We start from the raw sequence: 56,162 nt of genomic DNA on the forward strand, positions 1-56,162 counted from the left end.
GGAGCAAAAAGTTATGCCTGATGACCATAGCAAGTTGGTACCACTCCTTCCCATCCCGAACAGGACAGTGAAACGACTTCGCGCCGATGATAGTGCGGATTCCCGTGTGAAAGTAGGTCATCGTCAGGCTTTTATACTGATCAACCCCTCTGCTCTACCGAGTAGAGGGGTTTTTCTTTTTCTTAACGCGGTGATGGGTTTGAAGGGGTTGTGATGCAGTTGCAGGATATGTTGTATTCGCAGGGTTTTGGTATTCGCCGCGTGTGCTCGGGTTTGGTGCAGCAGGGTTGGGTGCAACTCTGGGATGTGCAGACAAGTACCTGGGTTTCCGAGACCGATTCCACGGCTGACGTCGAGCCCGAAGGGCTGCGCTTCAAGGTGCAGGGTGTGGAATGGGAATACCATGCGCTGGGCTACATCTTGCTGAACAAGCCTGCGGGCACCGAGTGCTCGCAAAAGCCGTCGGCGCATCCCAGCATTTACAGTCTGCTGCCGCTGCCGCTGCGCATCCGCCCCAACAAGAATGCCATTCAGGGGCTGCAAGCCGTGGGTCGCTTGGACCAGGACACCACCGGTATGCTGCTGCTGAGCGACGACGGGCAATTCATCCACCGCATGAGCTCGCCCAAAAAGCATGTGCCCAAGCGCTATCAAGTGACAGCCAAGCACGCGGTGACGGAGCAACAGGTCGAACGTTTGTTGGCGGGCGTGGTGCTCGATGACGACCCCAAGCCTGTCAAAGCCGCCGCCTGTGTAAAGACGGGCGAGAACACCCTGGATTTGACCCTGACTGAGGGCAAGTACCACCAAGTCAAGCGCATGCTGGCTGCAGTGGGTAACCGGGTTGAGGGTCTGCACCGGGCACAGATTGGCGGTTTGGTGCTGCCCGATGATCTCCTGCCTGGCGAATGGCGTTGGCTCAAGGCTGAAGAACTCGCCTTGCTCAAACCCTGAGCTTTTCTGAACAAGTGTGGCTTTGGCGCAAGCTGCACGATTAATTACATCACCGATAGGGCTGCGGCTGCGCTGAAATTTGTGGTGCGCGGCTACACTCGCAGCGTTACTTGTAGGAATAGCTCGTGAAGCCTCTCGTTTTTGCCCGTTCTCTGATCGCGGTGATGGCCTTGGCGGCCACTGCGGTGCATGCAGCCAATCCCATTTTGGTGCTCAATTCGCTGGATGCCAGTATCAGCGTCATTGACCCTGCGACCTGGAAAGAGGTTAAGCGCATTCCTACGGGCAAGGAGCCCCACCATCTGTACCTGACGCCGGACAGCAAGTCGGTGATCGTGGCCAATGCGACGGGTGACTCGCTGACCTTTGTGGACCCGAAGACGGCCGAGGTGCAGCGGGTCATTCAGGGCATTTCCGATCCCTACCATCTGCGTTTTTCTCCTGATATGAAGTGGTTTGTGACGGCGGCTAACCGCCTCAACCACATTGACATCTACCGCTGGGATGGGCAAGAGCCCAAGCTGGTCAAGCGCATTGCCACGTCCAAGACGCCAAGTCACCTCTGGATCGATAGCAAGAGCCAGACGATCTACTCGACCATGCAGGACAGTGACGAGCTGGTGGCTATCGACATCGCAACGCAGACCATCAAGTGGCGCACTCAGACGGGGAAAATGCCCGCCGATCTGTATGGCAGCCCGGACGATAAACTGGTGTTTGTGGCGCTGACCGGCAGCGATGGTGTGCAAGTGTTTGATGTCAGCGGTGCCGAGCCCAAGCTGGTTAACACCATCAAGACGGACAAGGGTGCGCATGCCTTCCGCGCGACGGGTGATGGGCGCCATCTGTTTGTCAGCAACCGGGTGGCCAATACCATCAGCAAGCTCGACATGGTGAGCCAGACCGTGGTGGATCGCTATCCCGGTCCTAGCGGCCCCGACTGCATGGATGTGAGCCCGGACGGCCGCTATATCTACCTCAGTTCGCGCTGGGCGGGCAAGATGAGTGTGATTGATACGGTGGAGCGCAAGGTGGTGAACCAGGTCAAGGTCGGCAAATCGCCGCATGGCATCTGGGTGCTGGACCACGCACCGCGCTAGCGCATTCTTCAGTCGGTAGCAGAGGGGATCGCCACGCTATGCACAGCAAGTTTTTCTGGCTTCTGGCCGCCAGTTTGGGGTGTGCTGCTGCATTTGCCCAGCCTGCTTTTTCTGCGCCTGCCGCTTCGGCACCTCCTGAGGGCAGTTGCAGCAAGCCCATCTATCTGACCTTGGACACCGGCCACATGGGTGTGGCCAACCAGATCGCCGAGGTGTTGCGTAAAACGCATGTGAAGGTGACCTTCTTTGCCGCCAACGAGCGCACCAAAGAGGGTGATGGCAGCCTGGGGGACTACTGGGCTCCTTGGTGGCATGCACGCGCAGCAGAAGGCCATGCCTTTGCGTCGCACACCTGGGACCACACATACTGGCGTGCCGATGTGAAGGGGGGTGCCGGTGCGCAGCCCCGATTCAAGGTGCAGCCTTCACAAGGCCCACAGGCCGGCAAACGCTTTGAATGGACTGCTGCACAGTATTGCGCGCAGATCCAGCAAGCTGAGGACCGTTTAGCCAAGATCACCGGGGTCAAGCCGCTGCCGCTTTTCAGGGCGCCAGGCGGTAAAACATCGCCGAGCCTGATTGCGGCCGCCAAAAGCTGTGGCTACGCGCACGTTGGCTGGTCGCCCGCAGGCTTTCTTGGGGATGAGCTGCCCAGCGAAAAATACCCCAATCAACAGCTGTTGGACAAGGCGCTTCGCGACATTCGCCCCGGCGATATCTTGCTAGCGCACCTGGGCATCTGGGACCGCAAGGACCCCTGGGCACCGGCGGTGTTGCAGCCTTTGATTGAAGGCTTGCAGGCCAAGGGTTTTTGCTTTGCCACCTTGCGTGAGCACCCGCAGTACAAAGACTGGATTCGTCAGCATTGATGCCTTGGGCGAGGTGCTGAGGCACCTGGTCGCTCCTGGGTCTTCAGGCACTCCTTGTAGAAAAGACCATGGAATTTCTCAGCACACTTTTCGACAACGCGCAGCAGTGGCTGTTTGAGCAGCTGCTGCAGCCGCTGTTGTTCAACCTGGGTCTTGCCAGCTATCTGGAAGATGGCTATGCCGCGGCAGGCTGGTTCTTGGTGGGTTGTCTGCAGATCGTCATCATGGTGCTGGTGATTGCGCCTTTGCAACGCTGGCGGCCGGTCGAGCCGGTGACCGACCGGCATGCGATCCGGGTGGACATGCTCTACACCCTGATCCACCGCCTGGGCCTGTTTCGCCTGGCCCTTTTCTTCACGATTGATCCGCTGTGGGACATGGTGGTCGGTGCGCTGCGCTTGCAAGGCTTTGAGACCTGGCACCTTGATGCGCTCTGGCCCGGGGTCACCGATCTGGGCTGGGTCAGCCTGCTGATCTACCTGGTGGTGTTTGATTTTGTGGCGTACTGGGTCCATCGCGGTCAGCACCAATTTGTCTGGTGGTGGCGGTTGCATGCCTTGCACCATTCCCAGCAACAAATGACGATGTGGAGCGACAACCGCAACCACTTGCTCGATGACCTGGTGCATGACAGCATTCTGGTGTTCGTTGCCGTGCTGATCGGTGTCGCACCTAGCCAGTTTGTGGCGATTGTGGCCATCACCCAGCTGAGCGAAAGCCTGCAGCATGCCAACCTGCGCCTCTGGTTTGGCCGCTGGGGTGAGCGGCTGTGGATCAGCCCGCGTTTTCACCGCCGCCACCATGCCATCGGCATCGGCCATGAATCGCCTGCAGCCACGCCCGTGCCGAGCACGGCGGTGAAGGCGGGTGAGGCGGCCCCGCGTACCCGTTTGGGTGGCTGCAATTTTGGTGTGCTGCTGCCCTGGTGGGATATGCTTTTTGGCACCGCCAACTTTGAGCTACGCTATGACCCGACCGGCATACGCGACCAGGTGCAGCCCAACCGCCAAGGACAGTTGCGCAACTACGGGCGCGGCTTTTGGAGCCAGCAGTGGCGTGGCCTGCTGCGCTTGCTGGGCCGGGCCTGAGCCCCGATCGACTGCATTGCCAACCAGCCGGTCTTGCGTTCACGATGCGACCGGCGATTTGACACACAAGGAGTATTTCCCATGCCCCAAGGGTCTCCAGGCTCTCGCCTGATGTTCGATGCATTCTGGCGTGCGGCGGCCTATTGCTTCCGGCCGCGCGTGATGCTGCTGTCCCTGCTGCCTCTGGCCGTCATGCTGGTCGCTTTGGGCGGTTGGAGCTATTTTTACTGGTCAGGTGCAGTCGCCACCATGCAGCATTGGGTGGAGACGATTGGCTGGCTGCGCACTGTGTTCAGCTGGTTTGGCGGCAGCGGTACGGAGGGGTTTGCCGCGACCATCGCCCCTTTTGTTGTGCTGGTGCTGATCACGCCGGTGGCTGCCGTGGTCGCGCTTCTGGTGATCGCTTTATTGATGACGCCTGCCTTGGTCAACATGGTCACTGAGCAGCGCTTTGCCAACCTGGAGAAAAAGCGGGGCACTGGCTTGGCCAGCAGCATCGCTTGGGCCCTGAGTACCTCTTTGGTGGCCATCGTGGCCTTTGTGGTCACCATGCCGCTGTGGTTGATCCCGCCTTTGGTGCTGATTGTGCCGCCGGTCATCTGGGGCTGGCTCACTTACCGGGTGATGAGCGTCGATGCGCTGGCCGAACATGCGAGCAAGGCGGAGCGCGACAGCCTGCTGCAACGCTACCGCTGGCCGCTGCTGATGATGGGCATCATCTCGGGCTATATCGGCATTGCGCCGAGCGTCGTCTGGGCCTCGGGCATGGTCTTCACCATTGGCTTTGTGGTGCTGATACCCATTGCCGTGTGGATCTACGCGATTACCTTCGCGTTCTCCTCGCTATGGTTCATCCATTTTTGCCTGGCTGCGCTGCAGCAGCTGCGTTTAGAGAAGGGCGATTCTGGTGCGAAGGCGGTAGTGCCTGATGCCGTAGTGCTAAGCCAAGACAATGCCGGATTCTTGCCAAGTACTTCCGCACCTAAATAGCAACCGGAGGCGAAGGGCGTGGGGGGCTGTAGTGCCAACCTGGCACAGCGCTCGCATACTTGATGCACCAATAAAGTGCATAAATGCCTATTTTGGTGCGTCCTCGCCATGCCGGCAAAGTGGCGCCTGATTCGCACCATATTGGTGCCATCGGCATGGTGCGAGCTTACGTCTTCGAGGATCTGAACAGATGCCTGCAAAATCCTCGGGGCCCCTTATCGGCGTAGGCCAAAAGCGGGGTACAGTCAGGCTTTGGGCAAAATTCGGTTACGGCGGCCTGCTGCCAAACTCGTATTTTCCAGTCGGCATGGGTTTGTCATAAAACTGGCACGTAAACTGCTTTAGTCTTGCGACAGCCCCTTTTTATTCACGATTTCCTTTGGAGCATTAGATGGCCAAGAGCGTTGCAGATGTGATGAGCATGTTGGACGAGAACGAGGTCAAGTTCGTTGATCTGCGTTTCACCGATACCCGTGGCAAGGAACAGCACGTTACGGTGCCTATCTCGCACTTTGACGAAGACAAGTTCACCTCCGGCCATGCATTTGATGGCTCCTCCATCGCTGGCTGGAAAGGTATCGAAGCATCCGACATGCTGCTGATGCCCGATCCCAACACCGCCAACATCGACCCGTTTTTTGACGAAACCACGATGTTCCTGCAGTGCGACGTGATCGAGCCGGGTGATGGCAAGGCCTATGACCGCGATCCACGTTCCGTGGCCAAGCGCGCTGAAGCCTACCTGAAGGCATCGGGCCTGGGCGATACCGCCTACTTCGGTCCAGAGCCAGAATTCTTCATCTTCGACGGCGTGCGTTGGAGCACCGAGCCGAACAACCCCTTCTTCGACATCGAAGAATACGAAGCGCCCTGGAACAGCGGCTCCAAGCTCGACAATGGCAACCGAGGCCACCGTCCTCGCGTCAAAGGCGGCTACTTCCCCGTGCCTCCCGTCGACAGCACCCAAGATATGCGTGCTGAAATGTCCCTGCTGCTTGAAGCGCTGGGCATCCCCGTCGAAGTGTTCCACCACGAAGTGGCAGGCGCTGGCCAGAACGAACTGGGCACCCGCTTCTCCACCCTGGTCGAGCGCGCTGACTGGACCCAGGTGCAAAAGTACGTGATCTGGAACGTGGCCGACACCTATGGCAAGACGGCAACTTTCATGCCCAAGCCATACTCTGGCGACAACGGCTCGGGCATGCACGTGCACCAATCCGTGTGGAAAGATGGCAAGAATCTGTTCGCCGGTGACGGCTATGCTGGTCTGTCCGATTTCGCGCTGTACTACATCGGCGGCATCATCAAGCACGCCCGCGCACTGAACGCCATCACCAACCCTGGCACCAACAGCTACAAGCGCCTGGTTCCTGGTTTCGAGGCTCCCGTGAAGCTGGCTTACTCGGCCAAGAACCGTTCGGCATCGATCCGCATTCCTTACGTGAGCAATCCCAAGGGCCGCCGCGTGGAAGCGCGCTTCCCCGATCCACTGATGAACCCCTACCTGGGCTTCGCAGCGCTGCTGATGGCCGGTCTGGACGGCGTGGAAAACAAGATCCATCCTGGCGAAGCCGCCACCAAGGATCTGTACCATCTGCCACCGGAAGAAGACAAGCTGGTGCCTACCGTGTGCCACAGCCTGGACCAAGCGCTCGAAGCGCTGGATGCCGACCGTGCCTTCCTGACCAAGGGCGGCGTGTTCAGCGACAGCATGCTGGACGCCTACATCGAGCTGAAGATGGGCGAAGTCACCCGCTTCCGCCAAGCGGTGCACCCTGTCGAATACGACATGTACTACTCGCTGTAAAGTACCTCAGCCAGGCATCTACTGCCTGGCGCGAGGTTCAAAGCGACCTGCCAACCGTCCAAGGTGGCAGGTCGTTTTTCATGGGAAATACTGTGGACAGGGCCTGCCCTGGCTGCGAGGAATCTGTAACAGCCGGAACTGTTCGGCGGGATCGGCCTCCTTTGTAGCTACACTGCGGGTTGCAGAGGGTCCTTGAGGGGCTGCCACGGACATACTGGCACAGTGGAGCGAACGGGCGAAACGGGGTTATGCATACAAAGTTGTTGTTTTTGATGGTGGCAGTGGCATGTGCGCAAGGCGCTGTGGCGCAGGATCGCATTTATCGCTGTGGCAATGAATACACCAACGATGCGGGCAAGGCACGGCAAAAAGGCTGCGCCGTGGTGGAAGGCGCCAACGTCACCATCGTGCAAGGCACCCGCCCGCATACCTCCGCCGCAAGCCCGGCGCCCGCACCCAATGCACCCGCTGCTGCACCGCGCCCGGCGCGTGCCCCCGCAGCTGCCACACCCGCACCACGCTCTGCCACCGCTGAAGGCCGCGCACGTGATTCCGATGCGCGGCTCATCCTGGAGACCGAGCTGAAAAAGGCCCAGGACAAAAAGATCACCTTGGCGCGCGAATACAACAATGGCGAGCCTGAGAAAAATGCGCTGGAGATGCGCAACCCCGCGTTCTACACCAAGCGGGTAGCCGATCTCAAGCAGGAAATCGGGCGCAACGACAGCGATATAGCGGGCATCCAGCGCGAGCTCCAACGCCTGCCGGCCCCATAATCAAAGCTTCTACTTTTCTGGGTCCATCCCCATGTCTGAGCTCAGTGCCATGGATCGTGAATGGCAGGCGCTGGAACACATCGCAACCTTGGTTGCGGTGCTACGTCTGGATGGCGCGGCAGTACGCGTCAATGCTGCGCTGGAGAACGCGCTAGGCGTCTCGCGCAAAAGCATTTTGGGCCACTACTTTGGTGGCTTTTTTCAAGATGACGAGCTGATCCACAAGGCCCTGGTCGATGCGCGTGCGCAGCGCTTTTCATCGCTGCGCTTTGAGGCGCAGCTGCGGCGTAGCCTGCAAGATGCCTTCCCCGTACATTCCAACCTCTCCTGGTGGGAAGAGGAGCAGACCATTCTGGTGGAGCTGTGGCCGCTGGAGCAGCAGGTGCGCCAGGACCGCGAGGAGCGCGTGCGCGAGCAAGCCTTGGCCAACAAGGAACTGATCCGCAACCTAGCCCATGAAATCAAGAACCCCTTGGGTGGCATACGCGGCGCAGCCCAGCTGCTGGAGCTGGAGCTGCCCGATGCCCAGCTCAAGGAATACACCGACGTCATCATCCACGAGGCAGACCGCCTGCAGGCGCTGGTCGACCGTCTGCTCGCTCCCCATCGCCATCCGCACACGGTGGGCGATGTCAATATCCACGAGGTCTGCGAGCGGGTCTGCCAGCTGGTGCTGCTGGAGTACCCGCAGGGCCTGCGCATCGAGCGCGATTACGACACCTCGCTGCCGGAGATCCGGGGCGACCGCGAGCAGCTTATCCAAGCCTTGCTGAACATTGTGCAAAACGCCGCACAGGTGCTGGTGCCGCAGATGGCGCAGGACAATGCGCACATTACCTTGCGCACCCGCATCGCCCGGCAACTCACCTTGGGCCGTAAGCGCCACAAGTTGGCACTGGAATTGCATGTCATCGACAACGGTCCTGGCATTGAGCCGGACATCAAGGAGCGGATTTTCTACCCCTTGGTGACCGGGCGTGATGGTGGTACGGGCCTGGGTTTGCCTTTGGCGCAAACCTTTGTGCAACGTCACGAAGGTTTGATTGAATGTGAGAGCGAACCCGGGCGCACGGATTTCCGCATCATGCTGCCGTTGACAGACTAGGGTGCAGATCGCTCCCTAGCTGCAGGACCTCGGTACGTAGAACTGTAAGGGTAGGGTGATAGCGACAATGAAACCAATCTGGATAGTGGATGACGACCCGTCGATCCGATTTGTACTGGAGAAGGCGCTGGCTCGCGAACAGCTGCCCACGCGCAGCTTTGTGCACCCCAAGGAAGTGCTGGAAGCCTTTGACAACGTGAGCGACCAGGCGCAAGGCCCTTCGGTGCTCGTCAGCGACATCCGCATGCCCGGCGGCAACGGCCTGCAACTGCTCGAACAGGTGCATGAGGACCATCCGCAGCTGCCGGTGATCATCATGACCGCCTACTCGGATCTGGACAGCGCCGTCTCGGCCTTCCAGCGCGGTGCTTTCGAGTATTTGCCCAAGCCCTTTGACCTGCCCAAGGCCGTGGAGCTGATCAAGCGCGCGGTGCAGCAAAGCGAAAGCCAGGCGCCCGAGTTGGCCCATGCCGCAGGCGGTGGAGAAATGCTCGGCCAGGCGCCTGCGATGCAGGATGTGTTCCGTGCCATCGGCCGCCTGTCGCAAAGCAATGTCACGGTGATGGTGACGGGCGAATCCGGCTCGGGCAAGGAGCTGGTGGCGCGTGCGCTGCACAAGCACTCGCCAGTTGCTGGTGGTCCCTTTGTGGCCATCAACACCGCCGCCATCCCCAAGGATTTGCTGGAGAGCGAGCTGTTTGGCCATGAGCGTGGTGCCTTTACCGGCGCGCAAACCCAGCGCCGGGGCCGCTTTGAGCAAGCCGAGGGCGGGACCTTGTTTCTCGATGAAATCGGCGACATGCCGTTTGACCTGCAAACCCGCCTGCTGCGTGTGCTGTCTGACGGGCATTTCTACCGCGTCGGCGGCCATGTGCCGGTCAAGTCCCATGTGCGCGTGATTGCCGCCACCCACCAGAACCTGGAAGACCGGGTACACAAGGGCGTGTTCCGCGAGGACCTGTTCCACCGCCTCAACGTCATCCGCCTGCGTCTGCCGCCGCTGCGCGAGCGCAAGGAAGATATTCCCATGCTGGCCCGGCATTTTCTGGCGGCCAGCGCCAAGCAACTGGGGGTGGAGCCCAAACAGCTGTCGGAACCGGCATTGGCCCAACTGGCCCAGTTCGCCTTCCCGGGCAATGTGCGGCAGCTGGAGAATATCTGCCACTGGATCACGGTGATGGCGCCGGCGCAATGGGTGTCCGTGCAAGATCTGCCGCCTGAAGTGCTGCAGGCCACGCCGGCCGCTCCGCTGGTCACCTCCAGCACGCCCAGCGCGGCCCAGTCCGTACATGCCCCGGCGCAGGAATACAGCCACCGGTCTGCTGCCCCGGAGACGTCCGCCACCCAGCCCGCCGTGTCCATGCCCGTCCACGGCACGGCCAGCACGGCGGCGCAGCCGGGTGATTGGGAGAGCGATCTGGCCAAGGAGGCCGATGCCCTGCTGCAGTCCGGCAGCACCGAGGTCTGGGATGTCCTCAGCCGCCGCTTTGAATCGCAGCTGATCAAAAGCGCCCTGGCTGCCACCCACGGCCGCCGCATGGAAGCGGCCCAACGCCTGGGCATTGGCCGCAACACCATCACCCGCAAGATCCAGGAGCTGGGGCTGTCTGCCAGTGATGATTAAGACGATATCGTCTTGATGCTCCGATAAACCGCCGCCCTCCAAGGCGGCGGTTTTGCTGACAGCCACCGGCCGTGGATGCGGTTTGAACCGTGCCACAATGGCTCCTTACCTGTCTGCCCGGTGGTGCAACCCATGCAAAAAATGACGTCGGTTTTTTCGGCCCAAGCCTACCGCAACTCGCCCGAGCGCATTGGCCGCCAGCGCTCGGCGCTGCTCAATACCTTGCGGCTGGCAGCATCCACCGCCAATGGCATGGCCCAGTTGGCGGGCGACGCACTGCACGGCGCGATGGCCGGCGGCCTGCCGCCCAAGGCCAAGGCCTTGTGGGGCAACCCGGCGCGGGAAGACAGCTACTGGCGCAGCCACTACCAAAGCATGGATTTTTATGTGGCTGGCCAGCCCTTCGAGGCTTACCGCCCCGCGCTGGCCTTGGGCTGGTATGCGGCGCAGCGCAACCCCTCGGGCTTTGATGCGCTTGCTACCCAGCTGGAGGTGCAGTGGCAGCATGTGCGCGGCAGCAATCCCATGGACTGGGCCGAGGCCAGCCACATTGCGCGTGCGGCCTATGACCACGCCATCAGCGGCCTGCAAGGCGAGCAACTCTCCGCCGCCCAGGTGCAGCATGCGGTGCGCGTATTGCAGCAAGGCCTGGCTGATTGCGAGGAATGCCTGGTGGCGGGTAGCGAACAGGCCCGGGCCATTGCGCTGCGCAGCCATTTGTATGCGCTGGCTGAGCAGTTCCGCACGATGGACTGGCAGCTGCAGGATGTGCAACTGCAACTCGCGGAGCCCAGTCCCCTGGTCGAGCGGCCCGGGCTGAGCGCCGCCGGCCGCATGCACCGCCGCTGGACGGAGTTCAAGCAGCGGGCCAACCTCAACAGCGACAGCGATCTGATTGCCGAATGCAATCTCTGCATGGTGGTGGTGGCCGAGCGCTACCAACGGGTGCTGGAGGCCGCGCTGCCGCTGGATGTGCGGCCGCTGCTGCAAACCCATGCACAGCAGCTGCGCCGCTACACCGATGAGCTGCAGCACATGCAGGATGCGCGAGCACGTTAAGAACCTTTTTTAAAGAGTATTGAATAGCTAGTTACAAATCTTCTATTCAAAAGTGGATACGCCGCCTGGCGAGTCGCCTGCTCCCTGCTGCCAGCCCCTTCGCCATCTGCAGAATTTTCCCGTGAAATGGGAAAAAACCACCATGTATGCGCCCACTTTCTCAGCATAGGCGCTGTGGTGCGTAAAAACTTGCGGCTACAATCGGGCCCGCAGAACCTGCAATCCTGCCGTCCAACGCAGCCTCATCGTCCTTTCCTATGGCGGCGGATCCTACCGCCACCACCCACCAGCAAAGCCTGCCCGGGATGGAAAAGCGCACACCCCCCGGCTGACAATCCTGCTGATGTGCCACCTGAGAGGCCCACAGCGCCCTGGACGGCACCATAAATCACACATATCAAAGGTACTGGTTATGGCTCTCACGGGCAAAAAGGGCTCTTCGTCGGCGCTGTGGATTCTGGCGGCGATGGTTGCAGGCATTGTGCTGGGCTATGCGGTCAATGCCGGCGCCAGTGATGCGGCAGCGGCCAAGGATATCGCCGGCTATATCTCCATCGTCTCGGATGTATTTTTGCGCCTGATCAAGATGCTGATCGGGCCCCTGGTGTTCTCGACCCTGGTCGTGGGCATTGCGCACATGGGTGATGCCGCCTCGGTCGGCCGGGTGTTCTTCAAGGCGATGATGTGGTTCCTCACCGCATCGCTGGTGTCGCTGCTGCTGGGTATGGTGCTGGCCAACCTGCTGCAGCCCGGCGCCAATCTGGGCCTGCCGCTGCCCGATGTGAGCGCGGCCACCAACCTCGCAACGGGCAAGTTCACCTTGCGTGAGTTCATCAACCACACGGTGCCCAAGTCGTTTGCCGAAGCCATGGCGAACAACGAGATCCTGCAGATCGTCGTGTTCTCGATGTTCTTTGGCGTGGCCATGGCCGCGCTGGGCGACAAGGCCAAAACCTTGCTGGCGATGATCGATGAGCTCTCGCATGTGATGCTCAAGATCACCGGCTATGTGATGAAGCTCGCGCCACTGGCCGTGCTGTCGGCCATGGCCTCCACCGTGGCCATCAACGGCTTGGGTATCTTGCTCAAGTTCGCGGTGTTCATGGGCGAGTTCTACCTGGGCCTGTTCATCCTCTGGTCGCTGCTGGTGCTGGCAGGCATGGCTTTCTTGGGCAAGCGTGTGTTCAAGCTGCTGGCCCTGATCAAGGAAGCCTTCATGGTCTCCTTCGCCACCGCCAGCTCTGAGGCGGCGTACCCCAAGATCCTCGATGCGCTCGACCGCTTTGGCGTCAAGCGCAAGATCTCCAGCTTTGTCATGCCCATGGGCTACTCCTTCAATCTGGATGGCTCGATGATGTACTGCACCTTTGCGACCTTGTTTATTGCACAGGCCTATGGCATCGAGCTGTCCTTGGCCACGCAGATCACTATGCTGCTGGTGCTGATGCTCACCTCCAAGGGTATTGCCGGCGTGCCCCGCGCATCGCTGGTGGTCATCGCCGCCACCTTGGGCCACTTTAATATCCCAGAAGCCGGGCTGCTGCTGATCCTGGGCATCGACACCTTCCTGGACATGGGCCGCTCTGCGACGAATGCTGTGGGCAACTCGCTGGCCTCCGCCGTGGTCGCCAAGTGGGAAGGCGAGCTGCTGTCTGAAGAAGATGCAGAGGCCTTGAGCCGCAAGCTCGATGCCGAGGCTGCGCTGTCGATGCATGCGCTGCCGGAGACCCATACCAAGGCTTGATTGGGGTGCTGCGCTCGGGCGCAGTACAGACAACAAAAAAACGGGCGGATGCCCGTTTTTTGCATTGGCTAAAGCCGAAAGGATTCGCAGCTCAGCCCAATGTCACCACCACTGGCGTATGGTCGCTGGGCTGCTTGTTCTTGCGGGGCGCGCGGTCAATCGTGCAGGCGCTCACCGAGCCCTTAAGGGCCTCGCTCACCAAAATATGGTCAATGCGCAGCCCCCTGTTTTTCTGGAAGCCCAGCATGCGGTAGTCCCACCAGCTATAGCTTTTCTCCGGCTGCTCGAACATGCGGTAGGCATCGCTCAGGCCCAGGTTCAGCAAGGCCTGGAAGGCATTGCGCTCTTCGCTGGTGTGGTGGATGGTCTCGCGCAGGCCATCCGGGTCGTAGCTGTCGCGGTCTTCCGGCGCTACGTTGAAGTCGCCCACCAACACCAGACGTGGGTGCAAGGCCAGCTCCGCCTTTACATAAGCATCCAGCCCCGCCAACCAACGCAGCTTGTAGGCAAACTTGTCCGAGCCCGGCTCCTGGCCGTTCACAAAGTAGCAGTTGATCACCCGGATATCACCCGCCGGGCTGGCCACCGTGCCGGCAATGATGCGCGACTGCTCATCGGCAAACTGCGGATTGGCGCGCACGACATCCTTGAGCTCGGTCCGGCTGAGCAGGGCCACACCGTTGTAGGTCTTCTGGCCAAACGCTACCGCCTGGTAGCCCGCTTCCGCCAAAGCCTCATGCGGGAACTTGTCGTCGGTCAGTTTGAGCTCCTGCAGCCCCAGCACATCGACCGGGTTGGCGGCCAGCCATTCCAGCACTTGGGGCAGACGGACGGAGAGGGAGTTGACGTTCCAGGTGGCTATACGCATAAAAATCTTTCTGTTCATCAAGGGATTATCGAGTCAGCGGGCAGTGACGAACTCCTACCTGCCATTCTGGCTGGCAGCACTTGCGACCATGACACCCATCATGGTCAAACGCCATAGGCCTGTGCGATGCGTGCCAGAAAATCGGCTGCGGGTAAGGGCCCCAGTCCAAGAGCTTTAGGGTCTAGAGAGTCGTCCTTGCGTGCTGCCGCAATAAATCGCTTCATGTCATCAGCGATTTTTGCTTCAAGAGGGATGCGTGTTGAAGGAGCGAGCAATTGCGAAAGTCGCAGCACATCGTTGGCATGCTTGCGGATGCTCTTGGCATCCACTTGCTCGCCCTGCGCACGGCGTGCGCTCAGCTCCAGCCAGGCGACGGCTTTCAGCGGAATCAGGCGATCCTCTCCCACCCAAGCCAGGCCTTCTGCCTCGCGGCGCCCAGAGATGATGAATGCGTAGTAGACATCATCGAGCAAGATCGCCGACAGGCTTGAAACTGCCTCGTCGAACGGGATAGGGGTGAGCTGTCCGCTCTTGATCGGCCTCAGGCTGTCGGGCGCGCGTGAGAACAGCTCGACCATGACCGGAAAGCGGTTGTCGGACGGCTTCTGAAAGCGGTAAAAGGCAGGTCTGCCTGTGTCGCTGGTCTGTCGGATCTCATAACCACCCGCTTCGATAAAGCGCCAGAAAGTGTCGCCGAATGCCGGCGTCAGTGCCTCCACATGCAGCACTACGTCCAGGTCCTTGGTGGCGCGAAAGTCCAGCCCTGCCTCTTCCATGGTCAACGTAGCTGCGGTGCCGCCGATCAGCATGTACTGGTCTGGGTAGTCAGCAAACCATTCGCGAAATACATCCAGCCCCTTCACCATGGCAACTGCTCCTTCAAATCATCCAGTGCGCTTTGCACCCTTTCATCGGTGGTGTCCCGCAAACTCAACATGAGAGAAAGGGGGTCCACCATATCGCTGTCTGGCCCTAGCGCGGGGGAGTAGTTCCATAACTGGCACTCATAGGCGTTGGGCATGGCTTCGGGCAGCTCGTCAATATCTGCTTTCAGCGTTTGCCAGTCGCTGCGGTTCACGGCGAACACAGGTGAGCGCGGTTCGGCCAGCATCGATATACGCGCAAGCGCGCTGAGGCCCGCCACGCGCATGCGAGGCTTGGTCGGTGGCGGCGTAGCTAGCCAGACTGTGCGCTGAACAGGGCTGCGCAGCAGGGGCAGCGCCTGCTCCCATGTCTCAAGGGCAGATGCCTTCATGTTCAGGTACTGGGATCGGCCCGTTTTTTGCACCTCGGCAACTCCTGCAGCGACCAGTTCCCGCACGGCCCGCGAGACCGTCATCGCCGTATAGCCCAGCATCTTCGCAGTCTCTGCGGGGTGCCATTCGGCCTCCCAGTGAGGGCGCAGCAATGCTGCAATTAACATCGCTTGGGCGGAAGGGCTGAGGAGGGTGTCTGCCGAGCTGGGGCGTTGTCGGAAATATTCGCGCAGGTCCAGACCCAGGTCGGGCAGGTAAAGCTGGTTGCCGGGAACAATAAACGGTACTTTTTGCACGATCAAGCGTTTGCGCTCATACGAGGCCAGCGCTTCAGTCACATAAACCACGGGTATCCCAGCAACTGCACGCAACTTGTCCAGCCGATTACGGATATCAGCAACGGACGCCTTGTCTGGATGGCGTTCCAGGGCCAGCAGAACCTGGTGGTCCAGAATTTCCAATTGCTGGACGTCAAAGGCGTCACGCAGAAAGTAGGGCAGGCTCTCCAGGCCCATCCACGGCGCGTGCCTGGACGTGGCTACGCCCAGCGTGTCATGCAAGTATTTCTGAGCGCTGGTGGCAAGGGTGGTCACAGGAATGTAGGTTGATAACCAAATATATGAACGATAACATTGTTATTGTTATCGTGCAAATTTAGGTTATGTCTCACTCCAGCCATACCCAACTGACGGTTGGACCGGGAGCAGCGAGGCACCGGCCATTGACCGCACTAAAGTAATCTGCAAGAACTCACCCCAAACGCAGCAAAGCCGCTGAAGCTGCGCACACCAGCAAGAACGGAATGCTGATGCGATGAAACTCCCAGAGCCCATTGGGTAGCCGGGCCAGGCGTAGCGCGATCAGATTAGCCAGGGAGCCCAGCACGCAGCCAAAGCCGCCAACGCTGACCCCGGCGGCCAAGGCGGGTAGGTCGCGCACGGTGCCGTCCAGCAAGATGGTGGCGGGCACATTGCTAATGACCTGCGAGGCCACAATGGCAGCCAGGTAGGCGCGCCAGCCCTCGGCAATCGGCCATTGCTGCAGCAGCGTTTGCATGGCCGGCAACTCTGCCACCTGGCGCAGCACCACAAACATCAGCGCAATGGTGGCCAGCAAGGCCCAGTCCACGCCGCGCAGTACCCGGGGCGCGGCGAGCGCAAACACGCCAAACACCAAGCCCAGGCCGGCTAAGGTCCAGTGGCGCTCCAGCGCGATGACAAAGGCGACGAACAGCAGCACGGCCATGGTCAGCAAACGGGGCTGCACAGCGGTGGGTGCGGTGGCTGGCTTGAGGGTGATCGCTGTGCGCGGTACCAGCCACCACACTGCCACGAACAGCCAGGCCAGCATGATGGCCACCGTCGGACCCATCATCGCCATAAAGCCCAAAAAGCTCTCGCCAGAGCGGTGCCAGAGGTAGAGGTTTTGCGGGTTGCCGATGGGAGTGAACGCGGAGCCGGCGTTCACCGCCAAGGCCTGCAGCACCACCAGCCGCGCCAATGGCAAATGGGCTTGTGCGGCGAGCACCGCTGTCAGCGGCACCAGCAAAAATAGGCTGACATCGTTGGTTACCAAGGCCGACAGCAAGGCCGCTGCTGCCGTCAACAGCAGCGCCAGGCCGCGTAAGGTCGATACCCGCGTCAGCAGCCGCTGTGCGGTGGCCTGCAGCATGCCGCTGCGCTCGACGGCTTGGGTGATTGCCAGCAGGCCGGCCAAGGCGCCAATCGTTTGCCAGTCCACCAGCGCCAGGGTTGCCTGCGGACTGCGCGGCTGCCACACGGCGAATCCTAGGGCCAGCGCCAACAAGATCCACAGCAGCATATTTCCGCTGGGGGCATCTTGCGGGGGGGCAGAAGAGGGGGTAGTGATCGACATAGCGGAAGGGAAAAGGCTCAGGCAGGGCGGAGAAGTGGAAGGATTGTGCTGCAAGTCGGCACTGCCTGCGCGGCCCATGGCGGGTGGATGGCAAATACAAGCGCCCATTCACTACAATGGCGGCCACTGCCATGAACAAGCCTCTCTCTCCCTCGCTTATCAGCACTGTCACCCCGGCAGCCAACAGCGCGCAGCTGCGCCGTTCAGTGCGGGGTTTTGCCTCGCAGCCGGTGGCAGATGCGTTGCTGCACGATTGTCTGCAAGAGGCCCGGCGGGCGCCCAGCGGTGCCAATTTGCAGCCTGGCTACTTCTGGCAGGTCTGCGGCGCGCGGCGCGAGCAGCTATCTACCCAGCTGCAACATGCCTATGAGGCAGGCGAGCAAGAGGCGGAGGACTATGGCTACTTCCCCAGCCCGCTGCCTATGTCGATGCGCAAACGCCAGGTTGCGGCGGCACAGGCCTTGTATGGCGCACTGGGCGTGGAGCGAGGCGATGCAGCGGGCCGGGGCGCACAGTTTGGGCGCAATTTTCGGTTCTTTGATGCGCCGGTGGCCCTCATCATCACCATCGACAGCGGCTTTGGGCCGGGCGGTTATATGGACTTGGGCATGGCCATCTATGGCCTGATGCTGGCGGCACAGTCGCGCGGTTTGGCGACTTGTGCCATTGGCGCCATGGCCTCGTACCCGGGCCTGATCCGCGATGTGCTGGCGCTGCCCAGCACACAAACCGTGGTCTGCGGCATGGCGCTGGGCTATGAGGATGTGGGCGCGCCAGTGAACCAGGCCCTGACCGCGCGCGCAGAACTGGACGCCTACTTTAAACGCCTAGATTGAGCATCAACGCTCATGCCATTGCCAGCGCGGTAGCTCGCTCGCCGGGATATTGGCAATATGGGTCTCGCCCAGATTCTTTTCCAAATGGATGGCCTGGTAGTCCAGCTCAGCGGCGGCGTCTTCCAACGCAGCCAGCAAGCGATTGGCGTGAGTCACGACAATCACCTGGGTCTGGCGCGCAGCCACGGCGATCAGGCGGCCCAGCGCAGGCAGCAGATCGGGGTGCAAACTGGTTTCCGGCTCGTTGAGCACCAGCATCTGGGGCGGGCGCGGCGTCAGCAGCGCGGCAATCCAGAGCAGATAGCGCAAGGTGCCGTCAGACAGCTCATTGGTATGCAGGGGCCGCAGCAGGCCGGGCTGGTGCATCAGCAGTTCCAGGCGGCTGCCATCTTGGTGAACGGTGATCTGGGCGCCGGCAAAGGCGTCTTCCACTGCGGCCATCAGCGCTTCGTGGTCGCCAATGGCGGTGATGGTTTCCCAGGCCGCTGCCAGGTCCGCGCCATCGTTGCTCAGCACCGGCGTGTAGGTGCCCAGCTGCGGCTGGCGGGCGGGGGCATCCACATCGCTGCGGAAGTGGTCGTAAAAGCGCCAGGAGCGCAGCTGCTCGCGCACGGTCAGCATCTCAGGCGCGGCAACCGGGTCGACAAACTCGGTCAGCATGCTGGCCCAGCGCGGGATAGGGCGCTCTACCGGTAGCCAGTACGCGCCACGGCCATCGCCTCGCAAGCGCAGCTGGGCGGCTTGGCGCTCCACCAGGGTGGCGCTGGGGCGCCAGGTTGGGCCGGACCAGAGGGCTTCGTGTTTGATCTCCGGGTCATGCGCAAAGGCTTTGAGAATCGTCGATGGCGTGGGCATGCCGATATCGATAGCGTAGCCAAAGCCGTCATCGTCGGATGCAAAACCCAGCTGCAACTGCACCGGTTTGCGCCGCACCGTACCTTGCACGGGCACCTCGCCACGGCGCATGCGTGCAGAAATTTCCTCAGGCCCCGCCCAGAGCGTGGAGGCCAGCCCTCCCTCGCGCACCAGGGAGCGCACCACGCCCCCGTTGGCGATATCGGCCAGCAGGCGCAGCGCTTTGTAGACGCTGCTTTTGCCGCTGCCATTGGGCCCGGTAATGACGGTTATCTGGCCCAAAGGCACCAGCAATTGGCGCAAGGAGCGGTAGTTGGCAATGGCTAAGGTGCTGAGCATCCGATCAATATAGCAGCGCTGTCTGGCATACCAGCGCTGCGCTGCCCAAGCCGCCGGCGCCGGCTACGGCGGCCAGTCCCAGCGCTGCGGATGTGCCCGTCGTTGCCTGTTGTAAATCAGCCAGCACGCGGACCAAAGCGACCGCAGCCGATGCCCCAATCGGATGGCCGCGTGCGATGCCGCCGCCATGGCGGTTCAACAGGCTGGCATCCATGCCCTGGCTTTGCAGCAGCGCCTGCCACTGCAGGCCTTGCACTGCAAAGGCATCGTGCAGCTCGATGGTGGCCAGCTGTGACCAGTCCATACCTTGGCGCTGCAGCAAAGCTTGGGCAGCATCCAAGGCCAGCACCAAGGGCATCGCAGGCGACCCGCCTAGTGACTGGTGGCCCAGCCATTGCGCGCTGGGCTGCAGGCCCCAGCGGCGGCAGGCGGCTTCGCTGACCAACAGCACCAGCGCCGCTGCATCGGCCTTGGGCGAGATGGCGACGGTGCTGACGGCATGGTCGCGACGCGCTTCATCCGCGATGTCGGCATCGGTCTGCGCGATCACCGGCATACGGTCCAGCTGGCGCTGGCTCAAACTGCGCGGAAACGCATCTTGCACAATGCCCGCCACGGGGATGATCTCGCGTGCCAGCACCGCGGCACTGGCCAGTGCGCGTGCATGGCTGGCCGCCGCATAGCCGTCTTGCGCCGCACGGCTGTAGCCCGCGCTAGCGGCATAGCGCGCGGCGGCCAATAGCAGGTCCGGATCCTTATGCGGTGGCGGGGCAAAGGGCGGGCGCTCATAAGGCACGGCGCTGTCACCCGCATGCAAGGGGCGAGTAGCGCGGATGGGGGCGCGGCTCCAGGCCTCCGCGCCGCCGGCCACCACCACCTCGGCCTGGCCGCTGGCCACCAGGCTGGCGCCCAGCGCTATGGCGTCAAGGCCGGCGCAGCACTGCGTATCGACCGTGTAGGCGGCGCAGTGCAGCGGCAGCTGGCCCGCCAAGGCGAGCATGCGGGCGGGGTTGCCGCCAGCGCCCAAGGCATTGCCCAGCACAACGGCATCAACGGCGTCTGCCGGCAGCCCCGCGCGTTGTAGCAAGCCCTGCAGCACGGGCGCAGCAATCTCATGTGTGTGCAAATGCTTGAAGGCGCCACCGACGGGCACCACGGCACTGCGGGCATAGCTGGCGATAAAGACGGGGGGTGTGGGCATGCTGGCCTGCGCGATCAGCTTGCTTTGTCTGCGCTGGGCCGCGCATCTGCCAGCCATTGTGCAAGCTTTGGGTGGTCCGTCTTGCCACTGGCCGTCTGCGGCCAGGGCGCGGCGCTGAACCAGCGGCGCGGGCACTTGTGCGCTTCCAGCTGGCTGCGGCACCAGTCGGCCAGCTCGCGGGCCAGCGCGGCATCGGCCAGCGGCTGCAGTGGCGGCTGCCCAGGCACGGGGCTCGCATCGTCACGCAATTGCAGCGCCACCCACACCTGCTTGCCGCGCAGCGCATCATCAACGCCATGCACCGATGCAGCGGCCACGCGCGGGTGCTCGCAGAGCAGGGCTTCGACTTCTTCGGGGAACAGATTCTTGCCCTGGGTGACGATCATGCGCTTCTCGCGCCCGACCAGGGTCAGCATGCCTTGTGCATCCAGGCTGCCCATATCGCGCACGCTCAGCCAATCGCCATCGCGCAGCGCGGCGGTCGCATCGGCTTGCGCGCCGACATAGTCGATAAACAGCATGGGGCTGCGCAGCCAGATGGTGCCCACGTTGCCGCTGGGCAGCGGCTGCATGTTGGCATCGCGGATCTGCAGCTGCACATTGCTGAAGGCCCGGCCCACCACCTGCGGCGGAGCGTCGGCATTGGCATCCATCCAGGCGATAAAGCTCGATTCCGAGGCGCCGTAGAACTCGACGATTCGGGCGTTGGGGAACAGTGCCTGCAGGGCGGGCGTGTGCTGGCGCATCCAGCGCGCGCCGCTGATCATCAATAGCTCCAGCGATTCAACCGGCGCGATGGCGCGGCGCTCGGCCAGCTGCAGCATCACCAACAGCTGGCTGGGCACGGCGACGAGGCATGGCGTGGCCCGCTCGCGCAAGCTAGCCAGGCACTGGCTGGCAGAAAAGCGCGGCTGCAGCTGCATGCCGCCACCCGTCCAGATGCCTTGCAGCGCGCCAAACAAGAACAGCGAATGCGACAGGCTGCCTGGCGCCATCACGCAGCCGTTGGCCGCCTGACCAAAGCTGTCTACGCACACGCGAAAGCTCTCGCTCCAGGACTGGTGGTGGCGCCTGAAGCCCTTGGGCAGACCGGTGCTGCCGGAAGTAAAGCCGATGTAGAAGGGCTGCAGCGTTGGATCGCCTTGGTCATCGCTGCGCGGGGTGGCGGCCAGCGCATCAATCCATTGCTGTGCTTGCGCTTGCTGCGCGGGCGACCAGGCCTTGTCGCCCAGCGCGGCGCAGCGGCCGCTGGCGTTGGTGGCCAAAAAATCGGTGATCAGCGCGGCCGGCGACTGGCTGGCATCCAGCAGGCGGGTGTGGGGGGCGTTCTGGGCCTCCAAGGCCCGGGCCCGCTGCTGCACGGCGGCATGCAGATCGGCAAAGCGGATGCGCTGCTGGCCATCATCGATGGCGATGGCATCGGGCCGCTGCTGCGCCCAGTGGGCCAGTGGGCCATGCACCAGGCGCTGCCAGGGTGCCAGGCTGTGCGTTACTTCAGATCCGTTCACAGGCGGCGACCGCCAAAGCGCCAGTCGGGCAGGCCGCGCGCCACTGTGTGCACAATCAGCGCCACCAGCGCGCACTTGACCAGGTCACCCGGCACAAACACCAGGGTGCCGACGGCAGCCTGCACAAAGCTCAGCTTGGCCAGCAGCATAAGGCCCAGCACCCCAAAGGCATGGACCACCACAATGCCACCCGCCACCGATGCGGCAAAGGCACAAGCCGCCAGCCGCGCGGGCGACGAATGCTTGCCCGCCAGAGCCCGCATCACCATGCCCGCCACCGCAGCTGCCATCGGGTAAGCGATCAGGTAGCCCGCCGATGGCAAAAAGAACACGCCCATGCCGCCCCGGCCACCGGACAGCAGTGGCAAGCCCAGGGCCACCGCCGCCAAAAACAGCACCATCGCCTGAAAGCCCATGCGCGCGCCCAGCATGCAGCCGGCCAGCATCACGCCTGTCGTCTGTGCGGTGATCGGCACGCCCAATGGCAGATCGATCTTGGGAATCATGCCGAAAGCGGCCAGCAGCGCGGCAAACAGCGCCACCATGGCAATGCGCTGGGCGCGGGTTTCGGTGTGGTGCTCGGAGGTCATAGGCATGTCCGTGTCTTTCTAACGATCGTTAAGGGCGCCACGCTGCTAGAGCTTGAGGCGAATGGCCAGCGCATCGGCCACCTTGCGGGCGGTGATGAGCATATGGATGGTGAGGGGCGCCAGCAGACGCCAGCCGCCCGATCGGCCGGTGCGCACGCGGTAGGCATCGGCCAGGCGCTGCCACTGCACAAAAAACTGCTCGGCAAAGCGCAGCATCAGCCCCAGCTGCAAGGCCAGGCGCTCTACCGGCAGGCCCAGGCGGGCAAGCGGCGACAGCAGCCACTCGGCCACGCCCAGCAGATCACCAAAGCGGGTGGTCGCTGTCAGCATCGCGCCCAGCATGGTCGTGCTGACCAGGCGCAGGCCGCTGGCCAGGCCCAGCCAGGGTTGGCCGGTCGCCGCATGCAGGCCGCCCACCAATGCAGAGGCAATCACGGCCACAACGACCAGCCGGCGCGTAGGGCGCGAGGCCGCGCCCAGGCTGGCGTACAACAAGGCAATCGCAGCAAAGGCCAGCGCTTGTATGCGCAGATCGCTGAGCGCCAACAGCAACACGCTGCTCAGGGCCAGCAAAAAGAGCTTGAGGCCGGCAGGCAGCCGGTGCATCCAGCTGGGGATTTCGCTGTAGAGCGTGCCCATTACGGCGCCCCTGGTGTGGGTTGGGGGGCGGGGGTCACATCCAGCTGTTGGGCAATGCGCGTTTGCACATCCGCCTCATAGGCCGCGCAAACCTTGGTGCCCGGGCCATCGCCGCGCAGCTGGCCATGCTCCAGCCACAGCACGCGTTCAAAGTGGCGCACATGGTCCAGCACATGGGTGGAGATGATGACCTGGGCGGGAGCGGCATCCAGCTCACGCGCCAGGCGTGCCTGACCGGGCAGATCCAGACTCGCAAAGGGCTCGTCCAGCAACATCACCTGCGGGGCGGCCATCAGCATCGCCAAAAAACAGACCTGCTGGCGCTGGCCCTGGCTCAGGCCACTGACGGCGCGCGGCGCCCAGTCGGGCAGGCCCCGTGCGGCCAAAAACTCCCTTGCTTGCACGATGGCCGCCTTGCGGGCCACACCTCGGTATTGCAGGCTCAGGCCCAGCTCTTCCTCCACGGTGGGGAAGATGATCTGGTCATCCGGGTTCTGGAACATCAGGCCCACCACGCCGGGCAGTTGCTCGCGCTGGCGCTGCACATCGCATCCTGCCACCTGCACGCTGCCCTGGTGGGCATGCTCCAGCCCGCAGAGCAGCCTGAACAGGCTGGTCTTGCCTGCGCCGTTATCGCCGATCAGCCCGATGCGCCGCTCCGTCAAATGCAGGCTCAGACCCTGAAACACCGTTTGCGCACCTCGGTGGAGGTGCACATCGCTCAGGCGGATGTCTGCAGTGGTAACGGTCTGGGCCAAAGGGAGATTCATGTCAGCTCTGTGGAGCAGCGAATGGGACGCTGCCGCCTGATTTCAAAAAATGCAGTTGCACGTCGCCGTGATGGTGCAGCGGAGTGGCAGGTTTGGTACCCCATCTTCCATGCCTGTGATGGCTGGGCGACGGGCTGACTTGCCAAGCTGTGGTCGCTGGCAAAGCCCATGCAGACACGGCTTGCGGCTGGCTTGCTGGGCTGGGTCGTATTGTCGCACCAAGTCCTGGCAAGGGGCAGGCCCGGCAAAGCGCGCGATTCAGCCACAGGGACCGTGTTTTTGCCGGGTGTTTTATACGATGTTGTTAGAAGTTGACGTAAAGATGCCCACAAGTTCGCTTAACGTTGCGACAAAACGCAGGCTCGGCCTGCCACCCGGCCTGCCGATAATCCCGCGAGGGGGTTCAAAAAGCATAGCAAAAAATGCGATGGATAAAGGGTTTGTGCAAGCTTGCCTTCAGGCGCGCAGATCAATTCCCAAAAAGTGCCAAGTTACGTGTGGGGTTATGCGACCAGTTCCGGGGTGCTTTGTTCAACAAACAACTGTATAAGCACAGACGTTTTCTGACAGACAGCAAAGAATCTCCATGGTGCAATAGAGACATTCCACAGTTCCCATCCCGCGTTGGGGTGGCAGAGGCCTCGGTTCAGCAGTTCCAGTCTCCGTGGAAAGGAGGTTCTCCATGTTTCACCACCACAGCCATTGGTTCGATGCAGCCTCTTTTATTGCCTTGGTACTAGCCGTATTGCTGGCATTCACATTAACGATCTGGCCGGGCACCAGCGCAGCAGCGGCAGATTCGCTGGCACATATGCTGCAGGGCATGATCCAGGTCTGGAACCGTCCCTGATCGATTTCTCTCCGGTGGATGCCTGATGGTATCTACTGCTCAATCACAAGCCGCCCGTGCATGCAGCAGGGCGGCTTTTTGCTGCTCGCGTCAGCCTTTCTATAGACGCTTTTGGAATGAACTGATATCCATAATTTCTGAGCGAACGCTCCCTGGTCGGTTCATACTTGCGGGTTTGCTGCAGCGCTATCGACGCGGGGCTTGGAAAGGCTCACATCTGGTTGCTGCTGTTTTTCGATTGCCTGGAGTTTTTGATGTTTGCTCGTATGTCCTTCGCCGCAGGCCGCCGTGCCGTGATGGCCAGTGCCGCTGTCGCCTTGATTGCTACTTTGTCCGCGCCCGCGATGGCCCAAGACACCGCCAAGAAGAGCCTGAAGATTGGCGCCACTGCGGGTTCTAACTACGACCTGCTGCAAAAAGGCATCCTGCCGCAGTTGGAGAAGAAGGGCTACCAGATCAAGCTGATCGAGTTCAACGACTATGTGCAGCCCAACCTGGCGCTGTCCGATGGCTCGCTGGACGCCAATTTCTTTCAGCACCGCGCCTACTTTGACCAGTTCACCACCGACCGCAAGCTGGCGCTGACGGCCATCGTGCAAGGCCCCGTGGCGCCGATGGGCGTCTACAGCAAAAAGCACAAGACCCTGGCCGATATCCAGAACGGCGCCAAGGTAGCGTTGCCCAATGACCCGAGCAATCTGGCACGCGCGCTGCTGGTGCTTCAGCAAGCCGGTCTGGTCAAAATCAAAGAGGGCGTAAATCCCGCCCGTATCTCCGAGCTGGACCTGGCCGCCAACCCGCACAAGCTCAAGTTTGTGGCGCTGGAAGCCGCCCAACTGCCACGCGTGCTGGAAGACGCTGACTACGTGGTCGTCAACGGCAACTTTGCCGTCTCCTCGGGCCTGAAGCTGAGCGAAGCCGTGGTGCTGGAGAACACCCCCGACCAGTACCTGAACGTGGTCGCCGTCAAGACCGGCAACGAGAAAAGCGCTTGGGCCCAGGACCTGGCAGCCGCCTACCGCTCGCCCGAGTTCAAGGCCGTGGTGGACAGCCAGTTCCCAGGCTATGCCAAGCCTGCTTTCTTGAAGTAAAGCACTGCGCCCGGTTTGCCGGGAGCTGTCAGCGCATCCGCGCTTGCACCTCGGCTTCCAGATGCTGCAGCGCGCGCAGCTCCATCTGCTGGAGCTGCAGACGCTGTGCTGCTGGCAACTCGCCCAGCATCGATGCGGCCCCCAAATCGCTCAGCACCGCATCGCCGGTGTCTGGGTTCCACAAAATATTGTGGGCATACAGATCCCCATGCAACATGCCTTGGCCATGCAGATGCGCCACGGCGCTGCGCACCTGCGCCAACAGGCGTTGCGCAGCGGTCGCAGAAAACCGGGCATCGTCGGCATAGACATCGCGTGTGCAGCTGGCCAGGCTGGGCGGGCCAGCCAATGGCTGCAGGCCGGGCGTGAGCAGCGGCAAGACCATCGCCAACTCTGGGGTGCTGGCATCCGCATCTGGCTGCAGCACCGCCAGCGGTGTCAGCAAATGCGGGTGCTGGCCGGCGGCCAGGCCTGCCGCCATCTCTGATTGGGGCGTGCCATCGCTGGTCTGCCCCGCCTTGAATACTTTTAGCGCCACATCGGCGCCACCATCCATCGGCGTCGCCCGGTAGATATGGCCGCTGGCGCCTTGGCCCAGCAGCTCTTGCCGCTGCAGATCCTCACTGCGCCACGCCGCTGCCGCGTTGGCCTGCAGCACCTGCTGCTCGCTGCCCAAAGTCATCGGGTTGCCGGCCATCGCCAGCCATGCCAGCGCCGGCATGGCCAGCACCTCGGGCGGCAGTGCGGTAAAGCGGTTGCCGGCCAGGCGCAGTAGCTCCAGCCGGGGACTGTTGGCAAGGCCGCTTGGCAGGCTCTGCAGCTGGTTGCAGGCCAGCATCAGCTTTTGCAGACGGGGGCGCTCACCCAGGCTATCCGGCAGCTCGGTAATCTGGTTGTCGGTCAGGATCAGCCAGCGCAGCTGCGGCGGCAGGCTATCGGCCGCCACGATTCGGATCTGGCAGGCCTTGAAGCCCACCATCTCCAACTTCGGCATATGGCCCAGCACACGTGGCAGCTCGGTAAACGGGTTGTTTGACGCAAACAGCACCCGCAGTTGGCCAAAGCGGGTCAGGTCATCGGGCAGGGTGCTGAGCTGGTTGCCGCTGAGGTCGAGTACTTCGAGGGTGTCGGCGAGCGCAAAAAGTTCGCGTGGAAACTCGCGCAGGCCCGCAGCCAGCTTGATCTGGCGGGCGCCGCGCAGCGCGCCGCTGTGCAGCTGCTCCTGGAGGGTTTGAAGGCTTTGCATCGCTGCACAGTGTAGGTGCTGGCAGCGCATGCCAACCCCAGATCTGGCTTGATCTGGGACCGTAGCGATTACTGGGCCCGCTCAATGCGGGTGATAGTCAGGCTGCCGCCGTCGTCCTGTACATGAAAGCGCACCCTGTCGCCCGGGTTGAACTGCGCCAACTGCGTGGCGTCCTTCAGGCCAAACACCATGGTCATCGCCGGCATGTTCAGGTTCTTGATATCTTCATGGCGGATGGTCAGCTTGCTGCCGCGCTTGTCCACGCGGGTGATCTCGCCTGCGGTCATCACCGCATCGGCGGCTGTGGTTGCCATGGGTGAGGATTCCGGTGCTGCGGCCGCAGCCGGTGCGGCGCTGCCATGGCTGGCGTGGTCGGCGTGGTTCTGGGCCAGTGCCGGGGTCAGCAGGCTGCAAGCCAGGGTGAAGGCGGCCAGGGTAGAGGTCGTGGTGCTCATTCAATGCTCCAAAGGTCAATGCAAAAAGATCGGTTCGCTCAGCCGCGGTAGGCGCTGAAAACGCGGGTCGTGACGTCGCTGCCTGGCCCGGTCTTGATGACCAGCAGCACATCAAACAGGTCTTTGCGGCCGCCGTAGGCGGGGCCGTCCATGCCGGGGCTGCCGATCGGCATGCCGGGTACCGCAATGCCCAGGGCCCTGGGCTTTTGCTGCAGCAGCTTGCGCACATCGGCGGGCGGCACATGGCCTTCCACCAGGTAGCCGGCCACCAGGGCGGTATGGCAGGAGCCCAGGCGGACGGGCAGGCCCAGCCTGGCGCGCACTGCGTTGTTGCCGCTGTCGTGCACGGTGGCGCTAAAGCCCGCTTGTTCCATCAGCGCGATCCAGTCCTTGCAGCAGCCGCAGTTCGGGTCTTTCCAGACTTCGATGGGCGTGGGGGCAGGTTGGGCCGCCAGCGCGGCTGGGCCCGTGGTGATGGCAGTGGCCAGGCCAAGGGCCAGCATCTGCAGGGTGCGGCGGCGTTGGTGGGTAGGGGAGTCGAGCATGGTGGGCTCCTGGCTGTGGTTCATCGTCATTCCGTCACCGTGAACGTGCCGGTCATCCCTGCCTGGTAGTGGCCGGGGATCAGGCAGGCAAAGTCAAAACTGCCGGCGCGGTTGAAGTGCCAGACCAGGTCCTCGCTTTTTTGCGGCGCCACATGGGCCATGTAGGGCTCGGCATGCTCCATGCCGGGGTACTTCAGCATCATCTGCGCATGCTGTGCGAGCGAAGCCTTGGTGCCCAGCACCACTTCGTGCATCACCTGGCCCTTGTTGACGACGCGCAGGCGCAGGGTTTCGCCCTTTTTGACCGTGAAGTGCGCGGGCGAGAAGCGCATGTCATCGCCCATGTTCAGGTCGATGCTGCGGCGGGCCTGCTTGGCATCGCCAGCTATGCCCCAGTCCTTTTGTTCCAGGGGTGCGGTGCGGGATGCGGCAGCGCTGGGCGCGGCGGCATGGTTTGCATTGCCGTGCGCGTAAACGGTGCTGGCGCTGGCCAGCAGTGTGCAAGCCAGCAGGTAAGGGATGTTTTTCATGGGATGGCTCCGGTTTCAATGGTTGGCATGGCCGCTGCCAGTGGCGGGCTTGTGCACGCTGGGCGCACCGGGCGCCGTGCCGGGCAAGGTCTGGCGTGGCGCTTGTGCGTCCAGCGGCGCGCCTTGCCATTCATTGGCCGCCGTGCCTGGCGGCTGGGCATACCAGCCCGGGTCGCGGTAGTCCTGCGCGGCCAGGCCTTTGCGCACCTTGAAGGTGGTGAACATGCCGCCCATCTCGATATTGCCGAAGGGGCCCTTGCCGGTCATCATCGGGAAGGTGTTGTCAGGCAGCGGCATCTGCATGGCGCCCATGTCGCCCATGCCGCGCTCGCCCATCAGCATGTAGTCGGGGACGATCTTCTGGATCTTGCCAACCAGTCCTTTGTGGTCCACGCCAATCATGGTGGGCACATCGTGGCCCATCGCCCCCATGGTGTGGTGGCTCTTGTGGCAGTGAAAGGCCCAGTCGCCGGGCTCGTCGGCGATCAGCTCGATCTGGCGCATTTGGCCCACGGCGACATCGGTAGTGACCTCGGGCCAGCGCGCGCTGCGCGGCACCGGGCCGCCATCGGTGCCGGTCACCTCAAACTCATGGCCGTGGATATGGATGGGGTGGTTGGTCATGGTGAGGTTGCCCACGCGGATGCGCACCCGCTCGCCCAGGCCGGCCACCAGCGGGGTGATGGCAGGAAAAGCCCGGCTGTTAAAGGTCCAGATGTTGAAGTCCGTCATCTCGGCCACGCGGGGCGTCATCGCGCCGGGCTCCACCGCATAGGCGCTGAGCAGGAAGGCGTAGTCGCGCGCCACCTCGGCAATCTGCGGGTGGCGGCCCTTGGGGTGGGTGATCCATAGGCCCATCATGCCCATGGCCATCTGCACCATCTCGTCCGAATGCGGGTGGTACATAAAGGTGCCGGGGCGGCGCGCCTCAAATTCATAGACAAAGGTTTTGCCCGGCGGGATATGGGGCTGGTTGAGCCCGCCCACGCCGTCCATGCCATTGGGCAGGCGCTGGCCATGCCAATGTACCGTTGTGGCTTCGGGCAGGCGGTTGGTGACGAAGATGCGCACCCGGTCGCCTTCCACCACCTCGATCGTGGGGCCGGGCGACTGGCCGTTGTAGCCCCACATGTTGACAAAAAAGCCGGGTGCCACTTCGCGCACCACGGCCTCGGCCACCAGGTGGAACTCCTTGACACCCGCATTCATGCGCCAGGGCAGGGTCCAGCCATTGAGGGTGACCACCGGCTGGTAGGGCCGGCCATTGGGCGGCGCCAAGGGCGCGGCGGTATCGGCACTGGTCTGGATAACGGGCTCAGGCAGGGCGGCCATGGCCACCGGGCTGACGGCGGCAGCGGCCACGGCCGAAGCGGCGCCGGAGAAGAATTGACGGCGTTGCATATCAGTGGCCTTGGGGTTCGTTTTGGGGAGCGGCGGGCGCCGCAGGGTTGCGGGCAGCGCGCGCGCTGGCGCCTGCGGGTGGTGGTGATGTGCCGCTCAGCGCCAGTTGCAGATCGGTCTCGGCGAGCCAGAAGTCGCGCTGCGCCTCGGTCGCCGTCAGCACCGCCTGGGTGGTGCTGCGGGCCTGGGCCAGCAACTGCCAGACGCTGATAAACATGCCGTTGTAGCGGTAGATGGTCTCTTCCTGCACCAGCTGGGCGAGGGGCAGCACTTCGGTCTGCTGCTGGTGGGCCAGGTCCCATGCGGTGCGGTAGGCGCGCCAGCTGCTGCGGGCCTCGCTGCGCGCACGGATGGCGCTCTCGCGCAGCTGGGCCGCATTGGCTTGCACTTGGTGGCGCGCCATGCTGCTGGCCGCTGACCCCCAGTCGAACAGCGGCAAAGGCACATCCAGCTCCCAGCCCCGCGTGCGCTCCTGGTGGCCGCTGTCCCGCTCGGTGCTGGTATTGCGGCTGTAGGTCAGGCCGATGTCGCCAAACACTGCGCCCAGGGCAGCCCAGCCTTGGCGGTCGGTGCTGACCTCCAGATTGCGGCGCAGCGCGCCCAGGTCCAGGCGCTCGCGCAGTGCGGTGGCCTCAGCATCGTCGCCGCTGCGCAAATCGCTGGCTGCTTTGGGCAAGGGGGGCAGGGCCTGGGGCAGCGTAAATGTGAGTTGTTGGCCCCACAGCCCCATGCGCTGGGCCAGTTGCTCGCGCGCCTGCTCCGCTGCCAGCGAAGCGCGCGCCAGCTGTGCTGCTGCTTGCTGTTGCTGGGCCAGCTCGCGTGCCTGCTCTAGCTTGCTGAAGTTGCCGACCACGGCCATGCGCCGGGCCAGCTCGCCGCCCAAGGCGGCGGCATCGTGCATGCGGGTGTTGGCAGCCAGCGCCTGCTCAGCGGCTACGGCGTTTAGCCAGGCGCGGCGCGTATCTGCCGCCAGCAGCAAGGTCTGCTGTGCTGCTTCCAAGGTGGCTTGTTCCATCTGCCAGCCTTGCCAGCGGCTGCGCCAGGGGAGGGTCAGCAGATCGACCAGGCCAAAACTCAGCTTGCGCTCGACCTCGCGCTCATGGCCATTGCGAAACCAGCCCAAGCTCAGGCTGGGGTTGGGCAGGGTGATGGCCTGCACGCGCTGGGCATCGGCCACGCCCAGCTGTGCCAGTTGCACTTGCAGGCCCGGGTTGTTCAGCAGGGCGATGCGCACTGCCGTGTCCGCATCCACAGGCTGCTGCAGCCAGGCATTGATCTGTGTCTGCGCCAACTGCTGGGCCTGCGCATCGGTGGCGGGCAGCGCGGCCTCGTCGGGCAGGCGGCCTTGCAGTTGTTGGGCGACATCGCTGCGCAGCCCATCGGGCGAGACGCTGGCGCAGCCGGCTAGCAGCAGCGCGGCGGCGAGGGCTGAGAGGCGAGTGCTCAGGCGCTTCATTGCTGGCCTCCTGGTGCACCGTGCTGGCCATGGGCGCTGTGCTCGTGCATCTGCATAGCACCGGCTGGCATGGCCTTGGGGGCAGCTGGGGCCGCCTGGGCCTTTTCCCAGGCGATGACGTCGGCATGGCCACGTGCAAAAGCAGCGACTGCCGCATTGGCCTGGCGCCAATCACCGGGCTCGTTGACGATGCTGCCGCTACTGGCCAGGGGAGGGTGCTGGAGCGCCGATGTAGGCGCGTTGGGATCGGTGGCGGCGGGGGCCACGGTTTGGGCAGATAGCCAGCTGGTGACAGCCAGGCCGCCCGCGCCGGCAAGCCAGCGCAAGACATGCGCAGGGCGCATAGGGTTCTCCTGAAAGCTTGTTCAAAGCAAACGCCTGCACGGCAGCTGCCATGCGGACGCACCTCGGGTGTCAGCGATCAGGAAATGGGTGGTTTGGAGGCTTGGGCGAGCAGGGCGCTGGCAAAGGGCGCGCTGCCGCTGGCTCGGGCCAGCGAGGGGGCGGGCAGGGCTGCAAAGCCCGTGCCATTGAATAGATCGACAGCAGAGTGGCAGATACCGCAGGCCGAGCAGCTGGCGCCGTGCTGGGCCGGGTCGTGCTGGCTGTGGTCGCTGGGATCGCTGTGCTGGCTGACTTGCTGGCCTGTGTCGCAGTGGCTGCTGGCGGCCATCACATGGCCTGTGTCCATGTCGGCATGGTCCGCCATGCTGCTGCTGTGGTGCTCGGCTATGGCGGCCGGCATCACCGGTGCCACCATGCCCATCGCCATGGCGTCGCCCATGAGGCCGCGCAGGGCCAGCATCAGCATCAGCAACAGGGACAGACAGGCACGCATGGTGGGTTCAGACAGGGGCGGATGCAGAAAGTTCCGCCGCGGCTGAGTGTAGCGCAGCTGGGTAACTTTCCGGATGTCCGTTAATACTGCGACTCCACCTGCCAGCTCACCGGTATCTCGGCCACGCTGGCGCTGGCGGGCAGCTCCAGCACAGTGCGCACCAGGGTCGCAATGTCGGCCGGTTGGCTGATCTGGGCGCGCATCTCGGGCAGCACGCCATCGGCCATGTCGGTGTCGACAAAGCCCGGGCAGATGGCGGTGCAGCGGATGCGGTCGGCCCCGCCGCAATGGCGTATGCCATGGGCCAAGGCGAGGGCCGCATGCTTGCTGATGGCATAGAGCGAACCCTCGGGCGCCCGCACCCGTTTGCCGGCCAGCGATGCCATCACGACGACCTTGCCATTGGGCGACTGCTGCAAATAGGGCCAGAGCTGGCGCGTCAGCCGCATCGGCGATTTCACATTGATGGCCATCAGCCGGTCAAACTCCGCGTCGCTCGCCGTCAAAACACTGTCGGTGCTGAGCACGCCTGCGTTGTGGACGATGGCATCGATGCGCCCAAAATGCGCGGCGGCCTCGGCGATCCAGCCGGTTTCGCTGTCGGCATCCAGCGCATCAAAGCGGCTGCGCTGCAGCTGTGCAGGGCCATGGTCTGCCAGCTGCGGTACTGGTTGGCGCGTGCCTATGCTGACCCGCCAGCCATGGGCCAGCAGCTCTTGCGCAATGGCCAGGCCCAGGCCGCGCCCGGCGCCACTGACCAAGGCGACCGGCTGCGCGGACGGTGGTGTTGGCGAGTGCTGGCGCATGGGATCAAGCCCGGGCCCGCAAGGCCTCATCCAGCGCGCTGGCCAGCAGATCGGCGTGTTCCGTTTCAAACGGCAGCGGCGGGCGGATCTTGAGGGTATCGCCCAACGGGCCGCTGGTGCTGATCAACACGCCGGCCTGGCGCAGGTGGTTGACGACGGCGCTGGCCAGGCTGCCGTTTTGCAGTTGCACGCCCCAGTACAGGCCTTCGCCCCGGATTTGGGTGATGCTGCCGTGCTGCGCCGCCAGCGACTGCAGCGCCTGCTGCAGATGGCCGCCCACACGGCGTACATGGGCGGGGGCGTCCATGCGCTCCAGCTCATCGAGCACAGCCATGGCCACCGCCGCCGATACCGTGTTGCCGCCAAAGGTGTTGAAGTAGCGGCAGCGCTTGCCAAATACCTCCATCAGCGGCGTCTTCAGCACCAGGGCTGCAATCGGGTGGCCATTGCCCATGGGTTTGCCCATGGTGACCATATCGGGCACCACCGCCTCGCGGCCAAAGGCCCACCAGCGGCCGGTGCGGGCAAAGCCGCCTTGTACCTCGTCGGCAATGAACAGGCCCCCACGCTTGCGCACCGCTTGGGCGGCGGCTTCCAGAATGGGCGCGGCATCGATGTGCACGCCATCGCTGGCAAACACGGTATCGAGCAGCAAGGCGCTGACCGGCGTGCCACGCGCCTCCAGCGCAGTGGCGGCATCATCCACCCGCTGGGCAAATGCGGCGGCTGCTGCCTGGGCGTCCATGCCCTGGAAGGCGGGCGGGTCGATCAGCTCGACATGCGGCCCCGGCGCGCACAGCGAGGGCGAGCATTGCGCCAGCGCCATGGTCACTCCGTGATAGGCATGGCGGGTGATGATCAGCCCCTGGCGGCCGGTGTATTCCTGCGCTACGCGCAAAGCCAGGTCATTGGCCTCGCTGCCGGTGCAGGTGAATACGCTGGTGTCCAGCTCCGGCGGGAACAGCGCCCGCAGCCGCTCGGCCAACTGCACCACGTTGTCATGCAGGTAGCGGGTATGCGTGTTGAGCAACTGGCTTTGCGCGATGAGCGCTGCATTGACTGCCGCGTTGGCATGCCCCACCACCGGCACATTGTTGTAGGCATCCAGATAGCGGCGGCCATCGGCATCAAACAGCCAGACGCCTTCGCCGCGCACCGGGTGCAGCGGCTCTTCATAAAACAAACGGTAAGAAGGGCCCAGCGCGCTTTGGCGGCGGGCAAGCAGGCGCTGGTCATCTGCAGAGAGGGATGGCATGGGCTAGTGCTCCAAAAAGGGGTCAAGCGGCGGTCGAGGCAGGGGCGCTGTGGCGTAGCAGCCAGTCGCCAACCATGCGGCTGAACAAGGCCGTGGCGGTGGCCTGGCTGCGCAGGATATAGACGCGGTTCTCGGGGTAGAGGCGGGCGCGCCAGGCGGTGATCACCATGCGCTGCGTGAGCCGCGCCAGTATCAGATCCGGCAACACGTCATGCTCGGCAGCGGTTAGCGGCAGCAGGCTTTCATAACCGGCCAGCATCGCGGCCAGTGCGGCATCGGGTGCGTCCGTCAGCGGCATTTGGTAAGAGGCGGCAATGGCCAAATCGGCCACGCGCGGGGCGAGCAGCATGTCGCCAAAGTCCAGCACGCCGGCAATGTTCAGGCCATCGTCGCTGGCCAGCAAGTTGCTGGGCGAGAGGTCGTTGTGGATGGTCTGCGTGGGCAGCTGGGGAGCCAGCTGTGCCAGCCGCTTTTCAAAAGCGGTCCAGAACACTGCAATCTGCGCGCGCAATGGGGCATCTTCCACCACCTCCAGCCAGGGGCGCAGCAATGGCGCGCGGCGTGCATCCCATAAAAAAGGGCGCTCGGTAGCAGGGTGGGCAAAGTCTGCCAAGGCCCCATGCAACTGGGCAATCGCCAGGCCCCAGGCCTGCCAGGCGCTGGCATCGCGCTGCAGATCGCTGCCCGCCTTGCCATCGAGAAAGCTGTAGCAGCGCACGCGCAAAAGCTCACCCGCGGGGCTGCACCATTCCAGCCAATCGGCGCCGGCGCTGCCATCGGTGGTGGATGGCTGGCGCAACGGATGGTGCAAGGGCACTGGCACGGCGCAGCGGCCTGCCAGGTGCTTGAGCACCGCTATCTGCATCTCCGTTTCCGCCAGCGACTCGGCCGCGCTGATGAACTTGAGCGTCACGGCGCTGCCATCGGGCGAACGGATCAGAAAATTGCGGTCCCGCTCACCAGACAGCGGCTGCGCCTGGCCTTGGATGCCATAGGCCTCGCGGGCCAAGACTGCAGCTTGCTCCGCGCTGACTTGGGGCACAGCAGTCAAAAAGGCTTGGCTGGCTTGGGCCAAGGCGTCGGGCACGTCAGGTGGGGCAGAGTGGGTGAGGGCTGGCAAGGGGCGGTTCATGGCGGCGGCGGGTAAGGCGAAGTGGACTGGTTTACATTGATGTTTGATGCATCATAAATCGTCAGTCGCTATTTGAACACCAAGAGAGCTATGCAGCATTGGGGTAAACCTGAGTGCTGCCATTTGTGCTTATGATGCATCTTGCTGCGCTGGACGGCGCCTGCTCAGGACCGTCTCGCAGACCGTAGTCACCACAAGAACACCCCCCGGAGGCAAAGGGCAGATGGCAGAGCGATTTGAGAGTGTCAACACCGAGAGCAAGGGCGACCAGATCTATGCCCAGCTGGCGCAGGCGCTGGTCAAAGGCCAGTTGCTGCCGGGCGAGCGCGTAAAAATTCGCGAGCTGGCGCTGCAGATGGGCACCAGCGTGACCCCCGTGCGTGATGCCATCTTGCGGCTGGTGCAGCATGGGGTATTGGTGATGCTCAGCCCCCGCGATATACGGGTGCGGCGCCTGACCCTGGACGAGTACCTGGAGATCCGCAATATCCGCGTGGAGCTGGAAGGCATGGCCGCCAGCCAGGCGGCAGTGCGCGCCACTGCCGACGAGGTGCAGCGCCTGGCCGAGCAGGTGCAGCAAAACGAAGAGGCCGTCCGGCGCGGCGACATCGCCCAGGCCATTGCGCTGAACCAGGATTTCCACTTTGCGCTCTGCCAGCTGGCGCGCATGCCCTTGCTGTCCGACATCCTGTACGGCCTCTGGCTCAAGATGGGTCCTCTTATCGCCCAGAGCTACAGCGAGGGCGGCCGTAGCATGATCGACCACCATTACCCCGTCATCGAGGCCTTGCGCCGCAACGACCCGCATGCCGCGCGGGTGGCGATTCAGACGGATTTGCTGTCCGGTGGGCAGTCGATTTATGAGAGGTTTGGGCGGGTGGAACAGGGCATGGATGCCCCATGAATAGGGGTGCTTTCCAGCGGCGTTGACGCGCTTGCTTTATGGCAGCGGCAAAAGCGGCGCCGCAAACTCGCGTGCCACTATGCGGTTGCGTGTTGCCAGCTCGCGCATGGCCGCTGACGTGGGCGCGGCCCCTTGTGCTTGGCTGGCTGCCTCCCAGAACGCATCGGCCGCCGCTGCTGCCAGGCTCCAGACCCGGGGCACGGCGCCAATGGTGCTGACCTTGGGCTCAATCGGCACCAGCTCGGGGTCCATCCCACCGCCGATCGACGCATAGCGCATCGGCAAAATGTCATAAGCCGGTGCAATGCCCAGGTACTCGCCATCGTCGCCGATCAACAGCGAAATGTTCTCAAAATGCCGGTCGGTGTTGCCGATCAGCTCGCTGAAGGCGGCCATGATGTCAACATGCTCGGCATGCTGCTGGCTCAAGTATTCGGCATGCACGCAGCGCGCAGCAAACTCGGGCCAGGTATCGCGCGCACCAAAGAACTCATCATCCACAGCGCCGGCCGAGAGCATGCCCAGCCGCCCTTGCTTGCCGATACGGTCAAAGCGCTGCACTTCCAAAAACACAAATTCGCCCCGGGCCAGCAGCTGAGTTTTGGCGGTGGGCACCCCCACGTCTGCGAGGCATGCCAGTGCCAAGTGCTCCAGCGGCAACAGCTCGGCCATGCGGCTGCCGGTGCGCGCGAACTTGACGATTACCGACCCGGTGTCTTCCGCAACCCAAAGAAACTTCGGTTGCTCGCCACCAGCGCTGGAGCCATAGGATTCATTCTTGAGCTGCTGCGCAAGGCCCACATAGATGTCCAACTTGTCCTGGCCCTGGGGCCGTGGCTGGCGCATCAGATCCATCTCCCGTTGCAAGGGAAGATCACCAAATATCAAGTTGCCCGGCAGATTCAGGCCTTGGGTGAACAAGAAAGCAATGCGGTGGTCGTCGCTCCAGTCCTTCAGGCTGGCGGGGAAGGGTTGGTTGCGCGCCGCGGTTTGCGCGAGCTGGCGGCCCAAAAAGCCCGACGGCGCTGCAAACAACATATACGGCGGCAGGCCTTCGTACAGGCGAATGGCGCCAGCCTCTTGGCGCTCCAAGGTGCCGCCGCCCGCGAGAAACTCCAGGTCCGCATACGGGACGATATTGCCCGTCGACAAAAAGCGGTACACCCGTTGGCGTGCGTGCAGCCCCAGCGGCAGCTTGCGCAACAACGCGTACTGCGGTGCGCGCTGGCCCGGTTCGCGGAACATGGTAATGCGCGTGGATAGTTCGCGAATAGTTCGTGAGAGCGTGGGTTGGCTGATATCGAGCGCATCCAACAACTGCTGGCCAGAGCGAGAGCCACCCGATAGCGCACGTTCAATAGCTTGTTGGAGATCGTTCATAGGTTGGTGCAGGACAGTCAAAAATAAGCTGCTTTGAATAGCTTGTGAATTCTACATGAATAGATTAATGGGTGCTTTCTGTGACGCAAAAGCTGTATTTAGCCAGCCACTGCCCCCTGTCCCAATCGCAACGTATTCACCAGCAAGTTGTACAGGCTGTCCACCGCCTTGGAGCGCCGCGATTCCTTGCTCCGGTACACGGCGACCTCCATCGGAGCCAAAGGGCCCAGCCCATGTTGGCTGCCCAGCACCTGCAGATGGGGCGGGGCGCTGCATTGGGTCAAGGCGGCAACGGCGAGCCCGCTCTCAACAGCGGCAATCTGCCCCGCCAGGCTGGAGCTGTTGTAGACCACGCGGTGCTGGCGCCCTTGCTGGGCCAGCGCATGCAGGGCGCCGCGCCGGGCCAGGCTGGCCTCTTCGTACACCGCAATCGGCAGCGGATTGCGCCGCCACAGCTCAAAATGCTCCGATCCCACCCAGACCATAGGCTCATGGAACAGCAGGCTGCCGCGCCTGGCGTGGTCGCGCGAGATAAGAGCCAGATCCAGCTCGCCCGCCGCCACGCGGGGAATCAGCGCGGTCGATTGCTCGCAGCTGAGGACGATCTCCACGCCGCTGTGGCGGGGCGCAAAGCGCCTGAGCACGGGGGTGAGGTACTTGGCGGCATAGTCATCGGGAACACCCAGACGCACACTGCCTGTGAGCGCTTCGCCCTGCAGCGCAAACTGCGCCTCGCTGTGCAGATCGAGAATGCGCCGCGCATAGCTGAGCAGGCGCTGGCCCTCTGGCGTGATCTGCTGGCTGCGGCTGTCGCGCTCCAGCAGGCGGTGGCCGACGGCCGCTTCGAGCTTTTTGAGCTGCATGCTCACGGCGGACTGGGAGCGGTGCACCTCGCCTGCCGCGCCGGAGAGTGATCCTGTATCGACCACCGCGACAAAGCATTTGAGCCAATCCATCTGAAGGTCTTGCGAGGTTGCAGGCATAGGGTTTCGATATTCGAATAGCTGATGCAAGAATTATGCGCTTTTCGATGTGTGGCCTGCGCAGCACACTGGCAGCCATGAGCAGATACCCAGAACCAGCGCAAATGGCCGCTGCAAGCATTGACCAATCCGCACAAACTGCATCCCGTACCCCGAGCGACGCCTTTGGGGGCGTGCTGCCCTTTGTGCTGGGCAGTGCGCTGCTGGGTAGCATTGGCATTTTTGTGCACATGGCCCAGGCTGGGGCGTTGACGGCGACCTGGTTCCGCTGTGCCTTCGGGCTGCTGGGGCTGACGGCCTGGCTGCTGTGGCGTCGGCAACTGCGCTTTCTTCGGTTGGGCCGCAGCACGGCGGTTTGGGTGTTGCTGGCCAGTGTCCTGATGGTCCTGGGCTGGGTGCTGTTCTTCGCGGCCATGGAGCGCATCTCTGCCGGGGTGGCCGTGGTGCTGTTCCATATGCAGCCGATGTGGGTGCTGCTGCTGGGCGCCCTGTGCCTGGGCGAGCATCCAGGCCGCCAAAGGGTGGCTGCCGTAGCAGTCGCCATGTTGGGCTTGGTGTTGGCCACGGGCATCTTGGAGCAGGCCGCATCGCAGCAGGGCACACAAGCGCAGTATTGGCTGGGCGTCGGTATGTGTTTGCTGGGCGCGTTTTTGACCGCCGCCGTCACCGTCATTGCAAGGCGCCTGCGCGCCATGCCCGCCGGCGTGCTGGCCTGGTGGCAATGTGCCGTTGGCTGCGCTGTGCTGTGGATGGCACCCGCCACACAAGGCTGGCCGGCCTGGGGCGCCGCCTGGGGCTGGTTGGCCGCCCTGGGCCTGGTGCATACCGCTACCGCCTATGCGCTTATCTACACCGGCATGGCCAGGCTCCCCACAGGGCGCATCGCGGTGCTGCAGTTTGTCTACCCTGCGATCGCCATCCTGGTGGACTGGCAGTATTTTGGGCACCGGCTGGGGGCGTTGCAGATGGCGGGGGTGCTTGTGATGGGAGCCGCTATTTGGTATGCGGAGCGCCGTGGCTCTGGCGACAAAGCACCGACACGAGATAAGACCCTGAACAGCCCTCAACCCACCGCAAACATCCGCGCACAAAGATAGTCCTGCAGCGCCCTGACCTTGGGCTGTGCATGCCGGCCCGCAGGCCACAAGTCGTGTAAACCCTCTTCGCGTTCCTTCAGCCCCGCCGTGGTGCACATCCGCCTGCCATTACTTGTTTGGCGAAAGGCCCGTCAGGATCGAACGGTGGTGCTGTTTATTTCTCAATTCGCCCGCTGATTGAATGTAAGTAGATGAAAATAGCTGACGACATATGTGCGAAAAGTACGAAACATTTCATGGATTAGCTGGAGGTAAGGGATGGTTAGGCGAACTTGGTTGATTGCGACGTTGCTGTCTATTTGTACAGCGCTGGCCGGTTGTGGCGGCGGTGGAGGTGGCTCAGACGAGCCCGCACCAAACCCTGGTACCAGTCCCTCCCCAGGCGCAGATCCTTCTCCTGGGACGGGGGGCGTCCCTGACGGCAATGCAGCCTCCTGGCTCCAGATCAGCCCTGCATCCATCTCGCAGACGGTGAAAGAGCGGAGCTTTATCGCACCCTTCAAGATCATCGGAAAATCAAACAAGGCTATTGATAAAGCTGCGTATTTCGCGTTCATTGACGTTGGTGGGGTATTTGATACCAGCACTGCATTTATAGAGAGAATGAACGATTCAAGCTATGAGCTAAATATTTCAATATTGAAAAGTGTGAAGCCTGGCAAGTACCGCGGATCTCTGAAGGTGCAGGTATGTAACGATGATCCCAAAGTTTGCAATAAGCCTTATTTCAAATCCCATTGGACGGTTCCATACGATATTGAAGTAAAGCCTTGGGCAGAGGTCCGCTCGGAGCATAAATTACTGGTATCTACCACTGGCGTTGCGCTGACGGATATGCCCAGGTACTCGAGGCTGACAAGGGCTGTACGGATCTCAGATAACCTTGGGAAAGCCAGTGGCTGGCAGGCAAAGTCCAATGAATCGTGGCTCGAAGTGACGCCGGCTGGTGTTGCGGGGGATGATTTGCATATAAAGGCAGATCCCACCTCGTTGGCCTTGAATACAATGAATTATGCGACCATCACTATAACGTCGCCGGATGAGTCCATTAAATCTGCTGAGTCGGTAATTGTGGCTGTCTGGAAGAGTGATGGAGACCTTCTTCAAGTGGTAAGCAGTCCTGCCAGAGCGGTTGTGTATCAAAACCTGTTGGCAGATCCAATTAAACCTCTGGTATACGCCAATGGAGGCGGAGAGGGTATAGATATTGTTCATGTCTACACGGGCAAGGTGGTCGGTGGCTTGTCTGCACCGGGTTCGTCGTTGAGCAAGATGCTGGCCTCTCCTGATGGACGATATTTGTATGCCTTGGACGCTGCTGAAAATAAAATCAAAGTATTTGACTTGGGTACTGCGCAATTGATCAACGTCTGGGCTCTGGATGCTGCAACGTTTGATGTGTCGAAGTACGACATGATCTATATCAGGCCCAATGGCGTAGGCTTGGTCGTAGTCACGAATGGCCAAGTTTTTCGCGCGTCTGACGGCAAGTCATTGACCAGCATTTTTGCGACAGCTCCAGCTGGTATGCAAATCGATACCTTCGCGGATTCAGATCTCAAATTGAGTCACCTGGCTGCCTCACCCGATGGGGGCAGAATCTATGCAACGGGGTCAGGTCAGCGGACACCATTTTATTTGGATCTTGACTATAGCGAAGTGAATGCAGGTACATTGTCCTTCACTCGGCCGGTTGCCTCCAGTGTCAGTGATGGAGGGGGCGGAGGGATGCTGGCTGCGGCTGGGGGAATTGCTACTTCGCGGGACGGCGAGCAATTGATGACCGTAAGCTATGGAGAGGATATTGCCCTTTGGGAGAAAGATAGCCTTGCGCGAGTAGGGACCTTGACCCATGGATTAACGCTGGCCCCAGAAACGCTGGTGATGGCAAACGACGGGAAAATGGTAGTAGGCAGCACTGATCCACGCGGAATGCAGTACTATATAGTAGGCATAAATGGTTATGTATTTAGTACCTTTTCAACCTATATTCAACCTAGGAGTACCGGCTTTAAGAATCCCACTTATGCTTGGGTGCCAGGATTGGTAATTTCTTCGGATAGTGGAATGGTTGTGCAGCGTGGCTATACTTATGATCGAGAAATTGCGTCTTGGGATGGGTATCCTGCGGGTCCAGAGTACCGTCTGACATTTACACCAATGATCGGTTGGCAAAGTAATGACTGATTGATCTCTATTGGGACGGGTTGAATCTGTCTTAATAGTGAATTGCTTGGTGATGTGTTAAAAATCCCGAGGGGGGTTTCATTTTGAATTGAAACACCTTCGGGATTTTTTTTTTGTTTGAGAATTTGATCCAGGTGGTTGAATATATCGCTGTATTTACTTCGTGCGAACTCTTTCACCTTCTCAACTTGCTGCCTAAGCAGGCAATCAGACAGACAGTATTAAAATCCTGAATACTTCTCAAGCCGCAGCAAACATCCGCGCACAAAGATAATCCACCAGCGCCCTGACCTTGGGCGCCGCATGCCGGCCTGCAGGCCACAGGATGTGGAACACCCCTTTGCGCTCCGCCAGCCCGGGCATGACCTGCACCAGCCGGCCATCGGCCAGCGCATCGCCAATGGCAAAGTCGGGCAGGCAGGCAATGCCGCGCCCCTGCAGGGCAAAGCAGGCGCGGGTTTCGATGTTGTTGCAGACCATGGATACCGGCAAGCTGATGGGCTCGCCATCGTCTGCGGTCGGAAGCGGCCAGGCCTCCAGCTTGCCGCTGTGAGGCCAGCGAAAATGCATGCAACGGTGCGATAGCAGGTCTTGCACCTTGTGGGGTGTGCCTTGGGCGGCCAGGTACTCCGGCGATGCCACCAGCAGCATTTTGAAATGGCCGAGCTTGCGGGCGACCAAGCCGGAATCAGCAGGCTCGCCGGTGCGCACCACGGCATCAAAGCCTTCTTCCACCACGTCCACCAGGCGGTCAGAAAAATCCAGGTCCAGCTGGATATCCGGATAGTCGCGCATAAAGTCAGCCAGCACCGGCAGCACCAAGGTACTCACCAAGGGCAGGCTCACCCGCAGACGCCCCCGGGGTGCCGACGAAGCCTGCGACAGCTCTGTCTGCGCCGCCTCAATCTCCGCCAGAATGCGCCTGCTGCGTTCCAGCAGCAGCAGGCCTTCAGCCGTGGGTGTAATGCTGCGGGTGCTGCGGTGGAAAAGGCGCACGCCCAGCTTCTCTTCGAGCCGAGCCACGCTCTTGCCCACGGCTGATGATGAAATGCCCAGCAGCCGGCCCGCCGCCGTAAAGCTGCGGGCCTCTGCGACCTGCACGAACACCGTAAATGCGTTGAGGCTATCCATGCGTTGTCACCTGCGTTTCTGGGCCTAGCTTGCTGCTGTTGATTGCGGACATCGCAGTCCTGAAAGTGCGGAACTCTATCCTAGTTTTTCTTGTATCGCCGACTACCTAAGCTGATGCCTGTGTTCCAACCGAGGTAGCGATGCTATGGATTTTTCAGTTTCAGACATGCACCACAGTGAGGTGCAGCAGGGCGCTTATGACAGGGCAGCGCCGTGGGCGCCTGTCGCCCAGGTATTGAATGCAGCCCTGGCCGAGCAGCGCCTGGTGGGTGCGGTGGTGCTTGTCTACCAGGATGGCCAGGCACTGTGCCGCATGGCTGCAGGCTGGGCAGACCGCGAGGCCCGCATAGCAATGGCCGAGGACACGGTGTTTCGCTGGGCCTCCGTCAGCAAGCCTGTCGTCAGCGCTGCGGTGATGCGGTTGGTAGCCGATGGACGCGAAGCGCGCATCAGCGTGCGGCAGTTGCTGAGCCACACCGCCGGTCTGGGCTACCGATTTTTTGAGGCACACGACCAAGGGTCCTATGCCCAAGCCGGTGTATCCGACGGCATGGATGCCAGTGGCATCGATCTGCATAACAACCTGTGCCGCATCGCCAAGGTGCCGCTGTTGTACGAGCCGGGCACCAGCTGGGGCTACTCCTTGGCCGTGGATGTGCTGGGTGGCGCGGTCCATCACCGGAATGTCACACGCGGACGGCAACAAACCTTAGTCATGGGAATACACCATCGGCACGAAGACCACACCATGTAACTGCTGTGGGCCAGCCTTGGCAACAAAGCCAAGGCGTTCATAGACGGGGACTGCATAAAGGGATGCGTTGACGGTGAAGGTGGAATGCTTGGACCGAAGCCGGGCATGCTGCCAAAGTGCGCGAGCGATACCCCGGCCCTGGGCGTCCGCCCTCACAAACAGATGGTAGACATGTGATCCGTCGCGGAATGCCACAACGCCACATAATCCCTCAGCGTCCTCCGCGACGTAATGCTTGAATTGCGAGGAGCCGATCCGCTCAGCGTAGGCGGAAGCAGTGAGTCCAGCCACGAAAGACCGGGACTCCGCAGCAGCCGGATCAGCGAGGAAGTAATGCGCCAAGCCGGTGACAAGGTGGCTGGCCGCTTCTGCATCGGATGCTGTTGCTTGACGAATGGCGAAGTTCATAGATACTTGGGATCGCAGGGGCTGAGATATTGGCTCTGAAGGCTGCGCCCGAGTGCGTTTGGCAATCTAGGGACCCTCTGCAAAACTCCCTGCCGTGGTCTGAACGCGGGCTCGGGCGATCCGCTGCGTTGTCTTCCTTGTCAATAGCTACGGCTATTGACTGCAGAAGACGCCTTGCGGCTCATCCCGATCCGCGTCCATCCCGCTTGGCGAGGGTTTTGCAGAGCATCCCTAGGCAATGGCAGATGGTCATGCTGCCTGGCTGCACATCTGCTTCGAATTGAATGGCGTTGCATAGGCATGGGCCTTCTACTTTCATGCTCATTCTTTCCAAGAATACGCCGTCAGCATGGCATGGGTAGTTCGGTCAGGAATGGGCATGACGCAGCGTTTGCAGTCGAACCCTTTACCTCAGGTTCAGCAGGTCAGAGGTCCACAATCACCAAACACCCATGGCTTCCCGCTAATACAGCATGAGGAACGCCTGCTTCGGCAATGTACATCTGGCTAGCTTCCACGCACAAGGCCTGGCCGGCGATTTCCAGCATCATCTGTCCACTCACGACCAGCAATGCCTCGTCGTAGTCATGCACTTCCTCGCCATACGGCATCTGGTCCATCCGCAGCAGTTTGATATTGGCCGATCCCACGGAGCCAAGCACGGTGGAGTTCCACGCAGCAGGCAGACCATTGGCGATGGCGTGGAGGTCAAATAAAGACATGCTTTTCTACTTCACAGTTTGGATCGCTCAGCGGTGCGCACCTCAGCACACTGCAGGCGCGACGGACGATCCACCGGCATGAACTGTAGCTGAATGCCTGCATCTTGTCGTACAGGCTTTCACGTCGGTAGCAGCCTATGAGCAGCTGACAGCAGCGGCAGATTCGGCCTGCGCTGTCTCTCGCCCTCGCATCTAAACCTGCACACCAGGTGCGGTGCCACTCATATCGCCGTCGCGAACAACAGCCTCTGCAGCATCCACAGATTGAGCGATACCACGACGGCGGCGCAGCTCCACAACAGGATAGCCATCGGTCTGCCAAAGGTCAGCGCTCCCAGCGCGTTGCGGCGGGTGGTGAACATCAGCAGCGGCACGATGGCAAAGGGCAGCTGCATGCTGAGAACCACCTGGCTGAACACCAGCAGGGCGCTGGCGCCTTCGCTGCCATACCAGGCGGTGGCGATGACGGCGGGCACGATGGCGATAAGCCGGGTCAGCAGCGCCCGCATCGCCGGCGACAGGCGAATCTGCAGAAAGCCTTCCATGACGATCTGGCCCGCCAAGGTGCCCGTTACGGAAGAGCTGAGGCCCGAAGCGAGCAGGGCGGTACCAAACACGGCGCTGGCAATGCCGACGCCCAACACGGGCGACAGCAAATGGTAGGCGTCTGAAAGCTCGGTAACGGGCGGCGTGCCCGGCCGGTTAAAGGCGCCAGCCGCTACGACCAAGATGGCGGCGTTGACAAACAGCGCCAAGCCCAGTGCGACGGTCGAGTCGATGGTGGCGTATCGGATCGCCTGGCGTGTGCCCTCCGGGGTCGTGCTGTGTTCGCGCGTCTGCACGATGGCCGAGTGCAGATACAGGTTGTGCGGCATCACGGTTGCGCCCACGATGCCGACGGCCAGGTAGAGCATTTCCGGGTTGGTCACGATCTCGGCGCGCGGAATGAACCCGGACAGCATGGTGGCCAGCGGGGGATGCAGCCACATCAGCTGGGCGCCGAAACAAATGCCGATCAAGGCCACGAGCCCGATGACGACCGCCTCCAGCGCGCGAAACCCTCTGCTTTGCAGCGCAAGAATCAGCATCACATCGACCACGGTGATGCAGACGCCCACGATCAGCGGCAGGCCAAACAGCAGATTCAGGCCGATGGCCATGCCCAGCACCTCGGCCAGGTTGCAGGCCACGATGGCAATCTCGCAAAAGAACCAGAGCATCAGGTTGATGCGCGGCGGAAACTGCTCGCGGCAGGCCTGGGCCAGGTCGCGGCCGCTGGCCAGGCCCAGCCGCACCGCAGCTGCCTGGAACAGCATGGCCATCAGGTTCGATGCAAAAATTACCGCCAGCAAGGAGTAGCCGAACTGCGAACCGCCCGCAATCGAGGTGGCCCAGTTGCCGGGATCCATATAGCCCACTGCCACGAGATAGCCTGGCCCGGCAAATGCCAGCATGCGCCTTGCGTTGGCTGACCGGCCGATGCCGCCCGGGACCGCAATGCTGCGGTGAACCTGCGGCAGGCTGGGCACTGAAGGTTTTTCGTTGTCTGGTTCCATGGCGTCCTGGCACTGGGACGGTAAGCCGCACGCTGGGTTGATCAGGGGGCTTGGTGTGCTGAAGGCGGGCGGCGGCATAAACGCTCTTTATCTGCCGGTGGATGTCTGGTGCAGCGCAGCCGAGGGGGTTGTTGCCGCAGGCCCCGCAATGATGTCGCCGCCGTTTAAAAGTGCCAGTAAATCGGTGGTGACGATGGCCAGTCCTGCGATGACGATCAAGCTCCCCACACAGCGACGTGCCAAGATGGCAGGTTTGAGCCGTCGCGTCTTGCTCAGGGCAACTGCTTCAGCGGATTGATGCAAAAAGGACTTCATCGCAACTCCTTCGCAGAGAAACACCGGTCTCGGGCCCGCCTGGTAGAAATCCTGCCCCAGAGTGGGGCAGGATACGGGTACGCCTTAAGCGAAGGCCGAGCTCATCACCAAGCCACCATTCACGCCAGCCGGGAAGAAGCCGCCCTTGGTGGCCGATTCCTTGGTCAGGTACACGATGTTCAGCACATCGCCTGGCGAACGGCTGTAGGCAATGCCGTCAGCATCCAGGGGCACGATGTTGGAGGTGGTGTCATCCCCCGTGATGCCCTGGTCCACATCGGACGAGCCATCGAGGCTGTCGCGCGCATCCGAGATGGCGCCAGCAGCCGTGCGCAGTGCAGGCGTTGCAAGACCTTTGGCGTAGAGCACTGTGCGCACCAGACCAGCGTGGTAAGCCTCAGCGGCCAAAATGCCGGCAGCAGCTTCCAAATAGGTCTTGTTGGTGATCAGCGGCGATGCGCCCTTGTAGGCCGTCACACCCACGTCCTCAAAGATAAAGGCGCCCAGCAGAAAGTTCTCGTCACTGGCATAGGGGTCAAAGGCCACGCCCGCACCCACCAAACCGGCTGCGCGCGCCGCCACCGAGAAGGCACCGTTCGGGTCCGTACCGCCGATATCGATCTGCGGCTGCGCCACCGCTGCCGAACCCAGCGCCTTGCGCAAAAAGGCCACGTGGGCGATTTCGTCCTGGGCGATCTCCTTGGCGTACTGCGCTACGACCGGATCTTTGAACGCCACCGCCCGCCCGCCGACGATACCGCCCTGCGTGCCCGTACCCGATTGCATATTGGCAGGCAGCCCCGTGCCAAACACCGCGTAGTGGTAGAACTGCGATTCCAGATATTCCAGGTTCAGCGCGAAGTTCAGAATCTCCACATCCGTCGGGCCGTTGTTCTGGGCATTGGCATCACTGCCACCACCCCCGCAAGCCGTCAAAATCGCACCACCTGCCATACCTGCTGCAACACCTCCAGTTTTTCTGAAGAATTGACGCCGGTCTTCCAATTTCTTGGCGCGTTGTTGCAATACACCTATCAACACTGATTCGTCAGACATGTGATTTCCTTTCGAGTTGCGCTTTACGCGCCTACCTACACAGGAATGCGCCTTCACAGGGAGGGCACACGGTGCAGCAAGAAGCAGCTCAGCACAAAAGCCTGGTCAGTGGAGACTGATGACGTCGGCTCTTGCTACTTGCGGTGTACGCAGCAGAACGAAAGGTGGATTCACTATTTTTGGGGTCTTTACAATTCGAGGTGTTTGCTAAATCGTTGGGATGAATTGCTGCAGATTTATCTAATGCGATTTGGATTTCGATAGAGATACTGGGCTTTGGCTGTGCTCTAAATCGCGTCTATGGAAACGACCAGCAAGGCCTGCACGTGCTGGACCTGCTCAATATCTATTGGAATAAGAAGAGCCGCTGCTGCGGTATAGCCCCGTAGTTGATGCCAGTGGGATTGCAGTCAGCCAGCGATATCAGGCGGCTTAGTTTTAGGCTCTGGAAGGCTTACGAGCGCCTGCCTTGGGCTCCCAAGCAGTGGAAGCCCGCGCAGAATTGAACCAGCTGAACGGGTGGTATCTCCTAAATCGAAGAGCGTCTGGCACTGCATCTTCAATCGCATCCTCCACGTCCTCACGCAACGGGCGCATGCGGTCGTGTCCCACGGTGCATGCGTTGACAACGAGGTCTCCCTCGCGGTACCAGTGCATCAGCCGGCTTTGGAAGAATGCACGACCACCGCGTTCCCAGGCTAGCCTGAATACGGTATCGCGATCTTTTCCAATGGGGCTTTTCCCCAAAGAGCACTGAAAGGGGATGGCGTTTATCAGCACAAGGCCGGTATCTGCGGTGATAGGCAGGCCTGCGGCAGCGATGCGCTGGCGGATGCGCTTGCCAGTGGGGCCGTTGGCAGGCCACGGCGTGTAGAAGAACTTGGCGCTGTATTCGTCAATGTGCGGCGATTCCATGACCAGCAGCACACATTGGTGGGGCGGGCGGATGTCTGGATTGCCATGCGCAGCGTCTGACCAGTCCGCTTTGTCTGCCAGGTTGGCGATGAGGCCTGCATACCTGTCTGGGCATTTACCTGGAAACTGCGGGTGGCTGGCGTGAACTATCTTGACGATGTGTTGGAACCATTCGTCGCTTCCCGCTAGGGCTGACTGTTCATGGGGGTCTGCTTGCATGGCGGAGGCGCCCGTTAATAGCGGAGATGGCTTGATTTTGGCCTGACCTTGCTTTTCCACATTGACGTCGACAACCGCATGGCAGCGGCATCTGGATGCCAAAAGAGCGCAATCAGGCCGTATCGCATTATGAACGCAGAGACTACTGCGCCCCGACCTCAAACCCCCGCAACGCACTCTCCAAGTTCAACCCCAAATCCTCACTCAAATACCCCCCTTCCTGCACGATCACGGTCGGCAGCCCCAGTTGCGCGATTTTTTCGGTGATGCGGGCAAAGCCGGGGGTGTCGATGGCCAGGGCTTTGTAGGGGTCGTGTTCGTGGGCGTCCAGGCCCAGGGCCAGGACCAGGGCGCCGGGGGCGTAGTGGCGAATAGCGGTGAGGGCGGTTTCCAGGGCGCGCAGGTACTGGTCGGTGGTAGTGCCCTTGGCCTGGGGCAGGTTCAGGTTGTAGCCCAGGCCTTCGCCTTCGCCGCGCTCATGCGCGTGGCCGGTGAAGAAGGGGGTGCAGAAATGCGGATCGGCGTGGATCGATACCGTCAGCACATCGTTGCGGCGCCAGAAGATGCCCTGGGTGCCGTTGCCGTGGTGGACATCGATGTCGAGCACTGCCACGCGGGCATGTTTGCTGCGCAGGTGCTGGGCGGCGATGGCGGCGTTGTTCAGGTAGCAAAAGCCGTTGGCGCGGTCCACATAGGCGTGGTGGCCGGGTGGGCGGCACAGCGCGTAGGCGGCTTGTTCGCCTTGCAGCACTAGCTCGGCGGCATGGGTGGCGCAGTGGGCGGAGTTGATGGCGGCATGCCAGGTGTGCTCGCCAATGCTGCAGGCGCAGTCACCCATGTGGTAGCCGGCCTGGCCCACTAAGTGATCCGGGTAGGTAAAGGGCTGGCCGGGGAAGGGAAAGACATTGGGCAGCACTTCGAGCGAGGCATCGGGCAGCGCCTGCCAGCGTTGCCAGGCAGTTTGCAGAAAGTGCAGGTACTCGGGGGTGTGGACGGCGGCGCGCGGGCCCGCGCCAAAGTCTTCGACCAGCATCGGCTGGTGGCCGGCCTTTTGCGCGGAGCGCAGCAGGATCTCGGCGCGTTCGGGTTGCTCGTTGCTCCGCTTGAGCTGGCCGCGCACCATGAATTGCTGCGGGTCGTGGCTGCGGTGCTCGTGGCTGTAGATGAATTTCATGGTCTTGGCGGTTTTCGTCGGGAGGAAGAAACGGGGGATGCGGCGGCGGTGGCCTTGGGCGGCTTCAGTGGGGTGACCGATGCGCTGCCGGTGTTGCGGGCCGGGGGCGTGGTGTCGGCGTCGGGTGCCTGGTCGCCTTGCAGCACCTGGGCATGGGCCTTGTCCTGGGCGTCCACCAGGTGAACGCGCAGCGCTTTTTCTGCGGCGTCGGCGTCGCGGCGCAGGATGGCATCGACAACAGGGAAGTGCGATTGCGCGATAAACACCGGGTCGCGGTACTGGCGCTCGATAAAGCCCTGGCAGATGCGGATCTCGGCCTGCATATTGGCAAAGATGCGCTGCAGATACTCGTTGCCCGACAGGCGCGAGATGGCGGTGTGCATGCCCAGGTCCATCGTCACCCGCTCGATATTGCTCAGGGTCGGCGCGCGCTCCAGCATGTCATCGGCATAGGCTTTGAGGGATGTCAGTTGCGCATCGGTCGCCACCACGCAGGCCAGGCGTGCGGCCATTACCTCCAGGCCCAGACGCACCTGGAACAGGTCCTGGATCTCCTTGGGGCTGAAGGTGCGCACGGTAAAGCCCTTGCGCGGCGTCGAGACGATAACGCCCTGGCTCTCCAGCCGGCGGGCCGCTTCGCGCAGCGGGGCGCGGCTCACGCCCATCTGGCGCGATAGCTCAGCCTCGACGATGCGCGAGCCCGGTGGCAGCCGGCCTTCAAAAATGGCCTGCAGCAGCTGGCGCTCCACCAGCTCCACCAGATCGGGCACCCGGATCGATGAAAAGCCGGGGTTGTCTGTCTCCTCGCCGTGCAGGGCGATGGTTTTTATGGGGGTCTCAGATGTCATGTCGGGGTGCCTGGTGAGCGGTATGCTTTTGCCGCCGGGGCCATGCAAGGTAGACGCCGGCAGCGCTGATCATCAGCATGCCATAAAGGGCCAGGCTGTCTGGCGGCCGTTGGAACCAGAACGTGCTGATCAATACCGCCAGCAACAGTTGTACATAATTCATCGGCGCCAGGGTGGATGCCGAGGCGCGCTGAAAGGCTTGCAGCAGCAGCAACTGCGCGCCACCACTGACAAAGCCACCCGCTAGCAGCAGGGCCATATGCGGCGCATCGGGCCATTCGGTAATCGGGTGGAAGAGGGCCGGCAAGTTGGTGATGACCAGGCAGAACAGCGCCATATAGGCAAACTGCACCGCCGTGGGCACCACGCCAGAGAGCTTGCGGGTGAGCACCTGGAACAGCGCATAGCAGACGGCCGATATCGCCATCAGCACCGTGCCGGCCAGTGGCAGCGCATTGCCCGGTCGCACGATGAGCAGCATGCCGGCAAAGCCCAGCAGCACCGCCACCCATTGCACGCGGCCCACCCGCTCGCCCAGCAGCCAGGGTGATAGCGCCACCATGATGAGGGGCGCGGTGAAGTAGATGGCGGTGGCCTCGGCCAGCGGCATCGTTGCCAGCGCCGTCATAAAGCAGGTGGCCACAATGGCCAGCATCAGGCTGCGCAGCAGCAGCAACTTGCCGCTGCGCAGGCGCCCCCAGCGCAGCGCAGACCAGTCGCCATGCCGGTGCATGACCCACAAGGCCAGCACGCCGATGGCGGCGTAGCGCGAGAGGTTCATCACCGTGGCCGGGAACTGGGCCAGCATGTGCTTGGCAAAGGCGTCGTAGCAGGCAAAACACAGCAGCGCTGCCAAAAACAGGCCCAGCCCCTGGCGCAGCCGGCGCGCGGCATCGGCATCGCGCTGCGCTGGCAGGGGCTCCGGGCTGCCGATTTGGCGGCTGGGCTGTGCGGCCTGGTCAGCCATGGAGGCCTTCTAAAAAGGCCTGCAGGCCCGGTCCGATCGCTTCGACCAGGTAGCCGCCTTCTTGCACCACCACCAGGGGCAGGCCGAGTGCGCGCAGCTTTTGGCCGACGGCGCGGTAGGCCTCAAAGTCCACCTTCAGCACGCTGATCGGGTCGTCCTTGAAGGTGTCAAAGCCCAGGGCCAGCACGATGGACTGCGGGGCAAAGGCACGCACTGCCTCCAAGCCGCTGTCCACCGCAGCCAAAAACTCCGCATTGCCGCTGCCATGGGCGAGGGGCAGGTTCAGGTTGTAGCCTTCGCCCGCGCCGGCGCCACGCTCCTGGGCGTAGCCGGTGTAGAACGGAAAGTAGCTGCTGGTCTCCGCATGGGTGGAGACCGTCAGCACATCGTCCCGGGCGTAGAAGATGCTTTGCGTGCCATCGCCATGGTGGGCGTCCACATCGAGCACGGCCACCCGCCCAAAATGCGCGGCCAGGCGTGCGGTGGCGCAGGCGTTGTTGTTGACATAGCAAAAGCCGCTGGCCCGGTCCCAGTGCGCATGGTGGCCCGAGGGGCGGCACAGCGCATAGGCCATGCGCTCGCCGGCAATCACCGCATCGGCGGCAGCCACGGCGCTGTGGGCCGAGCGCAGGATGGACTGCCAACTGTCCGGCCCCAGCGGGCAAGACAGATCGCCCAGGTAGTAGCCGGTTTGCGGCACCAGCGCGGACGACGGGCAGGGCGCGCGGCGCTGGCCGGCGGGCACGCCCGCGTAGGGCGAGAGGTTGGCCATCACCTCGGGGCCGGCATTGGCGCCGCCGTCCAGCATCGCTTGCCAGCGCGGCCAGGCGGTTTGCAGGTAGTCCAGGTAGTGCGGGGCGTGTACAGCCTCCAGCGGCGCGCGGCCAAAATCAGGCGGCTCGCTGACGGCCAGGCCCGCCTGCTGCAAGGCATCGGCCAAGGTCTCTGCGCGGCTGGGCAGATCGGGCGCGGGCACCAGCTTGCCCAGGCGCATGAACTGGCTGGGGTGGTGCAGCGCTTGATCGGGGCTGTAGAAGGCTTGCATGGCGGAGCTCATGGCAGGGTGGCCTGCAGCTTGTCCAGCGACCGGTCCAGGCGGGCAAACATCTCGGCCATCTCAGCCTCGGTGATGATCAGCGGCGGGCACAACGCCACGGCATCGCCCATGGCGCGCACAATCAGGCCTTCTTCCTGGGCGTACTGGGCCAGGCGGTAGCCCAGCTTCAGGGCCGGGTCAAAGGGTTGGCGCGTGGCCTTGTCGGCGACCAGCTCAATGGCGCCGATCAGGCCCACGCCCCGGGCCTCGCCCACATAGGCGCGGTCCAGATAGCCGCGCAGGCGGCTTTGGAAGATGGGGCTCAGCTGGTTGACATGGGCCAGGATCTGCTCGTCCTCATAGACCTTGAGCGTCTCCAGCGCCACCGCCGCCGCCACCGGGTGGCCGGAATAGGTGTAGCCATGGCCAAAGGTGCCGATCTTGCCGCTGTTGGCGGCCATGGCTTCGTAGATCTTGGGCGCAACCATGACGGCCGAGATCGGCACATAGCCCGAGGACAGCGCCTTGGCACAGGTGAGGATGTCCGGCTGGATGCCGAAGGTGTGCGAGCCAAACATCTGGCCGGTGCGGCCAAAGCCGCAGATGACCTCATCGGCCACCATCAGCACCTCGTACTTGCGCAGCACGGCCTGGATTTTTTCAAAATAGGTCTCGGGCGGCACGATGACGCCGCCAGCGCCCATCACCGGCTCAGCAATGAAGGCGGCCACGGTCTCAGGCCCTTCTTGCAGAATGCGCTGCTCCAGCGCATCGGCCAGGCGGGTGGCAAAGTCGGCCTCGCTCTCGCCCGGGTTGGCATAGCGGTAGTGGTGGGGGCATTCCACATGGCCGATGCGCGCAATCGGCAGGTCAAAATCCTGGTGGTTGGCGGGCAGGCCGGTCAGGCTGGCGGCCGCTACCGTTACGCCGTGGTAGCCGCGCTGGCGCGAGAGGATCTTTTTCTTGGCGGGCTTGCCAATGGCGTTGTGGTAGTACCAGATGATCTTGATGGCCGTGTCATTGGCCTCCGAGCCCGAGTTGGCAAAGAAGACCTTGGCCATCGGCGCTGGTGCCAGCTGGATCAGCTTGTCGGCCAACTGCGCCACGGCCGGGTTGGATCGGTGGTTGAAGGTGTGGTAATACGGCAGCGTCTTGAGCGCATCAATGCCGGCCTGCACCAGGCGCGGGTGGCTAAAGCCAAGGGAGCTGCACCACAGCGCCGACATGCCCTCGATGTACTTGCGGCCTTGCTCGTCAATCACATGGATGCCATCGCCACGCGTGATCATCAACGGGCCCACGTCCTCGTGCGTAGCCAAGTTGGTGTAGGGGTGCAGGTGGGCGCCAATGTCCTGTGCGTCCAGCGCGCTGCGTTTTGGGGTGTTGTCTGCTGCGTTCATGTCCAAATCTCCTGGGGGGCTGGGTGCTGCTTGCGATTGATCGGGATTGCGGGGGCGTCAGTAACCGCGTCCCAGGTCTACGGCCACCTCGGCGGCCTGGCCTGCACGGATGCGGCTGAAGTTATGGGCGGTCTGCCGGGCGATGACGCGCGGGTCGGTGCGGGTGGCGATGTGCGGGGTCACCAGAATGCGCTCGTCCTGCCAGAAGGGGTGCTCCGCCGGCAGCGGCTCAGCGCTGAAGGTGTCCAAGGTGGCTGCTCCAATCTGGCCCTCGGCCAGCGCGGTCAGCAAATCGGCCTCGACCAGGTGCGCGCCCCGGCCTACATTGATCAGGTGCGCGCCACGCGGCAGCTGGCGCATCAAGGCCAGGTCGAGAAAGCCCTGGGTCTCATCGGTCAGCGGCAGCAGGCACACCAAGGTGTCGCAACCACTCAAGAACTCTGCCTTCTGTGCTTGGCCGTGGAAGGTCTGTAAGCCTTCCAAGCCAGCGGGCAAGTCCTGCTTGGCTGATCGGCTCCAGCCGCGTACCTGGTAGCCCATGGCCAACAGCGCTTTGGCACAGCCTTGGCCCAGGGTGCCCAGGCCAGCGATGCCCACGCGGTGGCGGCTGGGCGCAACGATGGACTCCTCGCGCCACTGGCGCTGCGCCGCATGCGCCACATAGCGGTCCATATGCCGCTGGCGGTGGATCACCGCCCAGCTGACAAACGCTGTCATGCCGTAGCCCATGGTGCTGTCCACAATGCGGCACACGGGGGTGCTGGCAGGCAGGGCCTGGGTGTCGATATGGTCGATGCCGGCAGCAATCGATTGCACCAGCTGCAGGCCAGCGCCTTGGGTCAACTGCGAGAGTTGGGCTGCGGGTGGGTGCCAGCACACTGCCACTTCGATGTCGTCGTGCTGGCCGGCATCGAGCAGCGCCTGCAGCTCGGCACCCAGCAGCAGCCGGCTGCCGGGGAACTGGGCCTGGTAGGCGGGCAGCAAAAAGTCCATCGCAATGCTCTTGCTCAAAAACGCAATGCTGCGGGGCGCGGCGGCCTGGGCATCGGAGCTGGGCATGGCGGTCATGCGCGGCTCCGCGCTGGTGCGTTATCCGCTTCAGTCTCGTCGCGGCGGTGCTCCAGCGAGGGGATGGCGTCAATCAAGGTTTGCGTATAGGCGTGCTGCGGGTTGCCCAGTACCTGGGCGGTGGGGCCGTATTCCACAATCCGGCCCCGCTGCATGACGGCCAGGTGGTCGCACATCTGGCCGGCCACGCGCAGGTCATGGGTGATGAAGACCATGCTGAGCTGAAAGCGCTCGCGTACCTCGGCAAACAGCTTGAGCACCTGGGCCTGCACGGACACATCGAGGGCAGACACGGGTTCGTCGGCCACCAGCAGCGAAGGCTCCATCGCCAGCGCGCGGGCAATGCCAATGCGCTGGCGCTGGCCGCCAGAGAACTCATGCGGGTAGCGCTCGGCCGCCTCTGGGCCCAGGCCCACCAGCTCCAGCAGCTCCATCGTGCGGCGCATGGCCTCGGCCTTGGGGACACCCTGGGCAATGGGGCCGCTGGCAATGGCCGAGCCAATTTTGTGGCGCGGGTTGAGCGATGCATAGGGGTCTTGGAAGACCATCTGGATCTTGCCCTTGGCCTGCCGGCGCAGCGCGGC

The 56,162-nt window shown here is 62.6% G+C and carries 54 protein-coding genes, 1 rRNA gene and 1 pseudogene (1 of these 56 only partly in view); 19 read left to right on the forward strand and 37 right to left on the reverse strand.

The features are described from left to right. Positions 1 to 16 precede the first annotated feature (16 nt). The 12 genes from rrf (at position 17) to HS961_RS11730 (ending at position 13,116) form a co-directional block, all read left to right on the forward strand. Positions 17 to 129, forward strand: a 5S ribosomal RNA gene (gene rrf, locus HS961_RS11675). An 84-nt stretch (positions 130 to 213) separates the two neighbouring features. Beyond that, on the forward strand, positions 214 to 954 hold the full coding sequence (locus tag HS961_RS11680) for a 16S rRNA pseudouridine(516) synthase (RefSeq protein ID WP_182322129.1): 741 nt from the start codon (positions 214 to 216) through the stop codon (positions 952 to 954). 164 nt (positions 955 to 1,118) lie between these two features. Beyond that, positions 1,119 to 2,054 (forward strand): YncE family protein, encoded by a 936-nt coding sequence (locus HS961_RS11685; RefSeq protein WP_182328238.1) that lies wholly within the window; start codon positions 1,119 to 1,121, stop codon positions 2,052 to 2,054. Positions 2,055 to 2,092: 38 nt separating this feature from the next. Beyond that, positions 2,093 to 2,923 carry a polysaccharide deacetylase family protein gene (locus HS961_RS11690; RefSeq protein ID WP_182322131.1) on the forward strand — a complete coding sequence of 277 codons (831 nt, stop codon included), beginning with the start codon at positions 2,093 to 2,095 and terminating at the stop codon, positions 2,921 to 2,923. Positions 2,924 to 2,991: 68 nt separating this feature from the next. Continuing rightward, complete coding sequence (locus tag HS961_RS11695) at positions 2,992 to 4,011, forward strand: sterol desaturase family protein (RefSeq protein ID WP_182322133.1); 1,020 nt, start codon at positions 2,992 to 2,994, stop codon at positions 4,009 to 4,011. An 81-nt stretch (positions 4,012 to 4,092) separates the two neighbouring features. After that, positions 4,093 to 5,001: an EI24 domain-containing protein gene (locus tag HS961_RS11700; protein ID WP_182322135.1), complete on the forward strand. Its 909-nt coding sequence runs from the start codon at positions 4,093 to 4,095 to the stop codon at positions 4,999 to 5,001. Positions 5,002 to 5,392: 391 nt separating this feature from the next. After that, positions 5,393 to 6,808 carry a type I glutamate--ammonia ligase gene (gene glnA, locus HS961_RS11705; protein WP_182322137.1) on the forward strand — a complete coding sequence of 472 codons (1,416 nt, stop codon included), beginning with the start codon at positions 5,393 to 5,395 and terminating at the stop codon, positions 6,806 to 6,808. A gap of 248 nt (positions 6,809 to 7,056) precedes the next feature. Next, positions 7,057 to 7,584, forward strand: a complete 528-nt coding sequence (locus HS961_RS11710; protein ID WP_182322139.1) for a hypothetical protein — start codon at positions 7,057 to 7,059, stop codon at positions 7,582 to 7,584. A gap of 31 nt (positions 7,585 to 7,615) precedes the next feature. After that, the gene (glnL, locus tag HS961_RS11715) at positions 7,616 to 8,689 is read left to right on the forward strand and encodes a nitrogen regulation protein NR(II) (protein WP_182322141.1); all 1,074 of its coding nucleotides are present in this window, start codon (positions 7,616 to 7,618) and stop codon (positions 8,687 to 8,689) included. Between the two features lie 67 nt (positions 8,690 to 8,756). Continuing rightward, positions 8,757 to 10,313, forward strand: coding sequence for a nitrogen regulation protein NR(I) (gene ntrC / locus HS961_RS11720; protein WP_182322143.1), 1,557 nt, complete (start codon positions 8,757 to 8,759; stop codon positions 10,311 to 10,313). A 132-nt stretch (positions 10,314 to 10,445) separates the two neighbouring features. Continuing rightward, complete coding sequence (locus HS961_RS11725; protein ID WP_182322145.1) at positions 10,446 to 11,372, forward strand: hypothetical protein; 927 nt, start codon at positions 10,446 to 10,448, stop codon at positions 11,370 to 11,372. 412 nt (positions 11,373 to 11,784) lie between these two features. After that, complete coding sequence (locus tag HS961_RS11730; protein ID WP_182322147.1) at positions 11,785 to 13,116, forward strand: dicarboxylate/amino acid:cation symporter; 1,332 nt, start codon at positions 11,785 to 11,787, stop codon at positions 13,114 to 13,116. A 91-nt stretch (positions 13,117 to 13,207) separates the two neighbouring features. Here HS961_RS11730 and xth read toward each other — a convergent pair whose 3' ends face one another. From xth to HS961_RS11750, 4 genes are all read right to left on the reverse strand, one after another. Further along, a complete protein-coding gene (gene xth / locus HS961_RS11735; RefSeq protein ID WP_182322149.1) occupies positions 13,208 to 13,984 on the reverse strand; it encodes an exodeoxyribonuclease III in 777 nt (258 codons plus the stop codon). A gap of 104 nt (positions 13,985 to 14,088) precedes the next feature. Next, positions 14,089 to 14,850 (reverse strand): hypothetical protein, encoded by a 762-nt coding sequence (locus HS961_RS11740; protein ID WP_182322151.1) that lies wholly within the window; start codon positions 14,848 to 14,850, stop codon positions 14,089 to 14,091. After that, positions 14,844 to 15,833, reverse strand: a complete 990-nt coding sequence (locus HS961_RS11745) for a hypothetical protein (RefSeq protein ID WP_182322154.1) — start codon at positions 15,831 to 15,833, stop codon at positions 14,844 to 14,846. The genes HS961_RS11740 and HS961_RS11745 overlap by 7 nt, the downstream gene beginning before the upstream one ends. A gap of 157 nt (positions 15,834 to 15,990) precedes the next feature. After that, entirely contained in the window at positions 15,991 to 17,115 is a 1,125-nt protein-coding gene (locus HS961_RS11750) for an SLC13 family permease (RefSeq protein WP_182322156.1), read from the reverse strand. 131 nt (positions 17,116 to 17,246) lie between these two features. Between HS961_RS11750 and HS961_RS11755 the strand changes: the two genes are divergently transcribed. After that, a complete protein-coding gene (locus HS961_RS11755; RefSeq protein WP_182322158.1) occupies positions 17,247 to 17,951 on the forward strand; it encodes a nitroreductase in 705 nt (234 codons plus the stop codon). Between the two features lie 3 nt (positions 17,952 to 17,954). Here the strand turns inward: HS961_RS11755 and HS961_RS11760 are convergent, their stop codons facing one another. From HS961_RS11760 to HS961_RS11785, 6 genes are read right to left on the reverse strand one after another with little or no spacing between them, the layout of a single operon-like run. Continuing rightward, positions 17,955 to 19,145 carry an AAA family ATPase gene (locus HS961_RS11760; RefSeq protein ID WP_182322160.1) on the reverse strand — a complete coding sequence of 397 codons (1,191 nt, stop codon included), beginning with the start codon at positions 19,143 to 19,145 and terminating at the stop codon, positions 17,955 to 17,957. 4 nt (positions 19,146 to 19,149) lie between these two features. Then, the gene (locus HS961_RS11765) at positions 19,150 to 20,346 is read right to left on the reverse strand and encodes a beta-ketoacyl synthase N-terminal-like domain-containing protein (RefSeq protein ID WP_182322162.1); all 1,197 of its coding nucleotides are present in this window, start codon (positions 20,344 to 20,346) and stop codon (positions 19,150 to 19,152) included. A gap of 14 nt (positions 20,347 to 20,360) precedes the next feature. Continuing rightward, positions 20,361 to 21,854 (reverse strand): AMP-binding protein, encoded by a 1,494-nt coding sequence (locus tag HS961_RS11770; RefSeq protein WP_182322164.1) that lies wholly within the window; start codon positions 21,852 to 21,854, stop codon positions 20,361 to 20,363. Then, entirely contained in the window at positions 21,851 to 22,450 is a 600-nt protein-coding gene (locus HS961_RS11775) for a biotin transporter BioY (RefSeq protein ID WP_412101594.1), read from the reverse strand. Before HS961_RS11775 ends, HS961_RS11770 begins: the two co-directional genes overlap by 4 nt. A 39-nt stretch (positions 22,451 to 22,489) precedes the next feature. Then, a complete protein-coding gene (locus HS961_RS11780; protein ID WP_182322166.1) occupies positions 22,490 to 23,083 on the reverse strand; it encodes an energy-coupling factor transporter transmembrane component T in 594 nt (197 codons plus the stop codon). Beyond that, complete coding sequence (locus tag HS961_RS11785) at positions 23,083 to 23,853, reverse strand: energy-coupling factor ABC transporter ATP-binding protein (protein ID WP_182322168.1); 771 nt, start codon at positions 23,851 to 23,853, stop codon at positions 23,083 to 23,085. Before HS961_RS11785 ends, HS961_RS11780 begins: the two co-directional genes overlap by 1 nt. Positions 23,854 to 24,535: 682 nt before the next feature. Here HS961_RS11785 and HS961_RS11790 point away from each other — a divergent pair. Next, the gene (locus HS961_RS11790) at positions 24,536 to 24,703 is read left to right on the forward strand and encodes a hypothetical protein (protein ID WP_182322170.1); all 168 of its coding nucleotides are present in this window, start codon (positions 24,536 to 24,538) and stop codon (positions 24,701 to 24,703) included. Positions 24,704 to 24,957: 254 nt separating this feature from the next. Beyond that, positions 24,958 to 25,794: a MetQ/NlpA family ABC transporter substrate-binding protein gene (locus tag HS961_RS11795; RefSeq protein WP_182322172.1), complete on the forward strand. Its 837-nt coding sequence runs from the start codon at positions 24,958 to 24,960 to the stop codon at positions 25,792 to 25,794. 28 nt (positions 25,795 to 25,822) lie between these two features. On the opposite strand, the gene HS961_RS11800 is transcribed toward HS961_RS11795, so the two are convergent. The 11 genes from HS961_RS11800 to HS961_RS11850 form a co-directional block, all read right to left on the reverse strand. After that, the gene (locus HS961_RS11800; RefSeq protein WP_182322174.1) at positions 25,823 to 27,040 is read right to left on the reverse strand and encodes a leucine-rich repeat-containing protein kinase family protein; all 1,218 of its coding nucleotides are present in this window, start codon (positions 27,038 to 27,040) and stop codon (positions 25,823 to 25,825) included. Positions 27,041 to 27,108: 68 nt separating this feature from the next. Continuing rightward, on the reverse strand, positions 27,109 to 27,495 hold the full coding sequence (locus HS961_RS11805) for a copper-binding protein (protein WP_182322176.1): 387 nt from the start codon (positions 27,493 to 27,495) through the stop codon (positions 27,109 to 27,111). Between the two features lie 38 nt (positions 27,496 to 27,533). Then, complete coding sequence (locus HS961_RS11810) at positions 27,534 to 28,064, reverse strand: DUF411 domain-containing protein (RefSeq protein ID WP_238347579.1); 531 nt, start codon at positions 28,062 to 28,064, stop codon at positions 27,534 to 27,536. 2 nt (positions 28,065 to 28,066) lie between these two features. Continuing rightward, entirely contained in the window at positions 28,067 to 28,570 is a 504-nt protein-coding gene (locus tag HS961_RS11815) for a cupredoxin domain-containing protein (RefSeq protein ID WP_182322178.1), read from the reverse strand. Positions 28,571 to 28,585: 15 nt separating this feature from the next. Further along, on the reverse strand, positions 28,586 to 29,971 hold the full coding sequence (locus tag HS961_RS11820) for a multicopper oxidase family protein (protein WP_182322180.1): 1,386 nt from the start codon (positions 29,969 to 29,971) through the stop codon (positions 28,586 to 28,588). A gap of 1 nt (position 29,972) precedes the next feature. Next, positions 29,973 to 31,427: a TolC family protein gene (locus HS961_RS11825; protein ID WP_182322181.1), complete on the reverse strand. Its 1,455-nt coding sequence runs from the start codon at positions 31,425 to 31,427 to the stop codon at positions 29,973 to 29,975. Continuing rightward, a complete protein-coding gene (locus tag HS961_RS11830; RefSeq protein ID WP_182322182.1) occupies positions 31,424 to 31,771 on the reverse strand; it encodes a hypothetical protein in 348 nt (115 codons plus the stop codon). Before HS961_RS11830 ends, HS961_RS11825 begins: the two co-directional genes overlap by 4 nt. Positions 31,772 to 31,848: 77 nt before the next feature. Further along, positions 31,849 to 32,265 carry a hypothetical protein gene (locus tag HS961_RS11835; protein ID WP_182322183.1) on the reverse strand — a complete coding sequence of 139 codons (417 nt, stop codon included), beginning with the start codon at positions 32,263 to 32,265 and terminating at the stop codon, positions 31,849 to 31,851. Between the two features lie 80 nt (positions 32,266 to 32,345). Beyond that, a complete protein-coding gene (locus tag HS961_RS11840; RefSeq protein WP_182322184.1) occupies positions 32,346 to 33,071 on the reverse strand; it encodes an SDR family NAD(P)-dependent oxidoreductase in 726 nt (241 codons plus the stop codon). Positions 33,072 to 33,075: 4 nt separating this feature from the next. Next, positions 33,076 to 34,326, reverse strand: coding sequence for an aspartate aminotransferase family protein (locus tag HS961_RS11845; protein WP_182322185.1), 1,251 nt, complete (start codon positions 34,324 to 34,326; stop codon positions 33,076 to 33,078). Positions 34,327 to 34,348: 22 nt separating this feature from the next. After that, the gene (locus HS961_RS11850) at positions 34,349 to 35,458 is read right to left on the reverse strand and encodes a phosphotransferase (protein WP_182322186.1); all 1,110 of its coding nucleotides are present in this window, start codon (positions 35,456 to 35,458) and stop codon (positions 34,349 to 34,351) included. A 223-nt stretch (positions 35,459 to 35,681) separates the two neighbouring features. On the opposite strand from HS961_RS11850, the gene HS961_RS11855 reads away from it, so the two are divergent. Then, entirely contained in the window at positions 35,682 to 36,362 is a 681-nt protein-coding gene (locus HS961_RS11855) for a GntR family transcriptional regulator (RefSeq protein ID WP_182322188.1), read from the forward strand. A gap of 36 nt (positions 36,363 to 36,398) precedes the next feature. On the opposite strand, the gene HS961_RS11860 is transcribed toward HS961_RS11855, so the two are convergent. Beyond that, positions 36,399 to 37,742, reverse strand: a complete 1,344-nt coding sequence (locus HS961_RS11860; RefSeq protein ID WP_182322190.1) for a HipA domain-containing protein — start codon at positions 37,740 to 37,742, stop codon at positions 36,399 to 36,401. A gap of 98 nt (positions 37,743 to 37,840) precedes the next feature. Beyond that, a complete protein-coding gene (locus tag HS961_RS11865) occupies positions 37,841 to 38,698 on the reverse strand; it encodes a LysR family transcriptional regulator (RefSeq protein ID WP_238347580.1) in 858 nt (285 codons plus the stop codon). 104 nt (positions 38,699 to 38,802) lie between these two features. On the opposite strand from HS961_RS11865, the gene HS961_RS11870 reads away from it, so the two are divergent. Next, the gene (locus tag HS961_RS11870; protein ID WP_182322194.1) at positions 38,803 to 39,822 is read left to right on the forward strand and encodes a DMT family transporter; all 1,020 of its coding nucleotides are present in this window, start codon (positions 38,803 to 38,805) and stop codon (positions 39,820 to 39,822) included. A gap of 276 nt (positions 39,823 to 40,098) precedes the next feature. Then, complete coding sequence (locus HS961_RS11875) at positions 40,099 to 42,009, forward strand: YncE family protein (protein ID WP_182322196.1); 1,911 nt, start codon at positions 40,099 to 40,101, stop codon at positions 42,007 to 42,009. A gap of 240 nt (positions 42,010 to 42,249) precedes the next feature. Here HS961_RS11875 and HS961_RS11880 read toward each other — a convergent pair whose 3' ends face one another. Then, a complete protein-coding gene (locus HS961_RS11880) occupies positions 42,250 to 43,140 on the reverse strand; it encodes a LysR family transcriptional regulator (RefSeq protein WP_182322198.1) in 891 nt (296 codons plus the stop codon). Positions 43,141 to 43,337: 197 nt separating this feature from the next. On the opposite strand from HS961_RS11880, the pseudogene HS961_RS11885 reads away from it, so the two are divergent. Continuing rightward, positions 43,338 to 43,813 (forward strand): annotated as a pseudogene (locus tag HS961_RS11885) (serine hydrolase domain-containing protein); the annotation flags it as partial. A 36-nt stretch (positions 43,814 to 43,849) separates the two neighbouring features. Here the strand turns inward: HS961_RS11885 and HS961_RS11890 are convergent. The 13 genes from HS961_RS11890 to HS961_RS11950 all read right to left on the reverse strand — a co-directional run. Next, positions 43,850 to 44,302: a GNAT family N-acetyltransferase gene (locus tag HS961_RS11890; RefSeq protein ID WP_182322202.1), complete on the reverse strand. Its 453-nt coding sequence runs from the start codon at positions 44,300 to 44,302 to the stop codon at positions 43,850 to 43,852. Between the two features lie 425 nt (positions 44,303 to 44,727). Next, entirely contained in the window at positions 44,728 to 45,024 is a 297-nt protein-coding gene (locus tag HS961_RS11895; protein ID WP_182322204.1) for a cupin domain-containing protein, read from the reverse strand. A gap of 221 nt (positions 45,025 to 45,245) precedes the next feature. After that, positions 45,246 to 46,580, reverse strand: coding sequence for an Nramp family divalent metal transporter (locus HS961_RS11900; RefSeq protein ID WP_182322206.1), 1,335 nt, complete (start codon positions 46,578 to 46,580; stop codon positions 45,246 to 45,248). 87 nt (positions 46,581 to 46,667) lie between these two features. Continuing rightward, positions 46,668 to 46,895, reverse strand: coding sequence for a hypothetical protein (locus HS961_RS11905; RefSeq protein ID WP_182328414.1), 228 nt, complete (start codon positions 46,893 to 46,895; stop codon positions 46,668 to 46,670). 84 nt (positions 46,896 to 46,979) lie between these two features. Continuing rightward, positions 46,980 to 47,951, reverse strand: coding sequence for a ferritin-like domain-containing protein (locus HS961_RS11910; protein WP_182322208.1), 972 nt, complete (start codon positions 47,949 to 47,951; stop codon positions 46,980 to 46,982). A 438-nt stretch (positions 47,952 to 48,389) separates the two neighbouring features. Beyond that, complete coding sequence (locus HS961_RS11915; RefSeq protein ID WP_182322210.1) at positions 48,390 to 49,085, reverse strand: hypothetical protein; 696 nt, start codon at positions 49,083 to 49,085, stop codon at positions 48,390 to 48,392. A 142-nt stretch (positions 49,086 to 49,227) separates the two neighbouring features. Continuing rightward, a complete protein-coding gene (locus HS961_RS11920) occupies positions 49,228 to 50,259 on the reverse strand; it encodes a histone deacetylase family protein (RefSeq protein ID WP_182322212.1) in 1,032 nt (343 codons plus the stop codon). Then, positions 50,256 to 51,107, reverse strand: a complete 852-nt coding sequence (locus tag HS961_RS11925; protein WP_182322214.1) for a GntR family transcriptional regulator — start codon at positions 51,105 to 51,107, stop codon at positions 50,256 to 50,258. Before HS961_RS11925 ends, HS961_RS11920 begins: the two co-directional genes overlap by 4 nt. Next, positions 51,097 to 52,074, reverse strand: a complete 978-nt coding sequence (locus HS961_RS11930; protein ID WP_182322216.1) for a DMT family transporter — start codon at positions 52,072 to 52,074, stop codon at positions 51,097 to 51,099. Before HS961_RS11930 ends, HS961_RS11925 begins: the two co-directional genes overlap by 11 nt. After that, positions 52,067 to 53,119 (reverse strand): histone deacetylase family protein, encoded by a 1,053-nt coding sequence (locus HS961_RS11935; RefSeq protein ID WP_182328241.1) that lies wholly within the window; start codon positions 53,117 to 53,119, stop codon positions 52,067 to 52,069. Before HS961_RS11935 ends, HS961_RS11930 begins: the two co-directional genes overlap by 8 nt. An 8-nt stretch (positions 53,120 to 53,127) precedes the next feature. After that, entirely contained in the window at positions 53,128 to 54,510 is a 1,383-nt protein-coding gene (locus HS961_RS11940) for an aspartate aminotransferase family protein (RefSeq protein WP_182322218.1), read from the reverse strand. Positions 54,511 to 54,567: 57 nt separating this feature from the next. Beyond that, positions 54,568 to 55,578 (reverse strand): 2-hydroxyacid dehydrogenase, encoded by a 1,011-nt coding sequence (locus HS961_RS11945; RefSeq protein ID WP_238347581.1) that lies wholly within the window; start codon positions 55,576 to 55,578, stop codon positions 54,568 to 54,570. Further along, on the reverse strand, positions 55,575 to 56,162 hold the 3' portion of the coding sequence (locus tag HS961_RS11950; RefSeq protein ID WP_182328243.1) for a dipeptide ABC transporter ATP-binding protein. 1,089 nt of this gene lie beyond the right edge of the window; 588 of the gene's 1,677 nt are visible here — the last part of the coding sequence; its start codon lies beyond the right edge, outside the window — the gene reads right to left on this strand; its stop codon occupies positions 55,575 to 55,577. Before HS961_RS11950 ends, HS961_RS11945 begins: the two co-directional genes overlap by 4 nt.

Origin of the sequence: Comamonas piscis, from assembly GCF_014109725.1 — a bacterium.
Classification (GTDB): Bacteria; Pseudomonadota; Gammaproteobacteria; order Burkholderiales; family Burkholderiaceae_C; genus Comamonas; species Comamonas piscis.

Coding starts and splice junctions, on each gene's coding strand:
- HS961_RS11680 (WP_182322129.1), top strand. CDS start 214: ATGCAGTTGCAGGATATGTTGTATTCGCAGGGTTTTGGTATTCGCCGC.
- HS961_RS11685 (WP_182328238.1), top strand. CDS start 1,119: ATGGCCTTGGCGGCCACTGCGGTGCATGCAGCCAATCCCATTTTGGTG.
- HS961_RS11690 (WP_182322131.1), top strand. CDS start 2,093: ATGCACAGCAAGTTTTTCTGGCTTCTGGCCGCCAGTTTGGGGTGTGCT.
- HS961_RS11695 (WP_182322133.1), top strand. CDS start 2,992: ATGGAATTTCTCAGCACACTTTTCGACAACGCGCAGCAGTGGCTGTTT.
- HS961_RS11700 (WP_182322135.1), top strand. CDS start 4,093: ATGCCCCAAGGGTCTCCAGGCTCTCGCCTGATGTTCGATGCATTCTGG.
- glnA (WP_182322137.1), top strand. CDS start 5,393: ATGGCCAAGAGCGTTGCAGATGTGATGAGCATGTTGGACGAGAACGAG.
- HS961_RS11710 (WP_182322139.1), top strand. CDS start 7,057: ATGCATACAAAGTTGTTGTTTTTGATGGTGGCAGTGGCATGTGCGCAA.
- glnL (WP_182322141.1), top strand. CDS start 7,616: ATGTCTGAGCTCAGTGCCATGGATCGTGAATGGCAGGCGCTGGAACAC.
- ntrC (WP_182322143.1), top strand. CDS start 8,757: ATGAAACCAATCTGGATAGTGGATGACGACCCGTCGATCCGATTTGTA.
- HS961_RS11725 (WP_182322145.1), top strand. CDS start 10,446: ATGCAAAAAATGACGTCGGTTTTTTCGGCCCAAGCCTACCGCAACTCG.
- HS961_RS11730 (WP_182322147.1), top strand. CDS start 11,785: ATGGCTCTCACGGGCAAAAAGGGCTCTTCGTCGGCGCTGTGGATTCTG.
- xth (WP_182322149.1), bottom strand. CDS start 13,984: ATGCGTATAGCCACCTGGAACGTCAACTCCCTCTCCGTCCGTCTGCCC.
- HS961_RS11740 (WP_182322151.1), bottom strand. CDS start 14,850: ATGGTGAAGGGGCTGGATGTATTTCGCGAATGGTTTGCTGACTACCCA.
- HS961_RS11750 (WP_182322156.1), bottom strand. CDS start 17,115: ATGTCGATCACTACCCCCTCTTCTGCCCCCCCGCAAGATGCCCCCAGC.
- HS961_RS11755 (WP_182322158.1), top strand. CDS start 17,247: ATGAACAAGCCTCTCTCTCCCTCGCTTATCAGCACTGTCACCCCGGCA.
- HS961_RS11760 (WP_182322160.1), bottom strand. CDS start 19,145: ATGCTCAGCACCTTAGCCATTGCCAACTACCGCTCCTTGCGCCAATTG.
- HS961_RS11765 (WP_182322162.1), bottom strand. CDS start 20,346: ATGCCCACACCCCCCGTCTTTATCGCCAGCTATGCCCGCAGTGCCGTG.
- HS961_RS11775 (WP_412101594.1), bottom strand. CDS start 22,450: ATGCCTATGACCTCCGAGCACCACACCGAAACCCGCGCCCAGCGCATT.
- HS961_RS11780 (WP_182322166.1), bottom strand. CDS start 23,083: ATGGGCACGCTCTACAGCGAAATCCCCAGCTGGATGCACCGGCTGCCT.
- HS961_RS11785 (WP_182322168.1), bottom strand. CDS start 23,853: ATGAATCTCCCTTTGGCCCAGACCGTTACCACTGCAGACATCCGCCTG.
- HS961_RS11790 (WP_182322170.1), top strand. CDS start 24,536: ATGTTTCACCACCACAGCCATTGGTTCGATGCAGCCTCTTTTATTGCC.
- HS961_RS11795 (WP_182322172.1), top strand. CDS start 24,958: ATGTTTGCTCGTATGTCCTTCGCCGCAGGCCGCCGTGCCGTGATGGCC.
- HS961_RS11800 (WP_182322174.1), bottom strand. CDS start 27,040: ATGCAAAGCCTTCAAACCCTCCAGGAGCAGCTGCACAGCGGCGCGCTG.
- HS961_RS11805 (WP_182322176.1), bottom strand. CDS start 27,495: ATGAGCACCACGACCTCTACCCTGGCCGCCTTCACCCTGGCTTGCAGC.
- HS961_RS11810 (WP_238347579.1), bottom strand. CDS start 28,064: ATGAACCACAGCCAGGAGCCCACCATGCTCGACTCCCCTACCCACCAA.
- HS961_RS11815 (WP_182322178.1), bottom strand. CDS start 28,570: ATGAAAAACATCCCTTACCTGCTGGCTTGCACACTGCTGGCCAGCGCC.
- HS961_RS11820 (WP_182322180.1), bottom strand. CDS start 29,971: ATGCAACGCCGTCAATTCTTCTCCGGCGCCGCTTCGGCCGTGGCCGCT.
- HS961_RS11825 (WP_182322181.1), bottom strand. CDS start 31,427: ATGAAGCGCCTGAGCACTCGCCTCTCAGCCCTCGCCGCCGCGCTGCTG.
- HS961_RS11830 (WP_182322182.1), bottom strand. CDS start 31,771: ATGCGCCCTGCGCATGTCTTGCGCTGGCTTGCCGGCGCGGGCGGCCTG.
- HS961_RS11835 (WP_182322183.1), bottom strand. CDS start 32,265: ATGCGTGCCTGTCTGTCCCTGTTGCTGATGCTGATGCTGGCCCTGCGC.
- HS961_RS11840 (WP_182322184.1), bottom strand. CDS start 33,071: ATGCGCCAGCACTCGCCAACACCACCGTCCGCGCAGCCGGTCGCCTTG.
- HS961_RS11845 (WP_182322185.1), bottom strand. CDS start 34,326: ATGCCATCCCTCTCTGCAGATGACCAGCGCCTGCTTGCCCGCCGCCAA.
- HS961_RS11850 (WP_182322186.1), bottom strand. CDS start 35,458: ATGAACCGCCCCTTGCCAGCCCTCACCCACTCTGCCCCACCTGACGTG.
- HS961_RS11855 (WP_182322188.1), top strand. CDS start 35,682: ATGGCAGAGCGATTTGAGAGTGTCAACACCGAGAGCAAGGGCGACCAG.
- HS961_RS11860 (WP_182322190.1), bottom strand. CDS start 37,742: ATGAACGATCTCCAACAAGCTATTGAACGTGCGCTATCGGGTGGCTCT.
- HS961_RS11865 (WP_238347580.1), bottom strand. CDS start 38,698: ATGGATTGGCTCAAATGCTTTGTCGCGGTGGTCGATACAGGATCACTC.
- HS961_RS11870 (WP_182322194.1), top strand. CDS start 38,803: ATGAGCAGATACCCAGAACCAGCGCAAATGGCCGCTGCAAGCATTGAC.
- HS961_RS11880 (WP_182322198.1), bottom strand. CDS start 43,140: ATGGATAGCCTCAACGCATTTACGGTGTTCGTGCAGGTCGCAGAGGCC.
- HS961_RS11890 (WP_182322202.1), bottom strand. CDS start 44,302: ATGAACTTCGCCATTCGTCAAGCAACAGCATCCGATGCAGAAGCGGCC.
- HS961_RS11895 (WP_182322204.1), bottom strand. CDS start 45,024: ATGTCTTTATTTGACCTCCACGCCATCGCCAATGGTCTGCCTGCTGCG.
- HS961_RS11900 (WP_182322206.1), bottom strand. CDS start 46,580: ATGGAACCAGACAACGAAAAACCTTCAGTGCCCAGCCTGCCGCAGGTT.
- HS961_RS11905 (WP_182328414.1), bottom strand. CDS start 46,895: ATGAAGTCCTTTTTGCATCAATCCGCTGAAGCAGTTGCCCTGAGCAAG.
- HS961_RS11910 (WP_182322208.1), bottom strand. CDS start 47,951: ATGTCTGACGAATCAGTGTTGATAGGTGTATTGCAACAACGCGCCAAG.
- HS961_RS11915 (WP_182322210.1), bottom strand. CDS start 49,085: ATGCAAGCAGACCCCCATGAACAGTCAGCCCTAGCGGGAAGCGACGAA.
- HS961_RS11920 (WP_182322212.1), bottom strand. CDS start 50,259: ATGAAATTCATCTACAGCCACGAGCACCGCAGCCACGACCCGCAGCAA.
- HS961_RS11925 (WP_182322214.1), bottom strand. CDS start 51,107: ATGACATCTGAGACCCCCATAAAAACCATCGCCCTGCACGGCGAGGAG.
- HS961_RS11930 (WP_182322216.1), bottom strand. CDS start 52,074: ATGGCTGACCAGGCCGCACAGCCCAGCCGCCAAATCGGCAGCCCGGAG.
- HS961_RS11935 (WP_182328241.1), bottom strand. CDS start 53,119: ATGCAAGCCTTCTACAGCCCCGATCAAGCGCTGCACCACCCCAGCCAG.
- HS961_RS11940 (WP_182322218.1), bottom strand. CDS start 54,510: ATGAACGCAGCAGACAACACCCCAAAACGCAGCGCGCTGGACGCACAG.
- HS961_RS11945 (WP_238347581.1), bottom strand. CDS start 55,578: ATGACCGCCATGCCCAGCTCCGATGCCCAGGCCGCCGCGCCCCGCAGC.